Genomic DNA, 46,321 nt, shown 5'->3' with positions numbered 1-46,321 from the left:
TGGAACTGATTCCCCTATTGGCGAAAAAGGAACCCAGAAAAGTACAGGTAAGGGAGGTAATATTAACTTATTTTCTAAAGTAGAAATGGTTAAAGTAACTGTTAAATGGGATGGTAAAGTCGAATCGTTTAATTTATATAAACAATAGAAATTAATCGATGGGTGACGTCAATCTGGATCATTTATTGAACTGCAAACCTAAACTACTTTTTCTATATTAAACCTAAAATTATTACATAAATCTTTTTTGAATATCAAATAGCAATGAAAAATTCAATGCTATTTGATATTCTAATTCGTTGATAATTCGCTTGATCTCAGAGTTTCACCACTCAACTTAACGGGAGAGTAGAAGAAGCCGTTCGTTTTTATTTATTTTATTTACTTTATAATCTTCAGCACTTTCTTGAATTCATCTGTTCCCGCTTCGCCAATCAGTTCGTAGAGTGCCGTTTCGACACAAGTGACTGCAGCACCGAGATTCTTCATTTTCTCAAGGCCGATCCGTTTATTTTCTTCGGTTCTTGAAGTAACCGCATCCTCAACGACTTCCACTTCATAGCCTTGTTCCAACAAGTCTGCAGTTGTCATATAAACACAAATATGTGTTTCGATTCCGGCGATCAATACTTGTTTGCGGCCCGTGTCTTCTAGCTGTTTCATGAATTCTATATTGCCAGCTGCACTGAAAGTCATTTTCGCTATTGGTTCTTGTCCTTTCAGCAAAGCGGATAAAGACTCTGTAGTCGGGCCAAGGCCGTCTGGATACTGTTCTAGCCAGAGGATTGGAATATCGAGTACTTGTAATCCTTTTATCAATTTTTCCAGATTATCGTGAAGTCTCCCGCTGTTATTTACTATTTGCGCCAGTTTCCCCTGCACGTCGACTAGCACAAAAACGGTTTGATCTTTTTGCAACATATTTACGTCCCCCTTTTACTATCATCGCCGATAGTATACCATATTTACAGATTTATTAGAAAAAATGAAAAGATCACAGATATGACCATAAAAAACGCCACAGAAAGTCGTCTGACTTTCCGCGGCGTTATGGTATCAGTTTTGTACTGTTGCTTTTTGTTTCGCTTTTTCTTTTGCTTCAATACGGCGGGCATGCAAGATGGGTTCTGTATAGCCGCTTGGCTGTTCAGCACCTTTGAATACCAAATCACAAGCTGCCTGGAATGCAACAGAGTCGTTGTAGTTTGGAGCCATTGGCTGATATAATTCATCTCCAGCATTTTGCTCATCCACCACTTTGGCCATACGCTCCATTGTTTCTTGCACCTGTTCTTTTGTACAGATACCGTGACGCAGCCAGTTGGCGATATGCTGGCTCGAAATACGCAATGTTGCACGGTCTTCCATTAAACCAACATCATTGATATCCGGAACCTTTGAACATCCAACACCCTGATCGATCCAGCGAACCACATAGCCAAGAATTCCTTGCGCGTTGTTATCCAATTCAGATTGAATTTCTTCAGCCGGCCAATCAGAACTCGGAGCCAGTGGAATCTCAAGAATACCGTCTTGATAATCAATCGAACTGTCCACATTTGCTTGTACTTCTTTCACATTTACATCATGATAATGCAATGCGTGAAGTGTAGCTGCTGTCGGTGAAGGAACCCATGCTGTGCTTGCGCCAGCTTTCGGATGTGCAATTTTCTGTTCAAGCATCGCAGCCATCATATCAGGCATTGCCCACATTCCTTTACCAATCTGCGCATGTCCAGGTAGGCCAGCTTTGATTCCGACTGCAACGTTGGAAGATTCATATGAAGCAAGCCATTTTGAAGCTTTCATATCATTTTTACGAATAACAGGTCCTGCTTCCATTGAAGTATGAATTTCGTCTCCCGTACGGTCAAGGAATCCAGTATTAATGAAGGCAATTCGCTCTTTCACTTCATTAATTGCATTTTTTAAGTTTAATGACATTCTGCGCTCTTCATCCATTAGACCGATTTTCAATGTATTACGCTCTAATTTCAGCACATCTTCAATACGGTCGAAAAGTTTATTTGCAAATGCCGCCTCTTCCGGACTATGCATTTTCGGTTTTACGATATAGATTGAACCGTGACGCGAGTTTTTGAATTCTGTGTCTTGCTTCAAGTTATGCGTTGCGATCAATGAAGTAATGACACCATCCAAGATTCCTTCTGGTACTTCATTGCCATTTTCATCAAGGATTGCGTTGTTTGTCATCAAGTGACCTACGTTACGAACGAACATTAATGAACGGCCATGCAATGAAAGTTCTTTGCCATCCGTTGTTTTATACGTACGGTCGGGATTCATTCTTCTTGTAACCGTTTTGCTGCCACGCTGAAATGACACTTCCAGATCGCCTTTCATAAGACCCAGCCAGTTGCGGTAAACGCCGACTTTATCTTCTGCATCTACTGCAGCAATTGAATCTTCGCAGTCCATTAATGTAGAAAGCGCTGCTTCCATAATCAAATCTTTTACGCCGGCTGGATCATCTTTCCCAATCGGGTGATTTCGGTCGATCGCAATTTCGATATGCAGTCCGTTATTTGTCAACAAGACAGCAGACGGAGCATTTTCTACCCCATTATAGCCTGCAAATTGGGCAGCATTTTTCAACGTTGTTTGATTGCCGTTCTGCAATGTCACTTCCAGCTTGCCGTCAGCAACTGCATATGCTGTCGCCTCTGCATGAGAACCCTCTGCCAGAGGAACTGCCTGATCAAGCAGATTTTTCGCGAAATCAATGACTTTCTGTCCGCGGACCGGGTTGTATTGTACACCAGCTTCTGCACCGTTTTCATCACTTATTACATCTGTTCCGTATAGTGCATCATACAGACTTCCCCATCTAGCATTCGCCGCATTCAATGCATAGCGTGCATTGTCAACAGGAACTACCAGCTGGGAGCCGGCCTGAACTGCTATTTCCTCATCTACATTTGAAGTGGTTACTTGGAAATCTTCCACAACAGGCTCCAAATAGCCGATTTCTTTCAGGAAATCTTTATATTGTTTTGAATCTATTTTTCCGTTATTTGTTTGATGCCATTCACTGATGGACTTTTGTAAATCAAGGCGTTTCTTCAACAGTGCTTTGTTTTCCGGAGCTAGTTCATGAATCAGCGAGTCTAAGTCTACCCAAAACTGATCTTTTTGGATTTCTAAGCCCGGCAGAACTTCCTCATTAACGAAGTCATACAGCTCGTTTGCAACTTGCAATTTACCGACTTTTTCATATTTCGTCATAGAATATAGCCACCCCTTAAGATTTTTTGCGCCACTCTGTTGTATAACATGTAGCGGTGAACACGATTATTCATTCATTGATCATAGGTGCCCCCACAGCCAATAATCAAGATTCCGTCTCATAAATGACGATTAATGTCCTAATTTGAAGTCGTGTTAGTACTTATCATACCTAAAGTCTAGAAAACTTTCAACTGAATTGCGAAAATTTGCACACCATCTAATTCAGATATCATTCTAAGACTTGCCAACAGTTATATAACAGTTTGACATTTGACCTTCCAAACATTATTTAATGGTCTGACAAATCAATAAATTTTCCGTTTAGTGAGCAAACTCGTGTTGACACCTTAAAAAGCTTATGATAGTTTTAGAGACAATCATCTGAATTGAATAGTTTGAAAATAGGTGAAATGAAGAATGACTTACGGCTTTCATTTCTTAAAAGGGAATCCTTTTCTTTGGAGCGGTCCCGCCACTGTGAAGACGCTTTTGCGTCCAGCCAGATACCTACCTGTTTTCATAACGCTTAATCCTACGGTGAATAGGGAGGTGTTAGACACACGCAAACTGTATTGCATGCTTTATTTATGCATGCATATTTACACATACGCGCATCTCTAACATTCTTCGTTAGAGATGCTTTTTTTATTGGCAAAATTAAGGGGGAATAGAAAAATGGTAAAAAGCAGTATACTGGGTTATCCCGTTATCGGAGAAAATCGTGAATGGAAACGGGCTCTTGAAGCCTTTTGGTCAGAAAAGATTTCTGAAGAGGAACTTCTTCAGACAACGAAACAAATCCGGTTAGATAACTTAAAAAAGCAGCAAGTAGCTGGAGTGGAACAAATTCCAGTAGGTGATTTCACACTATACGACCGAGTTCTTGATACTTCTGCAATGTTTGGAATCATCCCTTCCCGCTATCAATGGAAAGGTGGAAAAGTTTCCACTGCTCACTATTTCTCCATGGCACGCGGAAATGAAAACGCTGTTGCATCTGAAATGACAAAATGGTTTAATACGAACTATCACTATATCGTACCGGAATATGAAGGCCAGCGTTTTCAGCTGACGGAAAACAAACCTTTGACTGCCTACCGTGAAGCAAAGAAAGAACTGGGCATTGAAGGGAAACCTGTCCTACTTGGTCCTTATACATTGCTTAAATTATCTAAAGGATACGAAGATAAAGACGTTCCGGCGATCATTCTGCAGCTAATCCCCCTTTATCAGCAAATACTTCATGAATTGCAGGAGGAAGGTGTGCAGTGGGTGCAGATTGACGAGCCTATTCTATGTACATCCATTACTGCAGATGAAATGAAAGCTGTAACAGAAATCTATTCCCAGCTGACAAAAAATATCGGAAGCCTTAATATTTTATTGCAGACGTATTTCGACTCTGTTGAACACTACGAAGCAACAGTAGCTCTGCCCGTTGCAGGAATCGGGCTAGATTTCGTACATGACAACGAACAGAACCTTCAAAACTTGAAAACTCACGGATTCCCGAGAGATAAAGCCTTGGGTGCGGGTATTGTTGACGGCCGTAACATCTGGCGTTCTGATTTGGATGCCAAGCTCTTACTATTGGAAACGATTCAGCAGCATGTGAAGGCAGAAAAATTATGGATTCAGCCGTCAAGCAGTCTTTTGCATGTACCTGTGACAATCCGTTCTGAACAGAAACTGGACTCTGTCATCACAAATGCATTTGCGTTTGCAGATGAAAAAATCAAGGAAATAAGTGCTTTGCGCACAGCAGTGCTAGAAGGTAAAGATTACGCAGCCGCAGACTTTGCCGACAGTGAAAAAGCATTGGCTTCTTTCAATGAATTGCCTGCACGCAAACGTCAGGATGTACGCGATGCATCGTCTGGCAGTGTTTTATCCGACAGTAAACGAAATCTCCCATTTGCAGAGCGTAAAGTAAAGCAGCAGGAAAAATTCCAATTGCCTTTACTGCCTACCACTACAATTGGAAGTTTCCCTCAAACACCTGAAGTCCGTAAAACGCGCTCGGAATGGCGCAAAGGTGATATTACAGATCAGCAGTACAAAGATTTTGTCAATGCAGAAATCAGCGAGTGGATTACGATTCAGGAAGATTTGGGACTGGACGTTTTGGTACACGGTGAATTCGAACGGACAGACATGGTTGAATATTTCGGAGAGAAATTGGATGGCTTTGTCTTCACTGAAAAGGCGTGGGTTCAGTCTTACGGATCACGCTGCGTCAAGCCCCCTATCATCTTTGGAGATGTTGCATTCACGAAGCCAATGACTGTCGAGGAATCCGTTTATGCAAAGTCGCTGACGGATCACGAAGTAAAAGGCATGCTGACTGGACCTGTCACGATACTGAACTGGTCTTTCGTACGGGATGATCTGTCAAGAGAAGAAGTCACGAATCAAATTGCACTGGCACTGCGCAAAGAGATCGAATCGCTTGAAGCTGCCGGCATCCATATGATCCAAGTAGATGAGCCTGCGCTTCGGGAAGGATTACCTTTAAAGAAATCCGAATGGGATCATTACTTGAATTGGGCAGTGAACGCATTCCGTGTTGCGACAGCTTCCGTAGAAGATACGACGCAGATCCATACGCATATGTGCTATTGCGACTTCAATCACTTTATCGATGCCATCAGTGCGCTGGATGCAGACGTAATTTCTATTGAGACGTCACGAAGTCATGGCGATCTGGTCGAGTCATTCAATGAGTATCATTATGACAAAGGGATCGGTCTCGGCGTGTATGATATCCACAGCCCGCGCGTGCCGGCGGTAGAAGAAATGACGGAAATCATTACTAAAGGATTGGAAGTTTTGGATCCTTCACAGTTCTGGATTAATCCGGACTGCGGCTTAAAGACAAGAAAGCGCGAAGAAACAATCGCAGCTTTAGAACATATGGTGAAAGCAACAGAACAAGCACGTCAACGTTTAGGTGTTACGGCAGGAAAATGAGTAAAGAGCAGACCCATTTCGACGGGTCTGCTCTTTTCATTTTATAAAATCATTGCTGCCATAACGCCAAAAATAATCAATGGAATGTTGAAATGCAGGAATGTCGGCACACAGGTATCCCAAATGTGATGATGCTTGCCATCTGCATTGAGACCCGATGTTGGCCCGAGTGTACTGTCTGAAGCTGGTGAACCCGCATCTCCAAGTGCGCCTGCTGTACCGATTAAAGCAGCTGTTGCGAGAGGCGAGAATCCGACTGCCATACAGATTGGAACAAATAATGCTGCAATAATTGGAATGGTACCGAATGAAGATCCAATTCCCATTGTAATCAAGAGACCTACTAGAAGCATAATGAGAGCGATCAGCATTTTATTGTCTCCTAATATACCTGTTGCTGATTCGACAAGACTATCTACTGCCCCCGTTTCTTTCAGAACAGTCGCAAACCCTGAAGCAATCAGCATAACAAAAGCAATCATACCCATCATGGCAATTCCGTCATTTACGACTTTTTCTCCATCTTTGAACGGGATGACAGTTAAGACAAACATCAAGAAGATTCCAGCAAGCGCCCCAAGTATCAAGGAATCAGTTATCAGCTGGACTGCCAGTGCGGCGATAATTGAAACGATCGTAAATCCGTGGCGGATGTTAAATTTCAACTCCATGTTTTCCGCTTCTTCTTCTCTCAGAATATTAATTTTCTCTGCTTCCTCATCAGCATAATCACGAGGTTTGCGATATGTAATGAAAACAGCAACCAGCAGACCGACAATCATTCCGCAGCCTGGGATCAGCATGGCCAAGTTGGCTTCTGAAAGGGTAATATTCATACCGCTTGCTGCCATTTCATCAACAATAATTCCTTTAAAGATCAATCCAAATCCTGCAGGAATCATAATATACGGTGTTTTCAGGCCAAAAGTAAGCGCTGTTGCAATACCACGGCGATCAATCTTCATGGTATCGAATAAATGTAGCATAGGTGGAATTAAAATTGGAATAAATGCAATGTGTATCGGTACTAAGTTTTGTGAGAAACAAGCGACTCCAGCAATCGTTAATAACAATATCGCTCGTTTCCCTCGTAATATCTTCACTAAATTTTTCACTAAAAATCCCGCTATTCCCGACATGCCGATCATCACGGCAAACATCCCTAATAGAATATAGCTTAGGGCAGTATTTGCCTGTCCTCCCATACCAGAAACCAGCATAGTGGTAGCTTCAGTTAAAGAAAGGCCTTCCATAAGTCCCGCCACACCAGCCGCTGCCAAAATCGCGAAAATTACGTTTACCCGAAATAAACTCAATACCGCCATGACAATGACAGAAATTACTACTGTATTAAATAACATGTTCTCATCCCCCGTGTCTCAATTCCTATAACTATAAACAACCTTGAAAACAAGGGCTTACAACGGCTTGCGAATAATATCCAGATGTCGCCAGGCAGGAAAATCCCGCCCGGCGTTTCACACTGGAAAAATCAATCTTGTATACAATATCGGTTATTTCAGTTGCATTACACTTGAGTTGGCAAAGACTTATCCGCAAATGCCTTCCAGTCCATTTCAAGCAACCATGCAGCAGCCGCTTCAATGTCCTTAGAGAAAATGCGGTCCTTTTTGATGCTTGGGACGACTGTGCGAGCTTCTTCATAAAATTTCTTCGTGAAGTCAGCTAGCTTTTCAGTCCCTCTGTATTCTGCAGCCTGCATAGCACAAATCAATTCAATCGCCAGCACTCTGCGTGCATTCTGAATGATTTGATACGCATGACGGGAACCAATCGTCCCCATGCTGACGTGGTCTTCCTGGTTAGCTGAAGACGGAATCGAGTCAACACTTGCCGGGTGAGCCAGCGTTTTATTCTCTGAAACTAATGATGCTGCTGCATATTGCATGATCATTGCGCCGGACTGTAGACCTGGTTCAGGGCTCAAGAATGGCGGCAGATCGTTCAGCTGCGGATTAACAAGACGCTCAACACGGCGCTCTGAAATATTCGCAAACTCTGCCATTGCAACCTTCAAGAAGTCCATAGCAAATGCGATTGGCTGACCGTGGAAGTTACCACCTGAAATAACTTTTTCACCTTCATCAAAAATTAGCGGGTTATCAGTTGCTGCGTTCATTTCAATTTCGAGCTTTTCTTTCACGTAATCAAGAACCTGCCAAGACGCTCCGTGAACCTGAGGGATACAACGTAGTGAATAGGCATCCTGCACACGCAGCTCCCCTTGTCTTGTTGTCAACTGGCTGCCTATGAACATACGGCGCATACGCTCTGCCACTTCTATCTGCTGGCGGTAACCGCGTGCTTCGTGAACATCCGCATCAAATGCATCGACGATCCCAAGCAAGCTTTCCAATGTCATCGTAGAGATTGCTTCCGTTTGATAAGCAAGCTGTTCCGACTCGATGTAATTAACTAGACCCATTGCTGTCATCGCCTGAGTTCCGTTAATCAGCGCAAGGCCTTCTTTCGCCTTCAATGTAACGGGTTCAATACCTTCCCGACTCATTGCTTTCATTGATTCCATACGCTCACCCTTATAGAATACCTCTCCTTCCCCCATGAGGACAAGTGCCAAATGTGACAGAGGAGCCAAGTCACCGCTTGCTCCTAATGAACCTTGCTGTGGAATGACCGCATGAATGTTAGCATTGACAAGATCCAGCAAACGTTCGATTACTACCGGACGAATTCCTGAGAATCCTTTTAAAAGAGCATTTGCACGCAGTAATGTCATACCGCGGGAAACCATTTCAGGAAACGGTTCGCCAATTCCGCATGCATGTGAATGAATCAAATTTAATTGAAGCGCTTCTGTATTCTCGGGTTCGATGAGCACGTCACTGAATTTACCGAATCCTGTTGTGATTCCGTAAACAACTTTACCTTCTTCTACAATCTTCTCTACTGCCTCGCGACTTTTCTGAACAGCCTTCATACTTTCTTCTGAAGCCTTTACCTGCACTCCGTTTACCAATACTTCTCTTGCTTCTTCAATTGTTAGTGTACGTCCAGTTAATTCGATCATTTACATTTCCTCCTCGTTGTCATTTGTTCTTGTTGTCATACGTTTCATGAAGTAAGAAGCCTTTTTGGACATGCAAAAAGAGGCTATATTGACAGACGGATCCCTAAAAGGGTACCGCGCGTGTCAATATAGCCTCCTTATTGTCTAAATAACTATAGGCTTATTTCTTATTTACATGTGATTAATTCCTAAACCAATTGCCTCGTGTTCAAAGCCCCGAACCGGTGCTCCGATTGTCCCGTAAACTGCTACGGCAATCCATTCGCCTTCTGCTTCATGTTCGAAAGGTGTACCCCGGACAATCGCAAAACGAAGACCTGCAGTACGCAGCATGCCGCCTAATTCCACCTGGCCGCGCGTTACTCCGTGCATGGCTTCAATGATGGCGTGATACAGCGAGTGCATTTCACGATAGACATCTTGGTCTACTATTCCTTGCCGTTTCGCCAGTGTTTCGATGGCCGCCACAATTTTTTGAAACTCCATCGACCCTACTTTACCTTTACCGAAACGCCATCCCAGCTGCTGCAGTTCGTTCTCAATCTTTTGATCTTCTGATTCACTCTCAGAGAACGAATACAAGACCGCCTGACGTCCGATCCTTGTATCAAGCTTTTTCATGTTGTACCTACTTCTTCAGATGTACTCACATCTAATTTTCACTAATGACTGACTCTATTATTGCAGATGAAATACAGTTGGTCAATACAAGTTAGAAAATAAATAAAGCGCTTTCTTTGTAATAATGATTCAACAGCTGCTGAATCACACAATCATTCAAACTGACGTGAAAGGTTTGCCATCTCAATTGCCGAAACCGCTGCATCCCAGCCTTTGTTACCCGCTTTTGTACCTGCGCGTTCGATAGACTGCTCAATCGTATCTGTCGTCAATACACCGAAGATGACAGGGACTCCTGACTGCAGTCCTGCCTGCGATACTCCTTTGGCTGCCTCATTGCAGACATAGTCAAAATGAGGTGTCGCTCCGCGAATAACGGTACCTAGCGTAATCACTGCATCGTATTTTTTTGAATCTGCCATTTTTTTCGCAATGAACGGGATTTCAAATGCGCCCGGTACCCACGCGATGTCTACATCTGCTTCGTCTACGCCATGTCTCTTGAATGCATCTTGTGCTGCTGAAAGCAATTTCCCTGTAATAAATTCATTGAACCGCCCTACGACAATTCCCACTTTTAATCCTGTACCTGTTAAATGTCCTTCAAATAATTTCCCCATTGTATTCTCTCCTTAGATTGTTAATAAATGTCCGAGCTTTTCTGCTTTTGTTTGTAAGTATTTTTCGTTTTCTGTTTTCATTGGCAGTTGAATCGGCACCCGTTCAACCACTTCCAGTTCATAGCCTTTCAAACCCGCTATTTTCTTTGGGTTATTAGTCAACAGACGCATTTGTCTGATGCCGAGTTCTCGCAGAATCTGTGCACCGATTCCATAATCGCGCAAGTCTGCTGCGAAGCCCAGCTTTTCATTGGCTTCTACTGTGTCGTAGCCCTGCTCCTGCAGTTCGTATGCCTTGAGTTTGTTGATCAGGCCGATCCCTCTGCCTTCCTGACGCATATACAGCAGTACGCCGCGACCTTGCTGCTCAATCTGCGCCAAGGCAGCATGCAATTGAGGTCCACAATCACAACGGCAAGAACCGAATACATCTCCCGTCAAACATTCTGAATGAACGCGCACCAGTACAGGTTCGTCCGTTGTAACATCGCCTTTGACCAGAGCTACGTGCTCTTTTCCGGAAAGTGATTCTGTGTAGCCGATCATCCGGAATTCACCGAAATCAGTGGGCAGCTTGATTTCTGCTTCTCTGACAACCAATTGTTCCTGCTGCAGACGGTAATGAATCAAGTCCTGAATAGTGATTAATTTTACATCGAGCTCTTCTGCCATCTGACGCAATTCAGGAACACGCGCCATCGTGCCGTCATCATTCATAATTTCGCATATGACGCCTGCCGATGAACTTCCGGCAAGCCTTGCCAGATCTACTGCCGCTTCTGTATGCCCTGTGCGTTCCAGCACACCTCCGGATTTTGCAACTAAAGGAAAGATATGGCCTGGCCGTTTAAAGTCACCCGCTGTTGCGGCAGGCTCCATCATCTTGACAATCGTATCGGCACGTTCAAATGCGCTGATGCCTGTATGTGTTGAGCTGTGGTCGACACTGATTGTAAAAGCGGTGCCGTGTGAGTCGGTATTATGATCTGTCATCATCTGCAACCCAAGCTGCTGCGCTTTCTCCTCCATAATCGGCACACAGATCAAACCGCGTCCCTTCGTCGCCATGAAATTAATGATTTCAGGCGTAACCTGATCAGCCAATGCGACGAAATCTCCTTCATTCTCACGGTCTTCATCATCTACCACAATGACAACTTTGCCCTGCTTTAAATCTTCGAGTGCCTCTTCAATTGTATGGAACATATTATTTCTCCTCTCACATCTACTTACATGAATCCGTGCTGTCGTAGATAATCTTCTGATATCGTTTCTTTGTTACCTTCCCGTCGATTCAGCATATTTTCCACATATTTCGCGAGCATATCACATTCGAAATTAACGGTTTCACCGATTTGCTTCTTCGCAAGCACTGTCATTTCCTGTGAATGTGGAATGAGCGAAATCGTTATGTCTGTTTGATTGACATCAAAGATCGTCAGTGATGTGCCGTCTAACGCAATTGAGCCTTTCTGCAGTAAATATGATCCGAAGTTTTCCGGTAATGACAGTCTGATATATAGTGCATTATCGACAATCCGTTTTTCCCGGATTACAGCTATTCCGTCTACATGCCCAGTAACAAAATGACCGCCGAATCTACCGTTTGCTGCGAGTGCACGTTCCAAATTCACTTTGCTTCCGGCAGTCAGCTGACGTAGCGATGTAGAGAATACAGTTTCAGGCATGACATCAGCCGAAAACTGTTTATCTGTAAACTCCGTAACTGTCAGACACACTCCGTTTACTGCGATACTGTCTCCCAGATGAACATCAGTCAGCACTGTGGAAGCGCTAATCGTTAGCATCATCGATTTAGCGCCTGGCTGTACACTCTTTACTGAACCGATTTCTTCAATAATTCCTGTAAACAATGCTCAATCCCTCTCTTTCGGTCTTGCTGTTATTTTGATATCAGGACCGATCATTTCTACACTTTCAAAAGTGAGCTCTACTGCTTCATTCATAAAATGCGGATTCATACCACTTACCGGCGTCAGTGATTCTTTCCCACCCAGCAATTTAGGTGCCATATAGCATATTACTTTCTGAACAGCACGTGCTGTAACGAATGAAGAATTGACCGTTGCTCCACCTTCTACGAATAGCGTCATAATGCCACGAGATCCAAGTTCCAAAAGGATTTCATTGATTATCAGTTGAGATTTCGGCATACGAATGATCTGAACATGAGGTTTTGAAAGCAATTCTTCCCGTTTAGACTCTGCGTCATTTGCGCAAAAAATCCAAGTGGGTGCTTCACTGTTTTGAATCACTTGACTGTTTTCCGGCGTTCGTAGCCGGCTATCTAAAATAACTCGAATAGGAGATTTTCCACCTTGGGGCAGTCTGGTGGTGAGAAGAGGGTTATCATGAAGAAGAGTTTGAACGCCTACTAAAATCGCATCTTGAGTATGACGAAGCAGATGGACATCGAGTCTGGCCTGCTCACTCGTCACCCATTTACTGTCACCTGTTGATGTTGCAATCTTACCGTCAATAGTCATTGCTGTTTTCATTGTCACATGAGGTGTTTTTGTTCGAATAAAATGAAAAAATGGTTCGTATAATTTCCGCGCCTGATCAGTGCATAATTCTTCCTGCACCTCTATACCGGCCGCGCGAAGACGTTCAATCCCGCGGCCTGCAACGAGCGGATTGGGATCTGAAATCGCGACAAATACACGTGTTACTCCGGCTTCAATCACCGCGTTTGCACACGGAGAAGTTTTGCCGGTATGCGAACAAGGCTCCAGCGTGACATACAAATCAGCGCCTTTCGCCTTTATGCCTGCCATATCCAGCGCGACACGCTCGGCATGACTTTCACCCGCCTGCATATGTGCACCCATTCCGATAATTCGGCCGTCTTTCACTAAAACAGCACCGACTGGCGGATTAGGAGACGTCTGACCTGCAACATTTTCTGCAAGCTTCAGCGCCATTTCCATATAGTCTTGATTCACTGCAACACACTCCAACTTGCTGTATTCCTCTGTAACGTGACATAACAACACAAAAAGCCCCGCAGAATAAAAATGCGGGGCTTGTAACCATGACAAAATAAGCGTTATAAATGATTCATTTAAAAAACGCATTGTTCCTTCTCTCATCCAGACTTTAACTGTCGGCTTTGGAGTTTCACCAAATCCACCTTCTGCTAATTAAATTCATAATAGCATCCGGGTCACGGACTTAGAGCTCGTAGGCTCATCACCGTCGGTAGGGACTTCCACCCTGCCCCGAAGGAAACTTATTCGATTACCTACGAGTCTAGCACACTCGATCAGTAAAAGACAATAACTGAATAATTATTCAGTTAAAAATACCCAGATATCTATTGTATAACATTTCATTCGGACAGTGGAACTTCCGACAGTCTGAAAAATTGATAGTACTGCACGGTTTCTTCCGTTCTTCGTACATTGATCAATGCGTATCCCTCATTACATAACTGCTGGAAAAGTTCTCTTGTTTTCATTCGCCAATCCAGCGCAAGCTCCGGGTTATCCACTTTTATGCGCTGTATATGTTTGGGTACAGGGACTTCAATCGCATCTGAAGTTAGCCAGTCCTTTCCTTCAGTCCGCTGCAAAACGGGATGTTGATGATTAGCCAAAGCAATCTGAAACGGGCATATGTAATCTATACCTGATGGCTGCCATTGCTCTTTCACCCGTGGACTGTTAATCCACCAAGCCAGTTGAAAACGGTCAGTTGGTAATCCCTTATTCAATCCATCCTCCAACTCTCCGTAGCAATTCACAATATATTCATAACTGACACCATATAATTTAGCAGTATTTAAATAAGCATTGCGGCTTTCAAGCGGATCAAATGTCCAGACGATCAGTTCATAGCCCATTTCACGCGCAAGACGCAGCTGCTCTTCTTTCAACAGTCTGCCGATTCCCATTGATTGAAATTCATGGTCGACAGCGAGCATATGTGAGCATAAATAAGACTGTCCTTCCGAAAACCCCGGAAAACTGTAGGAATACCCAATCATCCGCTCGCCTGCGAAAGCTCCTACAATTAGACCGCCATTCTTTACAGCTGTAATTGTTTGATGAACTGGAATTGGTTCCATATTCCAGATTTGTTTTTCCAATTTCTGTACAGCGTGAATTTCATCAATCGCCGTCACTCTTCTAATTCGAATCGCTTCTTTCATCTGCTCACCTTCCAGTCGTTCAAGTAAAATTATAAAATAGTCCACCCTCATTTTATCATAAAAAAAAGACCTCTTTCACCTTTAGTGAAGAGAAGTCTTTCAGTTTAAAATGTCAGCAAAATCATCATTGCAAACAGCAGTGTCATATAGTTTACAGAATATAAGAACATAACGTTTGCCCATTTATGATTATCTTTTGCATAAAATCCGTAAATACTGGCGCCGATATAGCCCAGATTCATCAATGTGGCGACCACAAGGAAAGTCGTGCCGAACATCGGCAGTAAAAATGGCAGCGGCAGCAGGCACAATACATAATTCAACATTTGCCGCTTAGTGAAGTCAAAGCCTTTAACGACAGGAAGCATCGCAACATGTGCTGCTTTATAATCATCATATTTTTTCATCGCGATCGCGAATGTATGAGGCATTTGCCAAATAAATAAAATAGCGAACAGGACAATCGGCACAATATGGTTGGCGGACATAATAGCAGCCCAGCCGATCAAAGGGGTTACAGCGCCTGATATACTTCCGATTACCGTATTTAATGTATACTTGCGTTTAGACCACATTGTATAGGGTATCACATACGTAAACCAACCAATAAATGCATAAAGTGCTGCTTCAAGAGTAGTAAATAACAACAATAACATACCAATCCCAGATAATATCAAGCCAATATTCAATACCGTTTTCAGTTTAAAATTCCCGGTAACTGTTGGACGTTGCTGCGTTCTTTCCATAAAGGTGTCGATGTCTGAATCGTACCAGTTATTCATCACCAGCGCACCTGCCATCAAGAACGTGCTGCCAATCATCGTCAGCCAGAATACACTCCAATTCCCTGCGAGTGTCATGCCTGAAAAATGTAAAGCCAGCCAAAAACCAGCGAATACAGGTAACACATTCGCGATCAGGACAGGTCCTTTTATCAACGATTTAATATCTGAGAAGAAGGCAGACGTCGAGCGGCTATGTGTTCTAGCCGGTTCAATATGGACTTCTTTCGTCATGAGATCCGTTCTCCTTTTCTGCTTATGTTTCACAATCAATAATTAGCTTAACAATCTATATTCATAACTATATCATTTTCTTAAAAGCAAAAACAAAAAAACACGATATTTTTTACAAAGTGTTACAAATCTTTGTCCACACGAAAAAGAAAGGGGAATGTTTAGATACCCCTCCCTGTTTTTTATTCATTCTTACCTGAAACTCCTGCACTCTCAAAAGTAGCCATTTCATTGATCATTCGCATAGCTGACTGGATCACTGCAAACGCAACCGCTGCGCCAGTACCTTCTCCGAGACGCATATTTAGTGACATGATCGGCTCCTTGCCTAGATACTCATATGCTCTTTGATGACCTGGTTCCATCGATTGATGACCTAGCAGCATATAGTTGACTGTCCCTTTGCCAAGCCGTTCAGCCACGCACGCTGCTGCCGTCGAAATAAAACCATCGAGAATAATAGGTATGCGGTTTGACGCTGCTGCGAGCATAGCGCCTGCCATAGCTGCCAGTTCCAAACCGCCGACTTTTCGCAAAATATCATAGCCGTCTTTTGAGTCTGTCTGATGAAATGCTAATGCGTTCTTTACAACCTTAATCTTGTGAAGGTGCTGTTCGGAAGAAATTCCTGTTCCGTACCCTACAAGCTCTGTCGGGTCTAAACCAGTCACCGCGGCTACTACTGCGCTGCTCGTCGTGGTATTTCCTATACCGACTTCTCCAACAGCCAAACAGTCTACGCCCTTGTCAAATAACAGGATTGCTTCTTCATAACCTGTTTTCACAGCACGTTTAACTTCTTCTGCAGTCATCGCTTCTTCATTAGCAAAATTTCGGGTACCCTGCCGTATTTTACGATTCTTCACCGGGACTTCGAATTTCTCACCCATCACGCCCACGTCAACTAATGAAAATTCTGCCTGCTGCTGCCTGCCGAACACATTGATCGCCGCTCCGCCTTGTGCCATATTAGTAACCATCTGGCGCGTCACTTCTTGTGGAAAGGCAGATATGCCTTCCTCTGTAATCCCATGATCTGCAGCAAATACCAAAATCCCCAACTTTTCAAGACGCGGCATAGCCTGTCCTTGCATTTCTGCAATCTGTATAGCAATTTCTTCTAACTTCCCTAAGCTGCCTACTGGTTTCGTCAGTGTATCTATATAGTTTTCACATTTTTCGCCTGCGTGCTGATCAAGTGCGGGTATTATGTATGCATCCAACTCTATTCCTTCTTTCATTTTATAGTGTTTAAACCAAGTTTTGATCTATCTGTACAGTATATCACTTGGATCTGAAAGAAGGACATCTTCCAGACACCCCATGAGAAATTTCGACACAATTCTCTAGTAAATAACGGCTTTCACCATGTATAATTAGAGTATAAGCGAATACATATGATTTGCTGTCTTTCAATAAGGGTATAGAATCCCAACAGAGAAGAGGAGTCGATGCACATGATCAGCGAAAAATTAGCACAAGCATTGAATCACCAGATGAACAATGAATTTGCTGCAGCACAAACGTATTTATCTATGGCGTCTTATTGTGAGTATCAAAATTATAGTGGTTTTGCCCACTTCTTTCTTCAGCAGGTGGAAGAAGAGCGTTTCCACGCCATGAAAATCTATAACTATTTGAATGACCGCGGGATTCGTGCCATCATTACGGAAACACCGGCACCTGCGACAGCGTTTGATAATTTAGTTCATACGTTCGAAGTAGCATTGCAACAGGAAAAAGAAGTAACTAGATCATTTTATTCAATTATGGATATGGCATGGGAAGAAAAAGAACATGCAACGATTTCATTCCTGAACTGGTTCTTGGACGAACAAGTGGAAGAAGAATCGACATTCGATACACATATTGAATATTTGAAACGTATTCGTGAAGATAAAAATGCATTGTTTATCTACGAAAAAGAGTTGGCTCAGCGTTCTTTTCAAGCTGAATAATAAATAGGCAAGCGAAGGTTAAATTCCTTTGCTTGCCTATTTTTCAGCTATAATTTTTTCCAGACAGCGCTGACAAATACAATATTTATACAACTCTTCTGTTGGAATACGTTGGAAAACTTCTTCAGGAAATGTTTTAGCGGTACACCAGCACGCCCTATTTTCTTTTGGCAGTCCGTTGCCGCAATGGTTGTCCCCTTGGCAGATGGGACAGACATCCGCTTTGCTCATAACCTGTGCTTATCGAGTTCAGCTGTCTGCTGCTTCTCCAGCTTTTCCACTCGTTCTTCCAATTCTTTATTGCGTTTCATGCTTTCCATCGAATACAATCCCGCCAATAACGCTACGACAAATGTTGCATAATTAAACCACTCCATACAGTCAGCCCCTCTTTACTTTTCTTTTTTCAGGCTCATCACCAAAACATGTACTTGAAAGTGCAATTAGTAAGCAGGTGGGGATTAGAGCAAAAGCCGTTCTTCGTTACGGCTCTCGTTGCAGACGGTACGCTTTCTGGAGTGTTTTAGCCGTGAGCACACACGAAGTGAGTCATGCAACCGTTGCCAAGCGAACAGCGTAGGGTTCGCTTTGTCGTATTTCTGTGCACTTTACAGAAATTAAGACACCAGCCGGCGTACTTAGATTGCCTTCCACTCCAATCCTACCTACTATGTATACAGAATATGGTATTCACATTGTAGTATCCCTACAGCTAGCGTGTTATAAAAGTGCTCCGTAAAGCCAAGAACAGATTATGATTAAGAGCCTTTTTTCAAGAATGTCTTATACACCTTTTTTAATGTTGCTGGATTCAGTTCCATATCATTTTCATACATATATTTCACCGCATATCCAAGTGCGACGGTCATCGAACCTGCAACGCTCGCTGCAACTACCATACCTGCGCCTGGAACCACTTTGACGATCTGACGAAAAGCAGTTTTCCCGATATTGCCGACAACGGTTGCGATGATCAATTCTTTTGCATGATCCTTCGTAATCGGTTTGCCGTACAGTGTTGACAGTTTCAGCATTAGACCGACCTGCAGTGTAGTGAGCGGAACAAAATCTGCACCGGGTATCGGTACTGCACCTATTGCTGCCGCAGAAGCACCGGCTGATAAAATCCAACGTTTAGCGATGGATGACTTGTCCGCCATATTGGCTGCCAGTAATAAGTCTTTATTAGTTTCTTTCAGCTGCTGCAGAATCTCTTTCTGAAGATGTTCCATATGCTCACCTGTCTTAGATGAAATCGGGATGACAGGATAGGCAAACCCAGTATGCTCCAGTATATAGTTCACTAAACTTGGAATGTCATCCGCAGCATCAATTTTATTAAGAACAATAATGATTTTTTTATTACGTGTCGCGATTTTATTCAACGATTTCAGTTCAGCATCTGACAGTACCGTACCCGCCGCGTTCAGAAAGAATAAAATGACATCCGCTTCATTATAAAATTTTAGCGTCTCTTGTGAATGTTCTTGATAAATATCATCGAGTCCGGGAGTATCTACAAACAGAATGTTCTCTCTGTAATAATACTTCTTCACTTCTTTCGTTTCCCCAGGCTGCGCGCCTACTTCTGCCACACCTTTTTGCATCAATCGGTTCAGTGTAGAAGATTTTCCTGCATTAACGTCACCGATCATCGCGACAAGAATTTCTTGTTTTAACTGCTTATTAATTTCATCTGTTTCTTGCTGAAAAATCTTATCAAATGAGTCATCAGACATAAAATGATTGCCTTTCATAAGAACACATCCATTCGTTTTGTTGTAATATTCGAATTTCCTTGTTATAAAAAAAGCATCAGTCAAGAACTACGGTTGACTGATGCTTTTCTATTTTGATTCTCTTAATAATAAGGCGAAATCAGTATATACACAAGTACACCGGTCAGACTAACATACAGCCAAATCGGCATCGTCCAGCGTGCGATTTTGCGGTGACGCTCATTCTCCATGTTCCAAGCTCTTGCAACACTTGTCAGAGCAAGGGGCACAATGGCTGCAGCCAAGATAATATGCGTGATTAGGATGAAGTAATAGAAACCTGCCATGAATCCGCTGCCGCCAAAAGGAGTAGATTCGGATAAAAAGTGATACGAAACATACGTTACAAGAAACAGTGCTGTCGTGCAGAATGCGGCATAAATAAAACGCTTATGCACAGTGATATTCTTTTTTAGAATTGCGACCAATGCGCAGACCAGAAAAATAAAAGTAAAGCTATTGAAGATGGCATTCAGTAAAGGCAGAATCGTAATATCAAAAGCTGTGAAATTTTCAACTCCCGGCATTCCCGCCAGCACGCCGATCGCGCCGATAAGGATAACCGAAATAATAATTATTGCCGGTTTGTAATTACGTTTTTTGAACGAGCCGGTATTCGCTGTGTGATTGTTGCTATTCATCTATAGACACTCCTAATTCTATATTTATAAACTACCCTTCATGTTAGCATATATAACCTGCATTCGACGTTAATTTTGTGTCGAATTTTGAACTTGATTGGATGTTTCCTCATGAAACTCTTCAATGATTTGAATGAATTTTTGAATGGTAGGCGTCAAATAGGAATCAGAGCGTCGGACAAATACGGTTTTAATGCGGCTGTATTCCGGCGGTAAATGATAGGTATGCACCAACCCCTGTTCCACTAAGTGCGCAACGGTGGATTTGGGCACAAATGTCACACCCAGTCCTGCCGCCACACTTCCCAGAATTGTTTCAAGTGTACCGAATTCCATCATTTTTGTCGGAGTGAACTGTTCATCAGCAAGCCACAGCTCCAGTCTGGCGCGGTATCCGCAACCTTTACTGAAGCACAGAATTGGTTCATCTTTGATGTGTTCAATTGATTGGAACGGTTTATCGGATATGAGAACAAGTTCCTCTTCCAGCACATCATGCACTGCAAGATCGGGATGCGCAGTGCCAGCCGAAATAAAAGCACCGTCCAATTGATGATGGAGTACTTTGTATTGCAGCTGTTCCGTCACGCCCGTCAATAAAGATAGATCCACTTGTTTGTATTTTTTATTGTATCTGGACAGGATCACAGGCAGTTTAATCACCGTTTCGACAGAGCCGATCTCCAGTTTCCCTGAAGGCTCTTTATCGTTTTGCACGACTTTCCTCATTTCATTCGTCAGCGAAAGAATTTTCTCACTGTAAACAAGCAGCCGCTTCCCTTCCGGCGTCAGAATCATCCCCCGATTATGCCGGTTGAATAAGGGTGTTTTCAGTTCGTTTTCTAGCTTCTGAATTCTGGATGTGATATTTGACTGGACATAACGGAGCTCTTTTGCCGCTTCCGTAATCGTCCCTTTTTCTGCAACCATCTGGAATATCTCCAAGTCTTTAAACTCCAATTTACTCCCTCTTTTCTCTGTTATCTCTATGGTATCAAAAATAATGATAGTATTCATCATTATTATTCGTTTTACATGATGGCAAATTTTTAGTTTACTAGAGTAAGTACTTCAAGGAGGTCCGATCCAATGAAAAACAGAATTGTATGGGGGGCATTTTTATGCTTCATCGCCGCAGCGTCCTGGGGTGCGATGTTCCCTGTTGCCAATAGCGCATTTCATGCCATTGATCCATTTTATTTTACCTTGATCCGCTATGTATCGGTAACCGTTTTACTAGTCATCTTGTTATGGTGGAAGGAAGGTAAACAGGCGTTTCGAATGGAAAAGCGAGGTCTTTCCCTTTGGTTCTTCGGGACAATGGCATTCGTTGTCTATAACCTTTTCATATTCTGGGGACAGGACTTGATGGGAGAGCCAGGAATTATGGTCGCGTCTATTTCTGAAGCAATGATGCCGATGATCTCCATTGTCATCGTCTGGGTCATTAGCCGACATAAGCCCCATGGTTTCACGCTGGCTTGTGTATTCACGGCATTTATCGGGGTCATGCTGGTCATTACGAAAGGCGATTTGCGTTCGTTCTTGACTGCAACTGATGATATCGTACCTTCCCTGCTGATCTTTTTGGCAGTAATCGGCTGGGTCATCTACACAATGGGCGGAAACCATTTCAGCGGCTGGTCCGCTCTGCGTTATTCCACTCTGAGTTGTCTGCTTGGTACGGCGACTGCTTGTGTCGTGGTGTTTTTCGTCACACTGACAGGCTATATCTCGATACCGACTGTTGCGGTTTTGCAGACAGTCACACCGCATATGCTGTTTATGATTATATTCCCGGGTATCATTGCATTGCTCGGCTGGAACGTCGGCGTGCGGATCTTATCTCCATTGAACGGCTTGCTGTTCATCAATTTCGTACCTGTGACGACATTGGTCATTTCATTTATACAGGGTTATCAACTGACTATGTTTGATTATATCGGGACGGTCTTCATCATCGCTTCACTTCTAGGCAATAATATATTTTTGCGTATTCAGCAAAAACGTAAGGATGAAGCGAAACAATACAAGAACCCCTCTGCACAGCCGACTGCGACGGCATAAAATAAGCAGGTATGCGTAACCGCTAAGGGTTGCGCATACCTGCTTTATTCTATTCAATTTTGGATCACCACCAAAACATGTACTTGACAGTGCACTTAGTAAGTAGGTGGGGATTTAGAGCAAAAGTCGTTGTTCGTTACGGCTCTCGGTGCAGACGGTACGCTTTCCGGAGGGCCCACTATATACAAAGAATGTGGTATTCATATTAACCTACCTTTACGTCTGGTGTTATATGAAAAATATATCGTCAAGTCAATAACAAAATACGGCTAAAAGACTAAATTTTTAAAACGTAAAGCGGTGGACAATGCGATTTAGCGCAGCGGCCTGGTCCGTAAGCCGAACTGCATCGCTTGCCAACTGCTGAATGCCTTCGATCTGCTCGTCCATTCCTGCAACGGTTTCTGTTACGCTTTCCGTGAATTGCTCGGAGATGGAGGTAATTTGTTCAATGATTTTTTCAATCTGTTCACCGTCTTTAATTAGTTCTTCTGCGTGTCTGCTGTTGCTACTGACAGCGGATTTTGTTTCGATGACTGCGTCGTTCATTTGATGGATCGACTGTCCAGCTACTTGTACGATTTCTACACCTTCTTGAATCGTTTCGGTATTCGACTCTACTTGCTGTACTGCGATTTTCACTTCATTATTTGTCTTCTCTAATGTACGTACGACGTCGTTCGCAAAATCATTCGTCTCTTCCGCAAGCTTTCGAACTTCATTGGCAACGACTGAAAAACCGCTGCCCGCTTCACCTGCTCTTGCTGCTTCTATCGAGGCGTTTAATGCCAATAAATTGGTTTGCTCCGCAATTTTCGTGATCAATGATACTTTTTGGATGACTTGATTAATATCATCCGCCACTTGCATGATTTTCTGTGAAGACATTTGAACTGCTTCATTAATCTGCTGCATTTTCTGTTCAGATTCTTCAATTGCCTGACTGCCTTCTTCTGCAGCAGTAGATGCCTCTTCAGATTTAGAAAGGGTTTGCTGTACACGCGACTCCATCTCGCGAATCCCCTGCATCATCGTCTGTACCATAGCGTTTGCAGATTGAAGCGATGAAAGTTGCTGCTCTGTTCCACTTTGGAAATTTTGCATCGTGTCGCCATATGCGGTAAAAACACCGGATATACGCTTAGCTTCAGAAGCCTGATCCTCGCTGATTCGGTCCACAATACTAGATGACTGATCGAGCTCTTGCACAATATTCTTTGTTCCAATAACCATTTTATTGATTTCAAATCCAATTTGGTTGAACTCGGATCGAGAACGTTCTGTTACTTCTGCAGTAAGATCCCCCGCTGATATCTTTCTTGTCACCCTGCGCCACGAACGGATGCCCCTCATGACAATTTTATAGAGTGAAACCGTCATGATGGTAGAAATGATGAGTGAAGCAGCAGAAAATGTCGCTCCCTGACTGAAGGTTAGATCAAAAATATATGCAATGAACGCCATTGCGAAGGCTGGCAACAGAATCGATGCAGTCATTCCGTAAAGTATATATTTTTGATGTACAATCCGGCCAAGCCGCAGATTATAACGCATTCCATTGACTTGAGTAATTGGTGCGGAGGCATCAATTAGACGCTCGCCTGATTGCCGATCGTATATTTGCAGCAAAGGCTCTCTCGTGTTGGCGGCTTTTAGTCCAGCTGGATCGGAAAATTGGGTTCCTTCCCACAGACGATTCGTGTGGATATAGCTTTTTCCTGTTTCATCGACGATGACAAAGTATTCATCCTCTTGTAGTTCATCGTCCAACAGCTTGTGCAACTGCTGATAATTCGAATGAAAGGAGTGTTCGTTAGTAATTAAAGGCTGAATGCGCTTTGTGACGTCCTGCACTTTACTCAGCGCTCTTCTTGCCGATGGTTTTTTCAAAAGTTTTTCCATTCACGTTCCCCCGTCCAGTGCCTATCTACTATATATTGACTATGCCACACAGTGAGATAAAAGTAATAAGAATTTTGAATAGTAAGAGTATTTTTCAGAGAATGTACTGTTACTCAGCATGTTCGGGTATGAGAATCACTGGACATTTCGCTAAGTGAAGGACTTGCTTACTGACACTCCCAATTGCTTCTTGTTTTCCTTTACCGATTGCCATGGCAATATAGCGGATTTCAGGATCATTGGATTCTGCGATAATTTCCATCGCCGGAATGCCGATCCGAACTTTCGCAGAGTATTTCTCATATTCTCCCTGCAGCATCATGCCGCCCTTTTTTATCGTCGGCAGACCAAGTTCCTTTAGAGAAGGTTGAATATTCAACAACACAACTTCATCATCAAATAACTTCGCCAATTCTATTGCATGGTGGACTACTTTGAATCCGGCATTGGAGCCGTCTAACGGTACAACAATCTTCATATAAATTCCCCCCAAACTTTATTTAAACAACATTAGATAGCTAATTAAGTAGCCAGTTTAATTGTACATCAATATCCCTATTCTTCCAATACTATACAGTGCAGAGGAATTGATTTGTTAGTCGGATTCTTTTACGCTGTGTAATGAGCTATTTTCAAACTGAATTAGGAGTGTTATGACATGAAGAAACTATGGCTACTACCAATGCTTGCATTATTTTTAGCTGCATGCGGAAACGACGAAGAAGCAAAAGATGAAGACGAAATTTCTATAGATACGATTGAGCCTGAGGAAGATACTGCAGAATCAGATACAATTGCACCTGTAAACAGTGAAATGACTCTTGAAGAAGAAAATGATGTTTTGAAAAAGCATATACCTGTAGGCGAGCTTACATCTCGCGTAGAGACTGACAATCCTGGTAAACGAATTATCCTTTTTGAGAATCAAAGCGGTGAAAAGGTATATAAAAGTATCTTCATCAAGCATGATCAATATGTAAAAATCATCGACCTGAAAGATGACAACCTACTCTACGAGGGCCAAATTAAAGAGTAAATAAGTGCTCAGACATGACTTGTAACCCCTTCGATTCACGGGTATAAAATACGATTTAAAGAACAAACTAGACCCCTAATTCGCATATGAATTGGGGGTCTATTAAAAGTGATTATCAGGCAATATAGACAAACCGATGCAGTTATAAATGCTCTATACTTTTCTCGCCATTTATATAATTTTGAAGTTTTTTTATTGACCAAGAATCCATCCCTCTCTTGAGTACAATGTCAAAATTTTTTTGCTCAATTGTGTCACATATGAATTCAATAAATGCCCTCATTTATGCAATAAACATAATACCTCTTAAGAATTCACACAACTATCTTGGTCTTTATTTTATCATATCGCATTAATAAAATATCTTCCTTGTGGTGCTTTAATTTCAAAAAAATACTTTTCGTTTTTCTTTAAGCCATCCAATTTAACACTTTTTCCAGACTTCACTTGAATATCATCGACTACTACTTTACCATTGATATCTTTCACTCTAATAAGGATATCACTTTCCATTTCACTTCCACTATCAATACTTTCACTTCCACTATTTACAATAGACTTTTTCCAGAAAACACGATCATATATTAGATAATTTTCTTCATTAAAATTCAGGCTCTTCCATTCTTCACCATCGTCAGTTATATTTACTATTCCGTGGGCCATTGGGAAAAAGAATTGGTTAACAACCCCTACATTTTGAACGACCTGATAACTGATTATCATAATTAGAAATGTCAACAGCGAAGCAGCAATGACTTGGATACGTCGCTTTTTATTGATTCGTTTAAAAGGTTCTTTCGCCTCTTCAACATTTGGTTCGACAATGTATTGTGTCGGCTGTTGCATCATTTGCATCGTTTTGTTGCATTGGACACAATCCTTGATATGAGTTTCTACCTCAGAAGCCGTTTCTTTACTACAAACACCATCAATATAAGAAGGTAATAAATCCTGTATAATATTACATTTCATTCAAATTCATCCTTTCTGCTAAAGTGCATTTTGCACGATAATATGTAACTCTTGCCCAATTTTCATTTTTATTGAAGATAACTCCAATTTCCTTGAAACTTAAATCCAGCTTTGTTCGAAGTAAAAAAATTTCTCGATGAGGTTCCTTTAACTTTTGAATCTCCAGATGAATTGTCTGTTGTATATCCTGTTTTATCATAGCTACATCTGGTAAATCTTCATTGGAATGAAAGTCTATACCAGTTTGTGCTAATTGTTCAAGGCTTGAATAATTCCTATACTTCTCCCGTTTTAAATGATCATAGTAGGAATGCTTCGCAATTTGACATAACCAAACTGATATTTTGCACTCGCCATTATAACGTTCGATAGATTTTACAGCTTGATAAAATGTTTCTTGCGTCAATTCTTCTGCTAAATCCACATTTGATGTTAAACAAAGAAGGAAAGCTTTTACTTCATTTGCATAGGATTTATAAACTTCGCTTAAATCCTCCACCCAATTCCTCCTTCCCTCTGATGCTAACTGGCATACATATATATAGAATGAAAACCACATTCGTTACAAGAAATGATAAACTTTTTTGGGGAAAGTAAAAAAGCTTAATTCCCTACAATTTTAGCAAGGAATTAAGCTTACTATCTTTTTCAATTTGACCCGTTACAGACACAGTACATCTACCACAAACGCGCACGATAACTGAGATCTAATTATTATTTACTGCCTCTTTTTTATCATCAAACACTATGTCAATGCTGACTATAAGAAGTGCTGTTAAAAATACTGCTAAGCCTGATAAAACTACTGTTGTCATTAATTCATTAACAATATATATTACAATCCAGCTTAAGATTAATTTAATAAGAGCTATCCAAACCCATTTTTCTTTACTAGGTAGATTTGCTCTCTTTATAAAAAATAACGTGACCTGCTCTATTATTTCAAAGAAAATGCCAACCAAAAAAGTAAAGAATATGAATAGCAGTAAAGATCCAATTGATTCATAAGAAACACCAATCAAAGAGAAAAAACCTGCTAGACCAAAAATAATTCCACCAAAAACTATACCAATCGATACTGCTACCAGTAGAGTCATTGCCACCCCAATAATAATCTTATCCCTAAATTGCAACACCAATCACCTTTTCCAAGTCAATCCACTATATGGCATGTTTGCGATATGAACTAAATCGGTAATTACGCAAACGCACACGATTGTCGTTTTATTATGTAAAAGTCTTAAAGATATGATAGAAGAAGTTTAGTAAGCACAAGAAGTAAAAACATTAGAAAATGCTCTTCCCTTTAAATCTTTCATCATAACTAACGTAAGTTCCACCTATCAAATCATGAATAGCTCTCTTGTCTTCTCTGAAAATCACCATGAAAATACTTACTATATTCGATATGCCGAAAGTCATATATACAAGGAGAACTTTTCCTACAACTTCTCTTAAAAGCATATTTTTTAAAGTTAATTTTTGCTCGTCAATTCTTTTCACCTTAATTTTAAACATATGCTTTCCAACGCTATATCCGCTCCATAGTAGTGGGACAGCTGTTAAATATAAAACATCAATAACTTGCCAAGTTATTCCCGAGGTCCAATCATACGAATATTCCCCTCTAATAAAGTACAAAACAAAGGTAATAGGTAAAACTATAATGAAAAAGTCAATAAAATTAGCTAACAGTCTTTCACCTAAACCGCTTGGATTTTTATTCAAAAACCCATCTCCTTTTCATAGTTATATTCAACACACTTTTTTATTTGCTCATACCGTAGTAGATAAAACCATGCTACTACATTCATAATACCCCCATTAATTGACAACAAGTATTTGGTCTGATTGGGGCACCTCGTTCTAATCCTCAATCAAATAAACAGGTGGAACAGAATTTCTATTGCAATGGGTAGTACAGCTACTGAATAATTACTCAACGAACATCTATAAGGTGTTCGTTTTTTCATTTCCATCTATCATATTTCTGTCAAACGCGAAATGAAAACTCCACTTATCTTATTTTACAAAGTGTCCAGTTTGAAGGGTAGCCGCTTTCCCACAACTGCACCCGATTCGGGAATAACAGATTTAAATATTACGCTTTAATAAGTTTATTGCATAGTACATGAGTGAAATCAAAAAGGATAACAGTATTACGATTACCGTGCCAAATATATAAATAGCTGTTTCAGCATAATCACCACCATCAAACAAACTACCACATACAAAATATAAAACCGTACTAGCAATTATCGTTAAGAAAAACACACTAATATATTTAGACATATTATCCCCCTCTATAAGTCAATCTGGCCCTATTGCGGTATTGGGACATTTGCTTATCAAGCAAACGCACCCGATAGTTGTATTTAACTATGCCTTTATTTTTTAGACATCTTTCCGTCTTCTTTTTCTTTTAATCCTTCTATTTCCTCAAGTACCATTTTTGTACAAACAACCATTACCCCACTAAGTAGAACCATTCCAGAATAAATCGGGAGCAAATCTCCTATATCCATGCCAAAGAAATAATAGAAGATGGAAGGTACAACTGCAAAACTTAGAATGGCAAAGACAACCATTGTAGCAATTGCTGCTTTCAATACATCACCCCTAATTTTGAATTTACGATTCGCATTCTTCGCGACATACTTTAACCTTTATACTACAAAATGGCCCATATTCTTGAATACTTTATAAAACAAACGCCCCCGTTAGCTTAACAATTTCAATTCAAGAGTTATAGCCAAACGAGATTATAAATATCATTGCAATCAAAGATGCAACGATAAAAACCGTAGAAATTAAAGTTATAATTACGGTTAAACTCTTCGGTATGTTAGTACGATTTTTCCAAGTAGCTACTAGCAGGAAAACACTTAGTAAAATTATAATAAGAAAAATTGATAAGAATGCAGAACGCTCTTTAATCATAAACCACAAATCCATTTCGTCTGCTCCTCCCCCTATGCCTCTTAACTCAATGATCTGGCCCGTTTAAAGCACAAGCCTTATTCCGTTATTGCCCCCGATTGCTAAAGATTTGTTTTTTGTAAGATTACTCTGTCATTGCTATTACTCGAAGTAATCAGATTCAAAAAAAGGATTAACTCTAATTTCCCTTAAAAAGTATTTTATTGATGTATGTTTATTTAAGTATTCTCGTTTAGGAATTAACACTTCTCTTTTCAAACGCTCGTGTAGTTCCTTATCAATTTTAAAAGTTGAGTAAGCATATTTCTCACTATTTTCCTCTTCAATCCGAATTAAAAATGAAATGATATATTTATACATACTAGGAAAATCACTTTCAATTTGCTGGTGATGCTTTATAAATGCCTTAATAAATTCTTCCAAATAAGATTCTCTATCTAAAAACGGAAAACTACAGAGGCTATACCAATTTCCTAAATACACTGTAAGTACAGCAATCGCATAGCGACGTGTTTCCTTATCTGAAACACCAAAATAATTGTAATACGCTTCTTTTTCAAAGCTTTGACCTGTATCGAAATAGCCGATTTCGATTCCCTCGAGTCCTTTTTTCACTTTTTCAATAATATCATTTGACACGATGATTCCCCCAATCAAAGAATGAATTATTTCCTTGATACTACCATAAACCATCATCTCTTTATTGCACTAATTGGCCAGTTTATGAAACATGATCTTTTAAGACCTATGTTTATTTAATTTCTGTTGTAAATACTCTTCTGATTTTCCTTTTGCGATGCTAAGAGTTTCCCAATTTTCGTCTTTTAATTGCTTTCCAATATAAACCATCTGACCAACGTGATAAGCATAATGAGCCATCTGCCTTTCGATTGCTTCTAGCACAGTGTGCTTCTCACCACGAATTGATATATATTTTAATAAGTCTTGGTTTTCTAACCCATTGATTGTATCAAGAAGTGTATTCCAGCCTTTTTCCCAAATAGCTATCATTTCTTGTCTTGAGGAAATGTCATCATCAAATTCCTGATCGCGATTTCTAGAAGTCTTTTCTCCATCCGTTGTTAAAAAGTCTGTCCATCTGGAAATCATATTCCCACTTACATGTTTTGCAATAATCACAATGCTATTTGAAGACTCGTTTAATTTCCAATGTATATCTTCTTCTGATAATTGGCTTATTGTTTTATCTCCTAAATCTTTGACACTTTCAAATCTTTCTTTCACAATCTTCAAGTATTCATTTCCTAAATCCATAAAAACACCCCTCTCCGTTCTGTAATTTTCCCCCTATATTGATCACAGCACTCTTTTCCGTATCTCAAAACCATTATACCAAAGATATCCAGTAAAATTCAGATAAATGAAAAAGCACCGCTACATACGGTGCTTTTTCTCAGTTAATTCGTTTGTTATTATGAATACCATTCTATTGAATGACTTACATCAGTTGTCTGTCTACTTTTTCTAAATTAACGAAGGTACCGGCGTGCACCTGCATATTCTGATTTATACGGTTCCAGTGTTAAAGGGACAATTTCCACCGTCTTTTTCGGATTTGGCGCATGAATCATTTTGCCGTCACCTATATACATACCGACATGGTGTACAGTACCTTTTCCTTTGTTGTAAGCATAGAACAACAGATCACCAGGCTGCAGATTTTTTCTATCTACTTTCAATCCGTTGACTGCCTGTACTGATGCATCTCTCGGTATATTAATACCATGCTGTCGATAGACGGAATACGTAAATCCTGAGCAATCCAGTCCAAAACCTGAAGTTCCTGCCCACAAATACGACAAGCCGTCAAAGATTTTTGCTGTTTCTATGATTTGCTCTTTTGTCGGTTTCGGCATTGTTCCTTTAGCGTTCACAGTCTTCACAGTGTTCTTGTTGATGTACTTCACACCGTCAGCTGGTGTCTGAACAGCAATGAGATTCCCTGTTTTTCCGACAACTGGCAGGATCGTATTAAAACTAATTGTAAGGAATGGCTTTTGACCTTTTTCATCCTGCGATAAAACCGCAGTTTTTGTTTTTACTATTACCTTCTCACAGGAAGAATAATTTGGATAGACCGTTGTCAAATGACTTTTCAATATCCATCCCGGATAACCCGCAGCGTTCTTTGGCGAAGACTGATCCACGACAGCTACCTGAACCCAATCTCCATGTGTATTCAGAACTTTCACTGCCTGACCGTAAAGCGCCTGTGTTTCGAGCTTGCCAACGAGCCATTGTTTTTGGGGTATATTCATCGCTGTTACCCATTTACTGATATCTGGTGATTTACTGACTGCTGCTGCATCAACATGGCGCTTGTCACCAGGTGTTTTCCATAGCGTAGCAACAGGAACATTGACGATTTTCTGTGCAGTATTATCGCCTTTATAACAGGCAGGTGTATCTGTAAAGCTTGGTTCCAGAATTCGAGCCAGGAACACGGCAAAATGTCCGCGTGTTAAAGACTCATTAGGCTTGAATGTATTATCTAAAAAGCCTGTTGTTATGGATTTAACTGACAGTGTCTGAATATCCGAGAGTGCCCAGTATGTTGCGGGTACGTCACGAAAACGATAATCAGTGCTTCCTTTCAAATCAAATGCTCGAACAAAAACAGCAGCCATCTGACCTCTTTTCAAGTTACCATCAGGCAGAAATTGATGCTCAGCATTTCCTGTGAAAATCCCTTCATCAATCATTGTTGCAATTAATGAATAGTGAGGATGGGATGACTTTATATCAGTCAGTTCCACATCCGGTCGGTTATCCATAGGAAGCTGTAACGCTCTCTGGATCATCGAGGAAGCTTCTAGGCGCGTGATCGGCGCATTGACACGATACTTTTCATTCGACTTTTCTTTAATAATCCCTTTATCAGCCAAATATTTTATTTCAGCAGCGGCGGAATGTTGATCTTTCACATCCGCGAAGACAGCAGCAAAAGAAGACAGGGGGAATGCATATGCCGCCATGAACAAAGCCAGCAGCAACCCGCATAGTTTTTTCAAGTCTACAACACTTCCAATCTATTAATTTTGTTCCATTAACTATACCTGAGTAAGAATATTTTGTATATAAATTTACGGTTCTTAACTGAGGTTTGAGTTGTTCTGTTGCTGATTAACAGTATGAATATTTGTGATTACGTTTGCCCTGAGCACGAATTACTGTTAACAAATATTACTAGCACAAATGTAATTTCTTACATCCCGCTATATAAAAAAGGAAAAAAGGAAAAAAGGAATTCTCCGCAATTGGAGAATTCCGTAGTATTGAATAGCAGTTCTCTGACTACTTTAATTCAAGTATGGATTACACTAGTATTTTCTTTAAAATCGCAACTGCCTGATCAATTTCTTCATTCGTGACAGTGAGTGGAGGAAGAAGACGTATGACGTTCGTTCCTGCAGGCACAAGCAATAATCCCTGTTTCTCCGCCTTCTGGATGACAGGACCGATTTCTTCATTCGAATGAATTCCAATCAGCAGACCGTTGCCACGCAATGAATAGTTGTCCGCTGGAAGTGCTGCAGTCAATTGCTGTTTCAGATATGTGGATTTGTCCTGGACGCCTTGTAAGAATGCAGGCTCAAATACATGATCAACAACCGTCTGTGCGACCGATACAGCCAATAGATTTCCGCCAAATGTCGTGCCGTGAGAACCCGGTCCGAACGTATCGAACAATTCTTTTCCAGCTAACAGCGCTCCAATTGGAAAGCCTCCGCCAAGTCCTTTCGCCAGTGTCACGATATCCGGTTTCAATGCCGTCTGTTCATACGCGTAACGCGTACCTGTGCGGCCAATTCCCGTCTGCACTTCGTCAATAATCAATAGGATGCCGAACTTTTCACAAGCTTCCATTATGGCTTTTGCGAATACCGGCTCAATTGAATTGACGCCGCCTTCACCTTGAATGACTTCGAGCATGATCGCTGCCGTTTTTTCATTCACAGCATTTTCCAGCGCGTCCGTATCATTAAACGGCAGCCATTCAAAACCTTCAAGCATTGGACCGAAGCCCTGCTGAATTTTTTCCTGACCAGTTGCCGCCATCGCACCAAAAGTCCGGCCGTGGAAAGACTGCTTAAACGTCAGAATATGATGTTTTCCCGTATGCTTTCTTGCCAGCTTGATGGCCGCTTCATTGGCCTCAGTTCCGCTGTTGCAGAATAATGCGCACGCAAGATCCGTCTCTTTCGTCAGCGTCTCCGCTAATTTTTCCTGCTCAGGACTTTCGAATAAATTCGAGATATGCCACAGTTTTTCACTCTGCTCTTGCAGCGTTTTGACAATCGCTGGATGTGCGTGACCGAGACTGACGACAGCGATGCCGCTTGTAAAGTCAAGGTACTCTTTCCCTTGATCGTCTGTGACGATCGTGCCCTGCCCTTTGACTAGGTGCACTGAACGTCTTGCATAGTTATTGAATAGTGAAGTCACGCGATAGCCTCCTCATTGGTAATGACCGTGCCTTTTAATTGCTGACCGACAATCTGAACAGAAGGAATACCTGCATTCAGACAGTCCATTGCGGCCTGCACCTTCGGGATCATCCCGCCATAAATATCTTCAGATTCGACCCAGCCGTGTATATCTGTCGGTACCACATTCGCCTGAGGCTGATCTTGAATTCGAATACCCGGCGTATCCGTTACAAGCAGAAGGCTTTCCGCTTCAACCGCCAGCGCTATGTGGCTTGCTACCGTATCGGCATTGACATTTAAGGGTTCCCCTTTGCTCGTTGCTCCAATACATGAAATGACGGGAAGAATACCTGAATCCAGCAATGAATCAAGAATCTCCGTCTTCACTTCCTGAATTTCACCGACATATCCGTACGTTTCAAAATCCAGCAAATCACAGGTGAACAGATTCGCATCAAAACCGCTCAATCCAATTGCTTTGACGCCTTCATCATTAAAACGGTGAACGAGCGCCGGATTAACCTGCCCAATCAAAATGGACTGGACAACACCAATTGCTTCTCCGCATGTCACACGGAAACCGTTCACTACGGAAGAAGTGATGCCGCGATCCGCAAGTTCCTGATTGATGTTTGGTCCGCCCCCGTGGACGATTATTAATTGTATGCCTTCTTGCTGTAATTGTTTCACCCTGTCAAAAAAAGCGCTGCTCAATTCATCGAGCATACTGCCGCCCAGTTTGATGACCTGGCGTTTACGTGCGGTAGGTTGCATTGATTTGGACGTAGTCATAAGTGAGATCGCACCCCCATGCTGTTCCTTCACCAGTGTTTTTTGGCCCCTGGTTCAGTTCCACTAAAAACTTCACTTCATGCTGCTTCAGATAAATCAGCAGATCTGCTTCAGAAAATTCGACGGGCTCACTGTTTTCTACTACAAGCGTAGTCCCGATATAGATATTGATTGTATCCGGATCAACCGTCGCTCCACTGTAGCCGATCGCTGCGATAATACGACCCCAGTTTGCGTCACAGCCGAATACAGCCGTCTTAACAAGCGGAGAGCCAACTACTGACTTGGCGATTTTACGCGCTTCTTCATCAGAAATTGCACCTGTTACTTTTGCTTCAATTAATTTTGTTGCGCCTTCACCGTCTTTTGCGATCATTTTCGCCAGATCAAGTGACACGGCATGCAGTGCATTGACGAACGACTCCCAATCAGGGTGCGTTGGTGTCAATGAATTATTTCCTGCCATTCCATTTGCCATCACGAGTACCATATCATTGGTAGATGTATCTCCGTCGACTGTGATTGAGTTGAACGTAACGTCTGTTATTTCTTTTAACGCCTGCTGTAAGTATTCCGATTCAATATTCGCATCTGTCGTAACGAAACCAAGCATCGTAGCCATATTTGGTTCGATCATTCCGGAACCTTTTGCCACCCCGGCAATTACGATTTCACGATCATCAACCACTGTTGCATAGGCTGTATTTTTTGTTACTGTATCTGTCGTTAAAATAGCTTGTGAGAATTGAATAGAACCTTCCAAACTATCGATTGGCTGCAATTGCTTAATGCCAGACAATAGCGGCTCCATTTTCATAGGCTCGCCGATGACGCCTGTTGATGCGATTCCGACTAAACTTTTATCGATACCCAGGTGATTAGCCGTTTCTTGCTGCATTTGCAGTGCATCCAACATACCCTGTTTGCCTGTGCATGCATTCGCATTGCCCGAATTAATAACGACTGCCTGCATTTTCTGGGTTTCATAGACTACTTGTTTTGTGACACTAAGCGGAGCTGCCTGGATTGCATTTGTTGTGAAGACTCCCGCAACGCTTGCTGGCACTTCGCTGACCAAGAGCGCTAGATCGTTTTTCTTATGCTTCAGTCCGCAGTGGATGCCGACTGCCTTAAATCCTTTTGGTGACACAATATTTTTACGCGAGATTCGCTTCATGCTTTCGATGGTTTCCATAGTAGTGCTCCCCTCAATTCTGGTGTTTTCTTTGATGTCTCAATATATCTTGAATATAAAAACTTACATTGTAGAAGTAAATTGGCTCCGCTGATTTCCGTTCCAGGCGGACGCAAGTCTTGCGAGCCCGCGGTGAGCCAAGCGAACAGCGAAGGGTTCGCTTTGCCGTATTTCTGTGAATCTTACAGAAATTAAGGCAATACAGCGTTCTTTCTACAAAATATTTCAGTTCAAGTAATCTAGATTAGATAAATAGCGGAATGTTATTAATCCCAGTTGTTTCATCTAAACCGTACTGGATATTCATATTCTGGATGGCCTGGCCTGCAGCCCCTTTTACGAGGTTGTCGATGACCGCGACGATTGTTGCCCGGTTTGTTCTTGGATCTACTTTGACATGTATATCGCAATAGTTGGATCCGTATACTTGCTTTGTTCCAATTTTTTGGATATCAGTCAATACCCGGACAAATGGACTGTTTTTATAGGTTTCTCTTAAGCAGTCTATTAACTGCTGTTCTGTAAACTGGCCATTCACTTTCGCATAGCTTGTTGCCATGATACCTCTTGTCATCGGTACGAGGTGTGTGGTGAATGTGATGGGTTCCGGCTGATCGGCGAAATGATTCATCGCCTGCTCAATTTCCGGTATATGCTGATGTTGATGTAATTTATAGATGGATAAGTTTTCATTAGTCTCACTGAAATGAGTTGCCGCACTTGGTTTATTTCCCGCTCCGGATACACCGCTTTTTGCATCGATGACCAGCTGGCTTCCGTCAATCAATCCATTCTTTACTAATGGAAGCAATGAAAGCAACACTGCTGTCGGATAACATCCTGGATTTGCGATGAATTCCGCATCTTTAATCCGTTCTTTATTCCATTCAGGAAGTCCATAAACACTTTTCTCAAGGAATTTCAGTTCAGGTGCATCTTTTTGATACCACTGCTTATATAATGCCGGATCTTTCAGCCGAAAATCGCCAGCTAAATCAATTAATCTCGGCCCCGTTCCTATTAGAGGCGGGAGTAAAGAAGTGGTTACGCCGGCCGGAGTACTGAAGAAAACAGTATCTAGCTGCCGGATTTTTTCCTTCTCTATCGCCTGCATAGGCTGATCGTGAATATTCACTAAATGTGGATATTTATTAGAAAATATAGTTCCTTCTTCTGAAGAAGTGAATAAATCAATCTGTTCAATTTCCGGGTGGCCCTGCAGCAGCCGGATCAATTCGAGACCACCATACCCGGACGCTCCTATGATTCCTACCTTCAACGTCATCACCTCATTATTCATTAGTTATAAGTATACGGATGTATAATTATAAAGTCAACTGTATTTTTATTTATTAACAGTCAATTTATCTAAAGACTTTCTGCTAACAGAAAAGGTATCAGTTCTTTCATTCAATATGGTACTATGATGAGGAGTATCAAAATTATTGTAACTAACGTAATTCAGGAGGCTACTATGGAAGATTTATTAAAACTATCCGGTAAGAATATTGTCATTATGGGTGTTGCGAATGAACGCAGTATTGGCTGGGGTGTCGCAAAATCATTATTCGCTGTGGGCGCAAATGTCATTTTCACCTACCGAAAAGACCGTTCCCGTGAGAAATTAGAGAAGGCTTTGGATAAACATGAATTAAAAGCTACACAAATTGTACAGTGTGACGTCAATAGTGATGAAAGCATGGAGCAGGCATTTAAAGCTATCGGTGAACAAGTCGGCGTGATACACGGTGTTGTACACTCCGTTGCATTCGCTCATCAGCAAGATTTACACAATCCATTTGTTGAGACAACACGTGACGGCTATGCATTCGCTCAAGACTCCAGTTCTTATTCATTGGTGGCTGCGGCGAGAGAAGCCCGCCATTATATGACAGAAGGCGGCGCGATCATCACAATGAGTTATTTAGGTGCAGAACGCGTGTTGGAAGGCTATAACGTGATGGGTGTTGCAAAGGCAGCTCTTGAAGCGTCCGTACGCTATTTGGCATCTGAACTCGGTGAGAAGAATATCCGGGTCAACGCTATCTCGGCAGGCGCAGTCCGTACATTGTCTGCTAAAGGAGTTCCTTCATTCAATACCATCCTGCATCAAATTGAAGAACGCGCTCCTTTAAAGCGCAACGTCAAACCGGAGGAAGTTTCAGATATGACTGTTGCGATGTTGAGCAAGCTATCTAGTGGAGTAACAGGTGAAGTCATTTACGTAGATGCCGGTTATCATATTATGGGATAAAAGAAAAAGGGTCTCTTCGGAGGCCCTTTTTTATGGTTCTATTCCAGTTTCTTCATTATACTGAGAATTCAACCGTGTATACTTGACAGAACATTATTGCATATCATATAGTGTTACGGCACGCATAACCTGAGCGTTATGCATAGGTTCCATTTTCAAAATACATAGATTTCTCGGAGTACTTCAGGAGGCATTACAAAATGAATAGTTTTACCAGATTTGACACGATAAAATTAGGGCTAACGATGTTTGCTCTCTTTTTTGGCGCGGGAAATATGATTTTCCCTCCGCTTCTTGGTCAGCAAGCAGGCACGGAGACATGGATTACGCTGGCGGGCTTCTTGATCACAGGCGTCGGACTTCCCTATCTTGGTGTTATCGCGGTGACAATGAGTGGCAATCAACTTAGCGACTTGGCGGGAAAAGCTTCTCCTTTATTCGCGATGATTTTTCCATTAGTCGTCTATTTAGCGCTTGGACCGTTTTTCGGGGTGCCGCGTACAGCGACCGTTTCATTTGAAATCGCTGTGTCCCCTTTTGTGCCAGATTCTTTCTATAGACCGGCACTAGCTATGTTTTCCATCTTGTTTTTTGCGGTAACGGTTTGGCTTTCATTGAAACCGAATAAAATGGTCGATCGATTCGGAAGTATTTTAACACCTGTATTACTTGCGATCGTGACACTCATTGTCGTGATCGGCATTGTAAACCCTGTGGGTGAAGCTGGCTTACCACGAGGAGCATATTCCGAGGATTTCTTTTTCAAAGGATTTATTGAGGGATACGGAACGATGGACGCGATGGCAGCTCTCGTCTTTGCCATCATTGTCATTAATGCAGTGAAAGCAAAAGGGATTACAGATAGAAAAGCAATTACTTCCATCACAATGAGAGCTGGAACTATCGCGGTTATCGGATTAAGTCTTGTGTATGCAGGATTGGCTTATTTAGGAATGACGAGCCGGAGCGTAGCAGAAGGTGCTACGAATGGCGGAGATATTTTGGCGGAGCTTGCGTATGCCTTAATGGGTAATAACGGTTTGTATCTGCTAGGCCTTGCCGTTACGCTTGCCTGCTTGACGACTTCTGTCGGACTAGTGTCGGCCAGTGCTTCGTATCTTTCAAAGGTTGCTCCTAAGATATCATATAAAGCATTTGTATTTATCATTTCCGTATTTTCTACGATTGTAGCTAATGTCGGCTTGACACAGTTACTTGCGGTGACTATTCCAGTATTGGTTGGAATATATCCTCTCGCGATTGTGCTGATCTCATTCCGATTGTTCCATCGTTTATTCCGCGGTTATCACGAAGTATATATACTGGGTTTAATCGCTGCCGGCGTAATTGGATTGTTTGATATGCTGGGCGCATTCGGTCTGGAATGGGCACCTGTATTGAAGGTACTTGGCTACTTGCCATTATATACACAGGGCGTCGGCTGGATTTTGCCGGCAGTAGTGTTCGGTCTAATCGGATATGTAATAGCTGCTGCTCAAGGAAAACCGCGAGTGGAACAGCAATAAAAGTTACGAGAAAGCCTGCGAATTTTGCAGGCTTTTTTGTTTGATCAATTCAGACGCAACTTACTCTTTTCCAGTCATCAGGCTTTTATTGCCCTTGGTAATGATGGTTTCATAATCAATATAATCGTAGATGTCGTTTTCAATATGACCGCTGAATTGGTTCAGTTCTGCTACTGTCAGGTCTTCAATTGCTTTCTTTTCTTTCTCACAATAAATGATGATCTTGCCGACAATTTCATGCGCATCCCGGAAAGGGGTGCCTTTCGCAACCAGGTAATCTGCCACTTCTGTTGCGTTTAAGAAGCCGCCTTTGATGGCTGCTTTCATTTGGTCAGCGTTGACTTGCAGCGTATCGATCATTTTAGACATGATCTCCAGGCAATCAAGCACCGTGTCGAGTGCGTCGAAAAATTGCTCCTTGTCTTCCTGCATGTCTTTATTATAGGTAAGCGGCAGACCTTTTAATGTAGTCAGCAAGGCAAAAAGGGAACCGTAGACGCGGCCTGTTTTTCCGCGGATCAACTCAGCTGCATCAGGGTTTTTCTTTTGTGGCATGATACTGCTGCCCGTAGAATACGCATCTGAAATCGTGATAAAACGGAATTCCTGGCTGCTCCAGAGAATCAGTTCTTCACTCAACCGGCTCATATGCATCATAATCAAGGAGAAATCAGACATTAGTTCCACTAAGTAATCACGGTCACTGACGCCATCAAGGAAATTATCCACCGGCTTATGAAAACCAAGCAATGCTGTCGTAACTTGGCGATCAATATCATGTGTGGTGCCTGCGAGTGCGCCACAGCCAAGCGGGTTTTCATTCAGTATTTCCGCTGCATTCTGCACACGTTTTTTATCCCGTTTGAACATTTGTGCATAGGCATCTAAATGATGACCGAATGTCACGACCTGCGCACGTTGCAAATGTGTATAACCCGGCATGATGACGTTATTTGCTTTTCCTTTTGCATCTAATGAATCAATTAATGTCTGCAATGCATCCTGTACAATAGATGCTTGGTTGCGTGCATACTGACGCATATCAACTGCCACTTGGTCGTTCCGGCTCCGTGCAGTATGCAGTTTCTTACCGGTTTCCCCTACCCGTTCTGTTAAATTCATTTCAATAAATGAATGGATGTCTTCGTAATTACCTTCTATTTTCAATTCACCCGATTCGATGTCTGTCAAAATGGACTGCAGGCCATTGACCAGCAGCTCCCCTTCTTCAGGCGTCAATAAATCGCAATGCACTTGCATTGTGACATGTGCGAGACTTCCTGCAATATCTTCTCTGAATAAACGATAATCAACGGGAAGCGAGCTGTTGAATTTCTCCATAATTTCATCTGCTTTGCTGCTAAATCGACCGCCCCAAAGTTTCATCATTCATCAAACCTCTCAAAGTGAATTTTTATGCATCTTTGTGTATTATAATTAAATTCTTGTCATCTTGCAACAAGGCAATTCATTTTTTTGATAATCATCTTACTATTTTGGGCTCCGTGAAGTTGCATGATGCTTCAATTTATGGGATAATTAATGAACTACAAATGAATGAGTGATGACAATGACAAATTTTGTCCCAACACAACCATTAAAAATTTTCCAAACCTCGCATACAACAGGCGAGGTTTTTTTGTTGCTTTCAGGAAACACTATTAGAGGAGGGAAACATTTATGGTAACAATGAATCAAGGACACTCTGCTTCTTCTATCATGGCGATCTGGGTAAGTTTATTAAGCAATATAGTACTAACTGTTTTAAAGTTGGTCGTCGGCTTTGTTTTCAGGAGTCCGGTACTACTTGCCGATGGCTTTCACAACGCAGGTGATGTCGTGGCTTCTGCTGCAGCTTTAACATCTATGAGGATTTCCAAACGCCCGGCGGATCAAGATCATCCTTATGGACACGGCAAAGCTGAGGTAATCGGCTCCGGCTTCGTAGCTATGATTTTAGGACTGGCCGCTATTTATATCGCGTTTGAAGCAGTGATGGCATTATTTGAAGATCCGGCAACCGCCAGCAAGATTGCGTTACTTACGGCGATTGTATCACTCATTTGGAAATATGTCCTGTACATCTATACGATTCGTGTCGGAAAAGCAGAAAACAGCAAAGGCTTGATTGCGACCGCCTATGACCATTTAGCTGATGTCTATGCTTCACTCGCAGCAGTTGTCGGTATTGGCTTGGCCTTGATTGGTGATTCATTTGCCATTCCGCTGCTGGCATACGGAGACCCGATTGCCGGGATTATCGTTTCAATCCTGGTGTTTAAGATAGCAATCGAAATCGGCAAGGAGAGCATCGATATTTTAATGGAAAAGAGCGTAAGTGATGAGCGTTTGGCAGCTTTTGAAAATCTTATCCATTCCATGCCCGAAGTAAAGCGCATTGATCGCCTGCGCGCAAGAGAACACGGTCATTATGTTCTTGTCGACATCCGCATCGGTGTTACCGGCGATTTGACGGTTCAGGAAGGTCATGTGATTTCCAGCAGACTGCGCAATTTAATCATGGCGCAAAATGAAGACGTTGACGAAGTGTTAATTCACTTAAATCCATGGTATCCCGAAAAGCAATCCGGTATACTTACTAACGAGGAGTGAACGAAATGAACCCATTAACCATAGAAAATTTAGAAATCTGCGCAAAAGAAACGGAAGAAACAATCCGTGAAGCAGACACATCATTTTTACTGGAACCGATATCCTATTTGAAATCCAACATAGCAGAATTTTTATATGTTGCGTCACCTGACCTTGATCAATATAAGGTTGATTCACTTGTTCTGGAAGTGGATGATATTTTCGGAACGTATATGGCATTATTCGGTTTGCAGGGCAGAAAAAAAGAAAGCGAGGCAATCCGTTCATTCATTGAAGAACAGTTGCAGCAGCAATTACTGGGTTTCAGCCTCTCCTTCTCTGATAATGAAGGACTGTGGGAAGTGAATATGCCGCTTGATCCAATTCAAGGATTTGATGAATCGATGACTATTGAACAGACTCTGCAGCTTCTTCATGAAGTGCTCGGCGGTCTTAGCAAAATGAAAGCAGGTAAGTAAGTGGAAACGTCTCAGTTTATCTATACGTATATTCGGCATCGCGATGAACAGGAATTATGCCGGATGGAAATGCGTGCTTTTTTCGGGAGTGACGTGCAGGAAAATGTCATCATAAGCGAGGTGGAGATTGATCCTTCACGCAGCCCGTTCATCCAGGCAAGACTTGAAGTTTGGATTCAGGCAGATACATTGGATTCATTGGCAGAGCAAGCCGCTGAATTAACAGTGAAGGAAACATTCAAGACTGTCTGCTTAAATGACATGGAGCTTGCCGGCACATTAAAGATTGGACATGCGAAACGCCGTGAAATCGAACGGAAAACGGGTCTTCAAATCAATGGTGAGCCTGAACTGGATAATCCCGAATTGTTGATTGGGATTGTGCAGCTCGATGACCGTTGGTATGCAGGAAAGCTGACAGAAAGTTCTTCTGACTGGTATGCACATCAACAGAAGCCGCATATGTATTCAACTGCACTTGGAACGCGTCTGGCACGGGCTGCTGTCAATATTGCGGTGCCGCATCCTGAAGGCTTGCGCGTAATTGATCCTTGTTGCGGAATCGGCACAGTGCTCGTGGAAGCTCTTTCGATGGGCATTCAAATCGAGGGACGCGATATTAATCCCCTCGTTGTCTATGGTTCACGGAAGAATATTGCGTATTTTAATCTTCATGGCGATGTGACGATTGGTCCGATTGCTGAAGTAAACGAGCATTATGATGTAGCGATTATTGATATGCCTTATAATTTGTTTACGCATATTACGGCTGAAGGGCAGCTGGCAATTTTGAAGGAAGCACGGCGCTTTACGAAAGGCTGTTTGATTATTACGATCGAAAACATCGACGAAATGCTCAGTGAAGCAGGCTTTACAATCACCGACCGCTGCCTTGCGCATAAAGGGACGTTTTCACGCGAAGTCGTTTGGTGTACATAAAAAAAGACGAGATGGAAGTTTTACTTCCTCTCGTCTTTTTTACGTTTAGAGCCAAACACTCACGTCTAAAATTAAACTTTCAGATTGAATTCATATTCAGTATCATTCGTTATATGACTTCCCCATTCACGGTTAGGTTGCAACCAGCTAACGCTTCTTTCCACAATTAAATCATCCAGCCTTACTTCGTAATCCTTGCGGTACGGTTTAATAAATTCTTCATCAAGCCAGCTATCTCTCGTGCCTTTCCATGTTTCATAAATGAGCAGTTCATCCGGTTGATCCAGATTATCCGAAACAATAGCGCTAATAAATGCCTTTTCGGATGACATCTCCTCAATTAAGGAAAATAGCTCCTTGCGGAATTCCTCTTTCTTCCCTGGTTTAGCCTTAAAACGAATATTGAGTTGAACTTGTTGATTGGTCATATTGATTCCTCCTATAAATTTTATATTTTGCGGCGATTCCGTTACACCATTCACCATTAACCTTTTTTAGGGACTATTTGTTATTTCTGCGCAGTTAAATTATACCTGTGCTAGCCCACCATCTACGAACAATTCAATACCCGTCAAGTAACTGCTTTCGTCTGAAGCAAGGAAAGATACAGCGTTTGCTACTTCTTCAGGTGTCCCAACTTTTCCAGCTGGAACAGTATTTTTGCTATTTTCCAGTACCTCTTCAAGTGCATCACCAAAAAGCTCATCGTATGCAGGTGTAAGAATACCTCCTGGACTAACCACATTCACACGGATTTCAGTACCTTTTAGGTCAAGAATCCAGTTGCGAACTAGCGCTCTTAATGCTGCTTTAGATGCTCCATATACACTAAACGCCGGGTTGCCAATTGATCCAGCTGTAGAGCCCGTTACAATAATAGAACCTACTTTGTCCGGGAATAGTGATAACGCTTTTTGAACAGTAAAGATGGTTCCTTTAACGTTAATGTCGAACGTTCTATCAACCTGCTCTTCAGTAATTTCACCTAATGGAAGGAAGTTGCCGGTGCCTGCATTAGCAAAAAGAATGTCCAACTTACCTTTTTCCTGCTTTATAATGTCATATAGTTTGTCTAAGTCTTCAAGCTTAGAAATATCACCTTGAACACCGGTTACGTTCTTGCCAATTTGGTTAACAGCTTTATCAAGTTCGTTTTGTCTACGTCCCGTGATATAAACATATGCACCTTCGTTGACAAATTTTTGTGCTGTAGCAAGACCAATACCACTTGTTCCACCCGTTACAAGCGCTATTTTACCTTCAAATTTACCCATACTTAACACTCCTTTAGAATTAATTTTATTTTATTTTATGTCTAGTACCTTTAAGTACTTAAAGAACAACTTACAAGATATAGTATCCTTTAGTAAGCGCATTAACGGAAGTACCCACTTTTTTGTGATATAGTAACTAAAAGGTAATAATTGTGGAATGGAGAGGTTGAGACTTGAAAACATTTAGTTGTGGTTTTGAAGTGACAAAGGAAGTTATTGGCGGAAAATGGAAAGGTCTTGTATTATACTTTTTAATGAATGGACCAAAGAGAACGAGTGAATTAAAGCGCATTGTCCCAAATATAACTCAGAAAATGCTGATTCAAACACTTAGAGAGCTTGAAGACAGTGGACTTGTGAACAGAAAGATGTATAATCAAGTACCACCGAAGGTTGAATATTCATCCACTGAACTTGGAGAATCTCTTAAACCTATCTTGCAGGTGCTCTGTCAATGGGGAATCCATTATGCGGAGCAAGAGTATGGAGAAGGTGAATTTGAAATCGTACAACCAGAAGAGGCTTCTTAATAAGGAAACCAAATTATAACGCTTTATATGTAAGGTATTTTATTGTTGTACCAAGATTTAGCCATTTTAATTCGAAGTAGATAGCCTCGACTTTAATACAATCAATAATGAAATAGGATATTATCATTAAAAATTGTCTGATCTATTCTTTTCTGATTTATTATCGATAGTAGTCAAGGTATATCATACTGTTGACTTGAAAGAAAGTTTGATCAAAAATACCTCACAAACCCGTATTTTATGATAAATAAGAAGAACCTATTTTGAAAAAAGGATTGATCAAAATGGGCTCTTTCTTTGTGAAGTATTGTTCAATTTTTATATAAAAGTTTTATCATTTCCTATCTAGATTTTTCAGCCATCGCCCCCGTTACTTAGATAGCGGTTTAAAACCGTTGATCTGCGCTGCAGCCAAGCGAACAGCGTAGGGTTCGCTTTGTCGTATTTCTGCGTCTTTTTGCAGAAATTAAGGCAGGACTTTATGGTGCTTTCAAATCCAGTTCATCCTCCCAGAGTCGCCGGCTTCCGCTCCGCTCAACTAAGTGTTTACCAAAAAACTTGTTCTACAATAGCATCCGATTTATGAATCCCAATATGTTATAAAAGCAATTTTAAAAACAAATTACTGGCAATAGTCTTCTTGGAGCATCCCCATTAGAACCTCATCAGAATATTTATCATTCAAAAAAAGAGATTGCCTTAATACTCCTTCTTTTTTAAACCCTGCCTTTTCATAAGCTTTAATACCACGAACGTTATGAGAAAACACCTCTAATTCTAAACGGTTTAACTTTAGCTCTTCAAAAGTGAACTTTAGTGCAAGTTGAGTTGCTTCAGTGCCATAACCTTTATTTAAATTACTTTGGCTATGTAGCGATATCCTAAATCCTGCTTTTTTATTGTCTTGATCAATTTCTAAAATAGATAAATCGCCTATTATTTGATTATTATCTAACAAACATATGGCAAAATCATAGCGAGTTCTATCTTCACTAAACTGCTTATAACTTTTAGTGATTCCTTCCAGCGTAAATGCGCTACGAGTTCCAGTCATATACATAAAATCCTCATTCTGACATGATTTTAAAATACTATCCATGTCTTCATTTTTAATAGGTCTTAAATATAATAAGCTTCCCTTTATCGTCATAATCACAGTAACCCCTTTTTTAGAAACTGGCCCTTTAACGGTATAATCCCTATTCAAGAATTGCACCCGTTAGCGAGAAGGTAGTTTAAAACCGTTGATTTCCGTTTCAGGCGGACGCTTTCCGCGGGCATGGCTTGAGCCAATCG

45 protein-coding genes and 1 riboswitch are annotated in these 46,321 nt (G+C 41.6%); of the genes, 10 read left to right on the top strand and 35 right to left on the bottom strand.

Annotated elements, in window-relative coordinates; translation table 11 throughout:
• Window positions 1–381: 381 nt before the first annotated feature.
• Both Q1J64_RS04945 and Q1J64_RS04940 read right to left on the bottom strand, forming a co-directional pair.
• Window positions 382–921: a hydrolase gene (locus Q1J64_RS04945; protein WP_301107976.1), complete on the bottom strand. Its 540-nt coding sequence runs from the start codon at window positions 919–921 to the stop codon at window positions 382–384.
• 135 nt (window positions 922–1,056) lie between these two features.
• Entirely contained in the window at window positions 1,057–3,246 is a 2,190-nt protein-coding gene (locus Q1J64_RS04940; protein ID WP_301107975.1) for a malate synthase G, read from the bottom strand.
• Between the two features lie 678 nt (window positions 3,247–3,924).
• Between Q1J64_RS04940 and metE the strand changes: the two genes are divergently transcribed.
• Window positions 3,925–6,219 carry a 5-methyltetrahydropteroyltriglutamate--homocysteine S-methyltransferase gene (gene metE / locus Q1J64_RS04935; RefSeq protein ID WP_301107974.1) on the top strand — a complete coding sequence of 765 codons (2,295 nt, stop codon included), beginning with the start codon at window positions 3,925–3,927 and terminating at the stop codon, window positions 6,217–6,219.
• A 41-nt stretch (window positions 6,220–6,260) separates the two neighbouring features.
• On the opposite strand, the gene Q1J64_RS04930 is transcribed toward metE, so the two are convergent.
• The 10 genes from Q1J64_RS04930 to cobT form a co-directional block, all read right to left on the bottom strand.
• On the bottom strand, window positions 6,261–7,580 hold the full coding sequence (locus Q1J64_RS04930) for a Na+/H+ antiporter family protein (RefSeq protein WP_301107973.1): 1,320 nt from the start codon (window positions 7,578–7,580) through the stop codon (window positions 6,261–6,263).
• A 167-nt stretch (window positions 7,581–7,747) separates the two neighbouring features.
• Window positions 7,748–9,268: a histidine ammonia-lyase gene (gene hutH / locus Q1J64_RS04925; RefSeq protein WP_301107972.1), complete on the bottom strand. Its 1,521-nt coding sequence runs from the start codon at window positions 9,266–9,268 to the stop codon at window positions 7,748–7,750.
• A gap of 171 nt (window positions 9,269–9,439) precedes the next feature.
• The gene (gene hutP / locus Q1J64_RS04920) at window positions 9,440–9,889 is read right to left on the bottom strand and encodes a histidine utilization transcription antiterminator HutP (RefSeq protein ID WP_301107971.1); all 450 of its coding nucleotides are present in this window, start codon (window positions 9,887–9,889) and stop codon (window positions 9,440–9,442) included.
• A 152-nt stretch (window positions 9,890–10,041) separates the two neighbouring features.
• A complete protein-coding gene (gene ribH, locus Q1J64_RS04915; RefSeq protein ID WP_301107970.1) occupies window positions 10,042–10,509 on the bottom strand; it encodes a 6,7-dimethyl-8-ribityllumazine synthase in 468 nt (155 codons plus the stop codon).
• A 12-nt stretch (window positions 10,510–10,521) separates the two neighbouring features.
• Window positions 10,522–11,715 (bottom strand): bifunctional 3,4-dihydroxy-2-butanone-4-phosphate synthase/GTP cyclohydrolase II, encoded by a 1,194-nt coding sequence (locus tag Q1J64_RS04910; RefSeq protein WP_301107969.1) that lies wholly within the window; start codon window positions 11,713–11,715, stop codon window positions 10,522–10,524.
• 23 nt (window positions 11,716–11,738) lie between these two features.
• The gene (gene ribE / locus Q1J64_RS04905; RefSeq protein WP_301107968.1) at window positions 11,739–12,383 is read right to left on the bottom strand and encodes a riboflavin synthase; all 645 of its coding nucleotides are present in this window, start codon (window positions 12,381–12,383) and stop codon (window positions 11,739–11,741) included.
• A gap of 3 nt (window positions 12,384–12,386) precedes the next feature.
• Window positions 12,387–13,475, bottom strand: coding sequence for a bifunctional diaminohydroxyphosphoribosylaminopyrimidine deaminase/5-amino-6-(5-phosphoribosylamino)uracil reductase RibD (gene ribD / locus Q1J64_RS04900; RefSeq protein WP_301107967.1), 1,089 nt, complete (start codon window positions 13,473–13,475; stop codon window positions 12,387–12,389).
• 131 nt (window positions 13,476–13,606) lie between these two features.
• A riboswitch (FMN riboswitch) is annotated at window positions 13,607–13,763 on the bottom strand.
• Window positions 13,764–13,861: 98 nt separating this feature from the next.
• Window positions 13,862–14,728 (bottom strand): GNAT family N-acetyltransferase, encoded by an 867-nt coding sequence (locus tag Q1J64_RS04895; protein WP_301107966.1) that lies wholly within the window; start codon window positions 14,726–14,728, stop codon window positions 13,862–13,864.
• 59 nt (window positions 14,729–14,787) lie between these two features.
• The gene (gene cyoE / locus Q1J64_RS04890) at window positions 14,788–15,699 is read right to left on the bottom strand and encodes a heme o synthase (RefSeq protein WP_301107965.1); all 912 of its coding nucleotides are present in this window, start codon (window positions 15,697–15,699) and stop codon (window positions 14,788–14,790) included.
• 182 nt (window positions 15,700–15,881) lie between these two features.
• Entirely contained in the window at window positions 15,882–16,922 is a 1,041-nt protein-coding gene (gene cobT, locus Q1J64_RS04885) for a nicotinate-nucleotide--dimethylbenzimidazole phosphoribosyltransferase (protein WP_483315957.1), read from the bottom strand.
• A 234-nt stretch (window positions 16,923–17,156) separates the two neighbouring features.
• On the opposite strand from cobT, the gene Q1J64_RS04880 reads away from it, so the two are divergent.
• A complete protein-coding gene (locus tag Q1J64_RS04880; protein ID WP_301107963.1) occupies window positions 17,157–17,657 on the top strand; it encodes a ferritin in 501 nt (166 codons plus the stop codon).
• A gap of 36 nt (window positions 17,658–17,693) precedes the next feature.
• Here Q1J64_RS04880 and Q1J64_RS04875 read toward each other — a convergent pair whose 3' ends face one another.
• From Q1J64_RS04875 to Q1J64_RS04855, 5 genes are all read right to left on the bottom strand, one after another.
• Window positions 17,694–17,888 carry a cysteine-rich CWC family protein gene (locus Q1J64_RS04875; RefSeq protein WP_301107962.1) on the bottom strand — a complete coding sequence of 65 codons (195 nt, stop codon included), beginning with the start codon at window positions 17,886–17,888 and terminating at the stop codon, window positions 17,694–17,696.
• Window positions 17,885–18,034 carry a hypothetical protein gene (locus Q1J64_RS04870; RefSeq protein WP_301107961.1) on the bottom strand — a complete coding sequence of 50 codons (150 nt, stop codon included), beginning with the start codon at window positions 18,032–18,034 and terminating at the stop codon, window positions 17,885–17,887. The genes Q1J64_RS04875 and Q1J64_RS04870 overlap by 4 nt, the downstream gene beginning before the upstream one ends.
• A 381-nt stretch (window positions 18,035–18,415) precedes the next feature.
• Window positions 18,416–19,414, bottom strand: a complete 999-nt coding sequence (locus Q1J64_RS04865; protein ID WP_301107960.1) for a YcjF family protein — start codon at window positions 19,412–19,414, stop codon at window positions 18,416–18,418.
• Window positions 19,415–19,518: 104 nt separating this feature from the next.
• Window positions 19,519–20,076: a DUF420 domain-containing protein gene (locus Q1J64_RS04860; RefSeq protein ID WP_301107959.1), complete on the bottom strand. Its 558-nt coding sequence runs from the start codon at window positions 20,074–20,076 to the stop codon at window positions 19,519–19,521.
• A gap of 69 nt (window positions 20,077–20,145) precedes the next feature.
• Complete coding sequence (locus Q1J64_RS04855; protein WP_301107958.1) at window positions 20,146–21,036, bottom strand: LysR family transcriptional regulator; 891 nt, start codon at window positions 21,034–21,036, stop codon at window positions 20,146–20,148.
• 129 nt (window positions 21,037–21,165) lie between these two features.
• Here Q1J64_RS04855 and Q1J64_RS04850 point away from each other — a divergent pair, with 129 nt between their 5' ends.
• Window positions 21,166–22,143 (top strand): DMT family transporter, encoded by a 978-nt coding sequence (locus tag Q1J64_RS04850; RefSeq protein WP_301107957.1) that lies wholly within the window; start codon window positions 21,166–21,168, stop codon window positions 22,141–22,143.
• 285 nt (window positions 22,144–22,428) lie between these two features.
• Here the strand turns inward: Q1J64_RS04850 and Q1J64_RS04845 are convergent, their stop codons facing one another.
• Window positions 22,429–24,045 carry a methyl-accepting chemotaxis protein gene (locus tag Q1J64_RS04845; protein WP_301107956.1) on the bottom strand — a complete coding sequence of 539 codons (1,617 nt, stop codon included), beginning with the start codon at window positions 24,043–24,045 and terminating at the stop codon, window positions 22,429–22,431.
• Between the two features lie 109 nt (window positions 24,046–24,154).
• Window positions 24,155–24,523 (bottom strand): universal stress protein, encoded by a 369-nt coding sequence (locus Q1J64_RS04840; protein WP_301107955.1) that lies wholly within the window; start codon window positions 24,521–24,523, stop codon window positions 24,155–24,157.
• A gap of 180 nt (window positions 24,524–24,703) precedes the next feature.
• Between Q1J64_RS04840 and Q1J64_RS04835 the strand changes: the two genes are divergently transcribed.
• Window positions 24,704–25,081, top strand: coding sequence for a hypothetical protein (locus Q1J64_RS04835; RefSeq protein ID WP_301107954.1), 378 nt, complete (start codon window positions 24,704–24,706; stop codon window positions 25,079–25,081).
• A gap of 342 nt (window positions 25,082–25,423) precedes the next feature.
• Here the strand turns inward: Q1J64_RS04835 and Q1J64_RS04830 are convergent, their stop codons facing one another.
• From Q1J64_RS04830 to argC, 12 genes are all read right to left on the bottom strand, one after another.
• Complete coding sequence (locus Q1J64_RS04830) at window positions 25,424–26,053, bottom strand: zf-HC2 domain-containing protein (protein WP_301107953.1); 630 nt, start codon at window positions 26,051–26,053, stop codon at window positions 25,424–25,426.
• Window positions 26,043–26,552: an RNA polymerase sigma factor gene (locus Q1J64_RS04825; RefSeq protein ID WP_301107952.1), complete on the bottom strand. Its 510-nt coding sequence runs from the start codon at window positions 26,550–26,552 to the stop codon at window positions 26,043–26,045. Before Q1J64_RS04825 ends, Q1J64_RS04830 begins: the two co-directional genes overlap by 11 nt.
• A 208-nt stretch (window positions 26,553–26,760) precedes the next feature.
• Window positions 26,761–27,186 carry a YrvL family regulatory protein gene (locus Q1J64_RS04820; protein ID WP_301107951.1) on the bottom strand — a complete coding sequence of 142 codons (426 nt, stop codon included), beginning with the start codon at window positions 27,184–27,186 and terminating at the stop codon, window positions 26,761–26,763.
• 154 nt (window positions 27,187–27,340) lie between these two features.
• Window positions 27,341–27,781: an RDD family protein gene (locus Q1J64_RS04815; protein ID WP_301107950.1), complete on the bottom strand. Its 441-nt coding sequence runs from the start codon at window positions 27,779–27,781 to the stop codon at window positions 27,341–27,343.
• Window positions 27,782–28,440: 659 nt separating this feature from the next.
• Window positions 28,441–28,662 (bottom strand): hypothetical protein, encoded by a 222-nt coding sequence (locus Q1J64_RS04810; protein ID WP_301107949.1) that lies wholly within the window; start codon window positions 28,660–28,662, stop codon window positions 28,441–28,443.
• A gap of 472 nt (window positions 28,663–29,134) precedes the next feature.
• Complete coding sequence (locus tag Q1J64_RS04805; protein ID WP_301107948.1) at window positions 29,135–29,632, bottom strand: hypothetical protein; 498 nt, start codon at window positions 29,630–29,632, stop codon at window positions 29,135–29,137.
• A 99-nt stretch (window positions 29,633–29,731) separates the two neighbouring features.
• Window positions 29,732–30,268 carry a DinB family protein gene (locus tag Q1J64_RS04800; protein ID WP_301107947.1) on the bottom strand — a complete coding sequence of 179 codons (537 nt, stop codon included), beginning with the start codon at window positions 30,266–30,268 and terminating at the stop codon, window positions 29,732–29,734.
• Window positions 30,269–30,483: 215 nt separating this feature from the next.
• On the bottom strand, window positions 30,484–32,025 hold the full coding sequence (locus tag Q1J64_RS04795; RefSeq protein ID WP_301107946.1) for an S-layer homology domain-containing protein: 1,542 nt from the start codon (window positions 32,023–32,025) through the stop codon (window positions 30,484–30,486).
• A gap of 304 nt (window positions 32,026–32,329) precedes the next feature.
• Window positions 32,330–33,460 (bottom strand): acetylornithine transaminase, encoded by a 1,131-nt coding sequence (gene argD / locus Q1J64_RS04790; protein ID WP_301107945.1) that lies wholly within the window; start codon window positions 33,458–33,460, stop codon window positions 32,330–32,332.
• Complete coding sequence (gene argB / locus Q1J64_RS04785; protein WP_301107944.1) at window positions 33,457–34,236, bottom strand: acetylglutamate kinase; 780 nt, start codon at window positions 34,234–34,236, stop codon at window positions 33,457–33,459. Before argB ends, argD begins: the two co-directional genes overlap by 4 nt.
• Complete coding sequence (argJ, locus tag Q1J64_RS04780) at window positions 34,199–35,431, bottom strand: bifunctional glutamate N-acetyltransferase/amino-acid acetyltransferase ArgJ (RefSeq protein ID WP_301107943.1); 1,233 nt, start codon at window positions 35,429–35,431, stop codon at window positions 34,199–34,201. The genes argB and argJ overlap by 38 nt, the downstream gene beginning before the upstream one ends.
• A gap of 244 nt (window positions 35,432–35,675) precedes the next feature.
• A complete protein-coding gene (gene argC / locus Q1J64_RS04775; protein ID WP_301107942.1) occupies window positions 35,676–36,710 on the bottom strand; it encodes an N-acetyl-gamma-glutamyl-phosphate reductase in 1,035 nt (344 codons plus the stop codon).
• Window positions 36,711–36,905: 195 nt separating this feature from the next.
• Between argC and fabI the strand changes: the two genes are divergently transcribed.
• Both fabI and brnQ read left to right on the top strand, forming a co-directional pair.
• The gene (fabI, locus tag Q1J64_RS04770; protein ID WP_301107941.1) at window positions 36,906–37,685 is read left to right on the top strand and encodes an enoyl-ACP reductase FabI; all 780 of its coding nucleotides are present in this window, start codon (window positions 36,906–36,908) and stop codon (window positions 37,683–37,685) included.
• Between the two features lie 200 nt (window positions 37,686–37,885).
• Window positions 37,886–39,211: a branched-chain amino acid transport system II carrier protein gene (gene brnQ, locus Q1J64_RS04765; RefSeq protein ID WP_301107940.1), complete on the top strand. Its 1,326-nt coding sequence runs from the start codon at window positions 37,886–37,888 to the stop codon at window positions 39,209–39,211.
• A 60-nt stretch (window positions 39,212–39,271) separates the two neighbouring features.
• Here the strand turns inward: brnQ and argH are convergent, their stop codons facing one another.
• The gene (gene argH / locus Q1J64_RS04760; protein WP_301107939.1) at window positions 39,272–40,600 is read right to left on the bottom strand and encodes an argininosuccinate lyase; all 1,329 of its coding nucleotides are present in this window, start codon (window positions 40,598–40,600) and stop codon (window positions 39,272–39,274) included.
• A 300-nt stretch (window positions 40,601–40,900) separates the two neighbouring features.
• Between argH and Q1J64_RS04755 the strand changes: the two genes are divergently transcribed.
• The 3 genes from Q1J64_RS04755 to Q1J64_RS04745 are packed head-to-tail and all read left to right on the top strand — an operon-like array spanning window position 40,901 to window position 43,221.
• Window positions 40,901–41,824 (top strand): cation diffusion facilitator family transporter, encoded by a 924-nt coding sequence (locus Q1J64_RS04755; protein WP_483315958.1) that lies wholly within the window; start codon window positions 40,901–40,903, stop codon window positions 41,822–41,824.
• A gap of 5 nt (window positions 41,825–41,829) precedes the next feature.
• Window positions 41,830–42,282, top strand: coding sequence for a protoporphyrinogen oxidase (locus Q1J64_RS04750; RefSeq protein WP_301107937.1), 453 nt, complete (start codon window positions 41,830–41,832; stop codon window positions 42,280–42,282).
• The gene (locus Q1J64_RS04745; RefSeq protein WP_301107936.1) at window positions 42,283–43,221 is read left to right on the top strand and encodes a TRM11 family SAM-dependent methyltransferase; all 939 of its coding nucleotides are present in this window, start codon (window positions 42,283–42,285) and stop codon (window positions 43,219–43,221) included.
• Between the two features lie 71 nt (window positions 43,222–43,292).
• Here Q1J64_RS04745 and Q1J64_RS04740 read toward each other — a convergent pair whose 3' ends face one another.
• Together Q1J64_RS04740 and Q1J64_RS04735 are read right to left on the bottom strand one after the other, a co-directional pair.
• The gene (locus Q1J64_RS04740; RefSeq protein ID WP_301107935.1) at window positions 43,293–43,649 is read right to left on the bottom strand and encodes an antibiotic biosynthesis monooxygenase family protein; all 357 of its coding nucleotides are present in this window, start codon (window positions 43,647–43,649) and stop codon (window positions 43,293–43,295) included.
• Window positions 43,650–43,748: 99 nt separating this feature from the next.
• Window positions 43,749–44,495, bottom strand: a complete 747-nt coding sequence (locus Q1J64_RS04735) for an SDR family NAD(P)-dependent oxidoreductase (RefSeq protein ID WP_301107934.1) — start codon at window positions 44,493–44,495, stop codon at window positions 43,749–43,751.
• A gap of 173 nt (window positions 44,496–44,668) precedes the next feature.
• On the opposite strand from Q1J64_RS04735, the gene Q1J64_RS04730 reads away from it, so the two are divergent.
• On the top strand, window positions 44,669–45,025 hold the full coding sequence (locus tag Q1J64_RS04730) for a winged helix-turn-helix transcriptional regulator (protein ID WP_301107933.1): 357 nt from the start codon (window positions 44,669–44,671) through the stop codon (window positions 45,023–45,025).
• A gap of 622 nt (window positions 45,026–45,647) precedes the next feature.
• On the opposite strand, the gene Q1J64_RS04725 is transcribed toward Q1J64_RS04730, so the two are convergent.
• On the bottom strand, window positions 45,648–46,175 hold the full coding sequence (locus Q1J64_RS04725) for a GNAT family N-acetyltransferase (protein ID WP_301107977.1): 528 nt from the start codon (window positions 46,173–46,175) through the stop codon (window positions 45,648–45,650).
• Window positions 46,176–46,321: the final 146 nt, after the last annotated feature.

Origin of the sequence: Sporosarcina sp. (assembly GCF_029257255.1) — a bacterium.
In the GTDB taxonomy this organism is placed as follows: Bacteria; Bacillota; Bacilli; order Bacillales_A; family Planococcaceae; genus Sporosarcina.
This window is presented reverse-complemented; position numbering and strand designations above follow the sequence as displayed.

What these genes read in the sequence shown, in the direction of transcription:
- Q1J64_RS04945 (WP_301107976.1), bottom strand. Translation starts at nt 921, where the DNA reads ATGTTGCAAAAAGATCAAACCGTTTTTGTGCTAGTCGACGTGCAGGGG.
- Q1J64_RS04940 (WP_301107975.1), bottom strand. Translation starts at nt 3,246, where the DNA reads ATGACGAAATATGAAAAAGTCGGTAAATTGCAAGTTGCAAACGAGCTG.
- metE (WP_301107974.1), top strand. Translation starts at nt 3,925, where the DNA reads ATGGTAAAAAGCAGTATACTGGGTTATCCCGTTATCGGAGAAAATCGT.
- Q1J64_RS04930 (WP_301107973.1), bottom strand. Translation starts at nt 7,580, where the DNA reads ATGTTATTTAATACAGTAGTAATTTCTGTCATTGTCATGGCGGTATTG.
- hutH (WP_301107972.1), bottom strand. Translation starts at nt 9,268, where the DNA reads ATGATCGAATTAACTGGACGTACACTAACAATTGAAGAAGCAAGAGAA.
- hutP (WP_301107971.1), bottom strand. Translation starts at nt 9,889, where the DNA reads ATGAAAAAGCTTGATACAAGGATCGGACGTCAGGCGGTCTTGTATTCG.
- ribH (WP_301107970.1), bottom strand. Translation starts at nt 10,509, where the DNA reads ATGGGGAAATTATTTGAAGGACATTTAACAGGTACAGGATTAAAAGTG.
- Q1J64_RS04910 (WP_301107969.1), bottom strand. Translation starts at nt 11,715, where the DNA reads ATGTTCCATACAATTGAAGAGGCACTCGAAGATTTAAAGCAGGGCAAA.
- cyoE (WP_301107965.1), bottom strand. Translation starts at nt 15,699, where the DNA reads ATGACGAAAGAAGTCCATATTGAACCGGCTAGAACACATAGCCGCTCG.
- Q1J64_RS04880 (WP_301107963.1), top strand. Translation starts at nt 17,157, where the DNA reads ATGATCAGCGAAAAATTAGCACAAGCATTGAATCACCAGATGAACAAT.
- Q1J64_RS04875 (WP_301107962.1), bottom strand. Translation starts at nt 17,888, where the DNA reads ATGAGCAAAGCGGATGTCTGTCCCATCTGCCAAGGGGACAACCATTGC.
- Q1J64_RS04870 (WP_301107961.1), bottom strand. Translation starts at nt 18,034, where the DNA reads ATGGAGTGGTTTAATTATGCAACATTTGTCGTAGCGTTATTGGCGGGA.
- Q1J64_RS04865 (WP_301107960.1), bottom strand. Translation starts at nt 19,414, where the DNA reads ATGAAAGGCAATCATTTTATGTCTGATGACTCATTTGATAAGATTTTT.
- Q1J64_RS04860 (WP_301107959.1), bottom strand. Translation starts at nt 20,076, where the DNA reads ATGAATAGCAACAATCACACAGCGAATACCGGCTCGTTCAAAAAACGT.
- Q1J64_RS04850 (WP_301107957.1), top strand. Translation starts at nt 21,166, where the DNA reads ATGAAAAACAGAATTGTATGGGGGGCATTTTTATGCTTCATCGCCGCA.
- Q1J64_RS04845 (WP_301107956.1), bottom strand. Translation starts at nt 24,045, where the DNA reads ATGGAAAAACTTTTGAAAAAACCATCGGCAAGAAGAGCGCTGAGTAAA.
- Q1J64_RS04840 (WP_301107955.1), bottom strand. Translation starts at nt 24,523, where the DNA reads ATGAAGATTGTTGTACCGTTAGACGGCTCCAATGCCGGATTCAAAGTA.
- Q1J64_RS04835 (WP_301107954.1), top strand. Translation starts at nt 24,704, where the DNA reads ATGAAGAAACTATGGCTACTACCAATGCTTGCATTATTTTTAGCTGCA.
- Q1J64_RS04830 (WP_301107953.1), bottom strand. Translation starts at nt 26,053, where the DNA reads ATGAAATGTAATATTATACAGGATTTATTACCTTCTTATATTGATGGT.
- Q1J64_RS04800 (WP_301107947.1), bottom strand. Translation starts at nt 30,268, where the DNA reads ATGGATTTAGGAAATGAATACTTGAAGATTGTGAAAGAAAGATTTGAA.
- argB (WP_301107944.1), bottom strand. Translation starts at nt 34,236, where the DNA reads ATGACTACGTCCAAATCAATGCAACCTACCGCACGTAAACGCCAGGTC.
- argJ (WP_301107943.1), bottom strand. Translation starts at nt 35,431, where the DNA reads ATGGAAACCATCGAAAGCATGAAGCGAATCTCGCGTAAAAATATTGTG.
- fabI (WP_301107941.1), top strand. Translation starts at nt 36,906, where the DNA reads ATGGAAGATTTATTAAAACTATCCGGTAAGAATATTGTCATTATGGGT.
- brnQ (WP_301107940.1), top strand. Translation starts at nt 37,886, where the DNA reads ATGAATAGTTTTACCAGATTTGACACGATAAAATTAGGGCTAACGATG.
- argH (WP_301107939.1), bottom strand. Translation starts at nt 40,600, where the DNA reads ATGATGAAACTTTGGGGCGGTCGATTTAGCAGCAAAGCAGATGAAATT.
- Q1J64_RS04755 (WP_483315958.1), top strand. Translation starts at nt 40,901, where the DNA reads ATGAATCAAGGACACTCTGCTTCTTCTATCATGGCGATCTGGGTAAGT.
- Q1J64_RS04750 (WP_301107937.1), top strand. Translation starts at nt 41,830, where the DNA reads ATGAACCCATTAACCATAGAAAATTTAGAAATCTGCGCAAAAGAAACG.
- Q1J64_RS04740 (WP_301107935.1), bottom strand. Translation starts at nt 43,649, where the DNA reads ATGACCAATCAACAAGTTCAACTCAATATTCGTTTTAAGGCTAAACCA.
- Q1J64_RS04735 (WP_301107934.1), bottom strand. Translation starts at nt 44,495, where the DNA reads ATGGGTAAATTTGAAGGTAAAATAGCGCTTGTAACGGGTGGAACAAGT.
- Q1J64_RS04725 (WP_301107977.1), bottom strand. Translation starts at nt 46,175, where the DNA reads ATGACGATAAAGGGAAGCTTATTATATTTAAGACCTATTAAAAATGAA.